Annotated in this window: 45 protein-coding genes, 4 tRNA genes and 2 pseudogenes (2 of these 51 running past the window's edge); 8 read left to right on the plus strand and 43 right to left on the minus strand. The window is 30.2% G+C overall.

What is annotated here, in order from left to right:
* A protein-coding gene (locus tag OREMA_RS0107140; RefSeq protein ID WP_018248586.1) for a GGDEF domain-containing protein crosses the window boundary here: on the minus strand, positions 1 to 982 show its 5' portion. The gene continues 665 nt to the left of window position 1, outside the view; the window shows 982 of its 1,647 coding nt (coding positions 1–982); its start codon is at positions 980 to 982; the stop codon falls past the left edge of the window.
* A 249-nt stretch (positions 983 to 1,231) separates the two neighbouring features.
* On the opposite strand from OREMA_RS0107140, the gene OREMA_RS0107145 reads away from it, so the two are divergent.
* Positions 1,232 to 2,335: a GerAB/ArcD/ProY family transporter gene (locus OREMA_RS0107145; RefSeq protein ID WP_018248587.1), complete on the plus strand. Its 1,104-nt coding sequence runs from the start codon at positions 1,232 to 1,234 to the stop codon at positions 2,333 to 2,335.
* Positions 2,336 to 2,438: 103 nt separating this feature from the next.
* Here the strand turns inward: OREMA_RS0107145 and OREMA_RS0107150 are convergent, their stop codons facing one another.
* From OREMA_RS0107150 to OREMA_RS19195, 5 genes and pseudogenes are all read right to left on the minus strand, one after another.
* Complete coding sequence (locus OREMA_RS0107150; protein ID WP_018248588.1) at positions 2,439 to 3,506, minus strand: AI-2E family transporter; 1,068 nt, start codon at positions 3,504 to 3,506, stop codon at positions 2,439 to 2,441.
* Between the two features lie 83 nt (positions 3,507 to 3,589).
* Positions 3,590 to 4,936: a histone deacetylase family protein gene (locus tag OREMA_RS0107155; RefSeq protein ID WP_018248589.1), complete on the minus strand. Its 1,347-nt coding sequence runs from the start codon at positions 4,934 to 4,936 to the stop codon at positions 3,590 to 3,592.
* Between the two features lie 334 nt (positions 4,937 to 5,270).
* Positions 5,271 to 6,920, minus strand: a complete 1,650-nt coding sequence (locus tag OREMA_RS0107160; RefSeq protein WP_018248590.1) for a hydantoinase/oxoprolinase family protein — start codon at positions 6,918 to 6,920, stop codon at positions 5,271 to 5,273.
* 307 nt (positions 6,921 to 7,227) lie between these two features.
* On the minus strand, positions 7,228 to 7,737 hold the full coding sequence (locus OREMA_RS19190; RefSeq protein ID WP_276324741.1) for a peptidylprolyl isomerase: 510 nt from the start codon (positions 7,735 to 7,737) through the stop codon (positions 7,228 to 7,230).
* Positions 7,738 to 7,800: 63 nt separating this feature from the next.
* Positions 7,801 to 8,250: pseudogene (locus tag OREMA_RS19195) on the minus strand (SurA N-terminal domain-containing protein); the annotation flags it as partial.
* A 438-nt stretch (positions 8,251 to 8,688) separates the two neighbouring features.
* On the opposite strand from OREMA_RS19195, the gene OREMA_RS0107170 reads away from it, so the two are divergent.
* Positions 8,689 to 9,738, plus strand: coding sequence for an IS30 family transposase (locus tag OREMA_RS0107170; RefSeq protein ID WP_018248379.1), 1,050 nt, complete (start codon positions 8,689 to 8,691; stop codon positions 9,736 to 9,738).
* Positions 9,739 to 10,019: 281 nt separating this feature from the next.
* On the plus strand, positions 10,020 to 11,066 hold the full coding sequence (locus tag OREMA_RS0107175) for a peptidoglycan DD-metalloendopeptidase family protein (RefSeq protein ID WP_018248592.1): 1,047 nt from the start codon (positions 10,020 to 10,022) through the stop codon (positions 11,064 to 11,066).
* Between the two features lie 69 nt (positions 11,067 to 11,135).
* On the opposite strand, the gene OREMA_RS0107180 is transcribed toward OREMA_RS0107175, so the two are convergent.
* From OREMA_RS0107180 to OREMA_RS0107210, 7 genes are all read right to left on the minus strand, one after another.
* Entirely contained in the window at positions 11,136 to 12,779 is a 1,644-nt protein-coding gene (locus tag OREMA_RS0107180) for an ArnT family glycosyltransferase (RefSeq protein ID WP_018248593.1), read from the minus strand.
* Positions 12,780 to 12,863: 84 nt separating this feature from the next.
* Positions 12,864 to 14,459: an ArnT family glycosyltransferase gene (locus OREMA_RS0107185; protein WP_018248594.1), complete on the minus strand. Its 1,596-nt coding sequence runs from the start codon at positions 14,457 to 14,459 to the stop codon at positions 12,864 to 12,866.
* Positions 14,449 to 14,718 (minus strand): lipid-A-disaccharide synthase N-terminal domain-containing protein, encoded by a 270-nt coding sequence (locus tag OREMA_RS0107190; protein ID WP_018248595.1) that lies wholly within the window; start codon positions 14,716 to 14,718, stop codon positions 14,449 to 14,451. The genes OREMA_RS0107185 and OREMA_RS0107190 overlap by 11 nt, the downstream gene beginning before the upstream one ends.
* Positions 14,718 to 15,443 carry a glycosyltransferase family 2 protein gene (locus OREMA_RS0107195; RefSeq protein ID WP_018248596.1) on the minus strand — a complete coding sequence of 242 codons (726 nt, stop codon included), beginning with the start codon at positions 15,441 to 15,443 and terminating at the stop codon, positions 14,718 to 14,720. Before OREMA_RS0107195 ends, OREMA_RS0107190 begins: the two co-directional genes overlap by 1 nt.
* 27 nt (positions 15,444 to 15,470) lie before the next feature.
* Positions 15,471 to 16,415: an NAD-dependent epimerase/dehydratase family protein gene (locus OREMA_RS0107200; RefSeq protein ID WP_018248597.1), complete on the minus strand. Its 945-nt coding sequence runs from the start codon at positions 16,413 to 16,415 to the stop codon at positions 15,471 to 15,473.
* 205 nt (positions 16,416 to 16,620) lie between these two features.
* Positions 16,621 to 18,024 (minus strand): sensor histidine kinase, encoded by a 1,404-nt coding sequence (locus OREMA_RS0107205; RefSeq protein ID WP_018248598.1) that lies wholly within the window; start codon positions 18,022 to 18,024, stop codon positions 16,621 to 16,623.
* A complete protein-coding gene (locus OREMA_RS0107210) occupies positions 18,024 to 18,698 on the minus strand; it encodes a response regulator transcription factor (RefSeq protein ID WP_018248599.1) in 675 nt (224 codons plus the stop codon). The genes OREMA_RS0107205 and OREMA_RS0107210 overlap by 1 nt, the downstream gene beginning before the upstream one ends.
* A gap of 382 nt (positions 18,699 to 19,080) precedes the next feature.
* Between OREMA_RS0107210 and OREMA_RS18300 the strand changes: the two genes are divergently transcribed.
* The gene (locus OREMA_RS18300) at positions 19,081 to 19,815 is read left to right on the plus strand and encodes a phosphatase PAP2 family protein (RefSeq protein WP_018248600.1); all 735 of its coding nucleotides are present in this window, start codon (positions 19,081 to 19,083) and stop codon (positions 19,813 to 19,815) included.
* Positions 19,816 to 19,966: 151 nt separating this feature from the next.
* Here the strand turns inward: OREMA_RS18300 and hypE are convergent, their stop codons facing one another.
* The 8 genes from hypE to OREMA_RS0107255 all read right to left on the minus strand — a co-directional run bounded on the left by hypE (position 19,967) and on the right by OREMA_RS0107255 (position 28,136).
* Positions 19,967 to 20,971, minus strand: a complete 1,005-nt coding sequence (hypE, locus tag OREMA_RS0107220) for a hydrogenase expression/formation protein HypE (protein WP_018248601.1) — start codon at positions 20,969 to 20,971, stop codon at positions 19,967 to 19,969.
* Between the two features lie 5 nt (positions 20,972 to 20,976).
* A complete protein-coding gene (gene hypD, locus OREMA_RS0107225; RefSeq protein ID WP_018248602.1) occupies positions 20,977 to 22,056 on the minus strand; it encodes a hydrogenase formation protein HypD in 1,080 nt (359 codons plus the stop codon).
* A complete protein-coding gene (locus tag OREMA_RS0107230) occupies positions 22,043 to 22,291 on the minus strand; it encodes a HypC/HybG/HupF family hydrogenase formation chaperone (RefSeq protein WP_018248603.1) in 249 nt (82 codons plus the stop codon). Before OREMA_RS0107230 ends, hypD begins: the two co-directional genes overlap by 14 nt.
* On the minus strand, positions 22,260 to 24,554 hold the full coding sequence (hypF, locus tag OREMA_RS0107235) for a carbamoyltransferase HypF (protein WP_018248604.1): 2,295 nt from the start codon (positions 24,552 to 24,554) through the stop codon (positions 22,260 to 22,262). Before hypF ends, OREMA_RS0107230 begins: the two co-directional genes overlap by 32 nt.
* 5 nt (positions 24,555 to 24,559) lie before the next feature.
* Positions 24,560 to 25,249 carry a hydrogenase nickel incorporation protein HypB gene (gene hypB / locus OREMA_RS0107240; RefSeq protein ID WP_018248605.1) on the minus strand — a complete coding sequence of 230 codons (690 nt, stop codon included), beginning with the start codon at positions 25,247 to 25,249 and terminating at the stop codon, positions 24,560 to 24,562.
* Position 25,250: 1 nt separating this feature from the next.
* Positions 25,251 to 25,592, minus strand: coding sequence for a hydrogenase maturation nickel metallochaperone HypA (hypA, locus tag OREMA_RS0107245; RefSeq protein ID WP_018248606.1), 342 nt, complete (start codon positions 25,590 to 25,592; stop codon positions 25,251 to 25,253).
* A 191-nt stretch (positions 25,593 to 25,783) separates the two neighbouring features.
* Positions 25,784 to 27,193: a nickel-dependent hydrogenase large subunit gene (locus OREMA_RS0107250; protein WP_018248607.1), complete on the minus strand. Its 1,410-nt coding sequence runs from the start codon at positions 27,191 to 27,193 to the stop codon at positions 25,784 to 25,786.
* Complete coding sequence (locus OREMA_RS0107255; RefSeq protein WP_018248608.1) at positions 27,186 to 28,136, minus strand: hydrogenase small subunit; 951 nt, start codon at positions 28,134 to 28,136, stop codon at positions 27,186 to 27,188. Before OREMA_RS0107255 ends, OREMA_RS0107250 begins: the two co-directional genes overlap by 8 nt.
* A 63-nt stretch (positions 28,137 to 28,199) precedes the next feature.
* Here OREMA_RS0107255 and OREMA_RS0107260 point away from each other — a divergent pair, with 63 nt between their 5' ends.
* Positions 28,200 to 28,664 carry a hydrogenase maturation protease gene (locus tag OREMA_RS0107260; protein WP_083900082.1) on the plus strand — a complete coding sequence of 155 codons (465 nt, stop codon included), beginning with the start codon at positions 28,200 to 28,202 and terminating at the stop codon, positions 28,662 to 28,664.
* A 47-nt stretch (positions 28,665 to 28,711) separates the two neighbouring features.
* On the opposite strand, the gene OREMA_RS0107265 is transcribed toward OREMA_RS0107260, so the two are convergent.
* The 22 genes and pseudogenes from OREMA_RS0107265 to OREMA_RS0107375 form a co-directional block, all read right to left on the minus strand.
* On the minus strand, positions 28,712 to 29,365 hold the full coding sequence (locus OREMA_RS0107265) for a deoxynucleoside kinase (protein ID WP_018248610.1): 654 nt from the start codon (positions 29,363 to 29,365) through the stop codon (positions 28,712 to 28,714).
* Between the two features lie 818 nt (positions 29,366 to 30,183).
* On the minus strand, positions 30,184 to 31,293 hold the full coding sequence (locus tag OREMA_RS0107270) for an SH3 domain-containing protein (protein WP_020493460.1): 1,110 nt from the start codon (positions 31,291 to 31,293) through the stop codon (positions 30,184 to 30,186).
* Between the two features lie 134 nt (positions 31,294 to 31,427).
* The gene (gene clpB / locus OREMA_RS0107275) at positions 31,428 to 34,001 is read right to left on the minus strand and encodes an ATP-dependent chaperone ClpB (protein WP_018248611.1); all 2,574 of its coding nucleotides are present in this window, start codon (positions 33,999 to 34,001) and stop codon (positions 31,428 to 31,430) included.
* A 296-nt stretch (positions 34,002 to 34,297) separates the two neighbouring features.
* Positions 34,298 to 36,835, minus strand: a complete 2,538-nt coding sequence (gene glgP, locus OREMA_RS0107280) for an alpha-glucan family phosphorylase (protein ID WP_018248612.1) — start codon at positions 36,833 to 36,835, stop codon at positions 34,298 to 34,300.
* A gap of 53 nt (positions 36,836 to 36,888) precedes the next feature.
* On the minus strand, positions 36,889 to 38,538 hold the full coding sequence (locus OREMA_RS0107285; RefSeq protein WP_018248613.1) for a glycoside hydrolase family 57 protein: 1,650 nt from the start codon (positions 38,536 to 38,538) through the stop codon (positions 36,889 to 36,891).
* Between the two features lie 194 nt (positions 38,539 to 38,732).
* Positions 38,733 to 39,467 (minus strand): DUF4912 domain-containing protein, encoded by a 735-nt coding sequence (locus tag OREMA_RS0107290; protein ID WP_018248614.1) that lies wholly within the window; start codon positions 39,465 to 39,467, stop codon positions 38,733 to 38,735.
* 2,316 nt (positions 39,468 to 41,783) lie between these two features.
* Positions 41,784 to 41,860: transfer RNA gene (locus OREMA_RS0107300), tRNA-Met, on the minus strand.
* 98 nt (positions 41,861 to 41,958) lie between these two features.
* Positions 41,959 to 42,034: transfer RNA gene (locus tag OREMA_RS0107305), tRNA-Met, on the minus strand.
* 105 nt (positions 42,035 to 42,139) lie between these two features.
* Positions 42,140 to 42,228, minus strand: a tRNA-Leu gene (locus OREMA_RS0107310).
* An 89-nt stretch (positions 42,229 to 42,317) separates the two neighbouring features.
* Positions 42,318 to 42,402 (minus strand) — tRNA-Tyr (locus tag OREMA_RS0107315).
* A 161-nt stretch (positions 42,403 to 42,563) separates the two neighbouring features.
* A pseudogene (locus OREMA_RS19460) lies at positions 42,564 to 43,637 on the minus strand (IS30 family transposase).
* Between the two features lie 147 nt (positions 43,638 to 43,784).
* A complete protein-coding gene (locus OREMA_RS0107325; protein WP_018248618.1) occupies positions 43,785 to 44,531 on the minus strand; it encodes a nitrite/sulfite reductase domain-containing protein in 747 nt (248 codons plus the stop codon).
* A gap of 63 nt (positions 44,532 to 44,594) precedes the next feature.
* The gene (locus tag OREMA_RS0107330) at positions 44,595 to 45,278 is read right to left on the minus strand and encodes a nitrite/sulfite reductase domain-containing protein (RefSeq protein ID WP_018248619.1); all 684 of its coding nucleotides are present in this window, start codon (positions 45,276 to 45,278) and stop codon (positions 44,595 to 44,597) included.
* 177 nt (positions 45,279 to 45,455) lie between these two features.
* Entirely contained in the window at positions 45,456 to 46,100 is a 645-nt protein-coding gene (locus tag OREMA_RS0107335) for a hypothetical protein (RefSeq protein WP_018248620.1), read from the minus strand.
* A gap of 147 nt (positions 46,101 to 46,247) precedes the next feature.
* Positions 46,248 to 46,925 carry a Crp/Fnr family transcriptional regulator gene (locus tag OREMA_RS0107340; protein ID WP_018248621.1) on the minus strand — a complete coding sequence of 226 codons (678 nt, stop codon included), beginning with the start codon at positions 46,923 to 46,925 and terminating at the stop codon, positions 46,248 to 46,250.
* 155 nt (positions 46,926 to 47,080) lie between these two features.
* Positions 47,081 to 48,088: a sulfite reductase subunit C gene (gene asrC, locus OREMA_RS0107345; RefSeq protein WP_018248622.1), complete on the minus strand. Its 1,008-nt coding sequence runs from the start codon at positions 48,086 to 48,088 to the stop codon at positions 47,081 to 47,083.
* 16 nt (positions 48,089 to 48,104) lie between these two features.
* On the minus strand, positions 48,105 to 48,905 hold the full coding sequence (asrB, locus tag OREMA_RS0107350) for an anaerobic sulfite reductase subunit AsrB (RefSeq protein ID WP_018248623.1): 801 nt from the start codon (positions 48,903 to 48,905) through the stop codon (positions 48,105 to 48,107).
* Complete coding sequence (gene asrA / locus OREMA_RS0107355; protein WP_018248624.1) at positions 48,898 to 49,917, minus strand: anaerobic sulfite reductase subunit AsrA; 1,020 nt, start codon at positions 49,915 to 49,917, stop codon at positions 48,898 to 48,900. Before asrA ends, asrB begins: the two co-directional genes overlap by 8 nt.
* A 650-nt stretch (positions 49,918 to 50,567) precedes the next feature.
* Complete coding sequence (locus tag OREMA_RS0107360; protein WP_018248625.1) at positions 50,568 to 50,951, minus strand: PH domain-containing protein; 384 nt, start codon at positions 50,949 to 50,951, stop codon at positions 50,568 to 50,570.
* A 28-nt stretch (positions 50,952 to 50,979) separates the two neighbouring features.
* The gene (locus OREMA_RS18305) at positions 50,980 to 53,223 is read right to left on the minus strand and encodes an HD domain-containing phosphohydrolase (RefSeq protein ID WP_018248626.1); all 2,244 of its coding nucleotides are present in this window, start codon (positions 53,221 to 53,223) and stop codon (positions 50,980 to 50,982) included.
* Between the two features lie 508 nt (positions 53,224 to 53,731).
* On the minus strand, positions 53,732 to 54,406 hold the full coding sequence (locus OREMA_RS18310; RefSeq protein ID WP_169331532.1) for a L,D-transpeptidase: 675 nt from the start codon (positions 54,404 to 54,406) through the stop codon (positions 53,732 to 53,734).
* A gap of 367 nt (positions 54,407 to 54,773) precedes the next feature.
* On the minus strand, positions 54,774 to 55,301 hold the full coding sequence (locus OREMA_RS0107375) for an ECF transporter S component (RefSeq protein WP_018248628.1): 528 nt from the start codon (positions 55,299 to 55,301) through the stop codon (positions 54,774 to 54,776).
* Positions 55,302 to 55,690: 389 nt separating this feature from the next.
* Here OREMA_RS0107375 and OREMA_RS0107380 point away from each other — a divergent pair, with 389 nt between their 5' ends.
* The 3 genes from OREMA_RS0107380 to OREMA_RS0107390 form a co-directional block, all read left to right on the plus strand.
* Entirely contained in the window at positions 55,691 to 56,761 is a 1,071-nt protein-coding gene (locus OREMA_RS0107380) for an IS30 family transposase (protein ID WP_018247563.1), read from the plus strand.
* A 145-nt stretch (positions 56,762 to 56,906) separates the two neighbouring features.
* Positions 56,907 to 57,350, plus strand: coding sequence for a MarR family winged helix-turn-helix transcriptional regulator (locus tag OREMA_RS0107385; protein ID WP_018248629.1), 444 nt, complete (start codon positions 56,907 to 56,909; stop codon positions 57,348 to 57,350).
* 2 nt (positions 57,351 to 57,352) lie between these two features.
* Positions 57,353 to 57,671 carry the beginning of an MATE family efflux transporter gene (locus OREMA_RS0107390; protein ID WP_018248630.1) on the plus strand. 1,055 nt of this gene lie beyond the right edge of the window, so 319 of the gene's 1,374 nt are visible here — the first part of the coding sequence; its start codon is at positions 57,353 to 57,355; its stop codon lies off the right edge, out of view.

Genomic DNA, 57,671 nt, shown 5'->3' on the forward strand with positions numbered 1-57,671 from the left:
ATGCTTTAACCTCATAAGAGTCTTTCACATATTCTACCATTGCACATAACCAGGCAAAAGCATTAACTAAGCTCAAAATATTGATAATATAGAAATATTTTTTCAACTCTATCATATCTGAAGATACAATTAGAGAAAAAAATAAAATCAACAATAAGATATAAGCTAAGAATAAATTATATTTCCTTTTAAATCTTTCATAAATAGCTAAGGAAATAAAGAATACTGCCAAAGAATTGCCTATAATAATAAAGCGCTTAAAGTTAATAAAAGACATTGGCAAGTGAATAATAGTCAACTGGTTCAAAATAGCAACTAACATTGATATCCCAGCTAAACAATAATATAGATATTCTTTGCCCAAGGTTTTATCGAAGATATAAATAATTAATAACCTTATAATACCAGAAACTAAAATTCCAATAACAAATATATTAAAATTATCAGTAAAAAAATTAAAGCAAGTTAAAATTTTGTTTCCTAAATAACTATTGCTAACTATAATAGGAAAATTCAATAGTCCAACTTCATAATCACCATTAATCTCAATTCTTATCTTATTATCTTCTCTCACTAACTTTTTATCAATAGAAAAGACCGATAATGAATTCCAAATATTACTCTGACCTGTGTCTATATCACCTACAGAACCAATTAATATGTTATTTAGATATACCTTATACCAATTTCCAGTTAAGCGATAAGCAATAAATTTGTAGTCTTGACCATTTAATTTATCAAACTCATCTCCTGCTATAGTTGTGGTAAAGGTATAATATTTTGAATCTTCTTTTTTTAAATATCTATGCTTTAATCCTTCACTCCCATTAATTGATTTGAAACCAGATAAAATAAGCATACTATCTTCATTATTTTTAATTAAATAGTGAGTATAAATGTTATTTCCAATTATCATCAGTACCAATATTAAAGAAATTATTAGATAAATATTAAAACTCTTCTTTAATAAATTATTTACCATTATCCTTACTCCTTATAATTTTACATAGTTATAGTATATATAATAATTCTATATAATTAATAAATCCCCTTTAATAATCTTATTTTTTGACAAAGATATAAAATTTTCTTCAAAAGTAAAGATTGATTCAAAAAATATTGATAAACTTCAAACACCTGTACTTAAGATTAATTTCAACTCTAAATATATTTACTATCAGGTTAGGGAAAGATAGCTATAAGAATAAAATTAGTAGTAGGTGTAAATAAAGTGAAAAAAAATATTGGAAAAATAGAATTATTCTCTCTCACCCTTCTATTTGTAATTGGCAATACTGGACTTTATGCTTTAGGGGTAGATATCGCAAAGCAAGATGCCTGGGTTTCTATATTAGTAGCAATGTTATTAAGTTATATCTTATTATGGATCTATCTTAAATTACAAAGTTATTTTCCAAATGATAATTTAGCACTAATAATTATTAAAAGTGTCGAAAAACCTATTGCCTATACTTTAGTCATCTTTTATTCAATCTATTTCTTTTACATAGCATTATTAAATTTTAGCATGTTTGTAGAGTTTATTCGTTTTTATCTCCTACCACAAACTTCCAAATTAACAATCAGTATTCTCTTATTAATCAACATTTTCTATATTAACTCATTAGGAATTGAAGTAATTGCTAGATTAGCTGGATTAATGGCTCCATTATTCATATTATTTATAATCATTATCTATTCTTTAATCTTCTCTTCTGGAATAGTTAATTTTCAAAACCTGCAACCTTTTTTAGGTAATGGGATAACAACAGTAGTTGATGCAGCTATACCTGAACTTTTAATCTTCCCTTTTGCAGATATGGTTCTATTATTGATGATTTGGAAATATGTAAAGATAAAAAAATCTATCTCACAAATTTCATTCTTAGCTATGACTCTAGGAGGAATAATTATCACCTTTGCATTAATTATAATCATAGGTGTTTTAGGGGTTAATTGGGCAGCTATAGCCAACGTAGCTAATATGGCAGTAAGCCAATTGATTACTATAGGTTATTTGAAAAATATAGATGTTATCATTGTTATTGTTCTATTTCTATTAGGATTTTTTAAGATGACTCCTTTCTTATTTGGTAGTATATCATTAGTCAATAGCCTATTAAATCTTCATAATAATATCTGGGTTAATACTATATTCTCAATTTTTTTATTAATATTCAACTATGCTCCTTTTACTGGTGTAGAGTTTTACAGCTGGATAAATAGCTTTGATAGAAGAACTGAAAGAATTATGGAATATATTCATATTTCTTTTCAAATGCTTATACCAACTTTCCTGCTAATAATAGCTTGGCTTAAAAGAATTAGAAAATAAGACCTATTTTGTACTCTAAAATAGAAGGAAACTTATTAAATACAATTATCCCTCCAAAAGTAATCAACAACTACTCTTGAAGGGATAATAATTTACTTATTAATTATCTGTTACTCCTTTTCAAATAAGATCTATTTTTAATTATTACTCGTATTACAGCATAAGTAGGTACTGCAAATAAAGCCCCTAATATACCAAACATAAAGATCGAAATTAATACTACAAACAGCACAATTAAAGGATGAATATTCAATTTTTCTCCTTGCACTAAAGGTCTAATTAAATTTCCTTCTAGATATTGGGCTATTGCTAATACAATAAATAATTTAATAATCATCAAAGGACTAGTTGTTATAGCTATAAATAATGCTGGTAATATTCCCATACTTGGTCCCAAAATTGGAATTAATGAAGTGATCATAGCTATTAATGCTAATGCTAGAGGATTTGGCAAAGCAATACTAATATAACCTATAAACATTAATATTCCTAAAATAAAAGCAACAATTAATTGAGAGCCGATATATGCCGATAAAACTTGATCAATCTCTGCTAATATCTTCTCCAATCCTTCTTTTCTCTCTCCAGAAAAGAAAGATATCACTAATTGATAAATCTTTTCATCATCCTTAAGTAAATAAAACACTACAAAAGGAATTAAGATTATTATCATCCCAAAATGCTTTAATGATGAAAAAGCACCCATGAAATTATAATTACTAAGCTTCTCTAAAACTCCTTGAATAAAAGTAACCATTCTTTTTTGAATCTTAAAATCATCTAAAAAATCAAGCTTTCCATTTCCTAAATTACTTATCTGATTAATATTCTCTTTTATAGCCTCTTGATGAAGAGAATAATACTTAATTAATTCTTTGCTTTCACTATAAATTATACTTCCTCCAAAATAAATAACTAAAATAGAAAAAATAATAACTAGCAAGACAGTAATTAAAATAGAGATATTCTTATTTTTTAACTTGCTAACAAAACATCTAACTAAAGGCCTCAATAAATAATATAAGAAACCACCTAATAGTAATGGTAGCAAAATTAAAGATAAGACTGTAGATAATGGCTTCATTACATAAGGAACTTGTCCTGCTAAAAATATAATAAGTAGAAGCAAAACTATTGCATAAGCTATCTTAAAAAAACTTCCTTTAAACATATTTTACGCCTCCTTCATATTATCTACATTTTACTATATTCCTCTAGAAAAATAAACCATGTGAAAATAATTTTTACATGGTTTTAAACAATTGCGTTAATAATATAATTCGATAACCTATCCTTCTTCTTATCTTGAAGATAAACAAGCTCAAACTCTGAATTATTTTTTGCCTCTTCATACTCTTGATATCCTAGATCATAGCATGACTCACAAACATCATGTGGAATAATAATTGCTCTAAGTTCATTATAAGTAGAAGGATGAGCTGAAGAATCAATTATCATTAAACCTGAACACTGATTACAGATTTTAATCTTAAGCTTTTGATTTTCTATAATATTCGCAGTATCATAATAAATATCCCGTTTAGTAGTATAGTAATCTTGACAGTTAAATACTTTTTTGATATCAACCTTGTCTTTGCTCTCCCATGCTTGAAGCAGTTTTTCTACATTTTCTTTAATAGTATCAGTAATTTTAGGTGATTGATTTTTAATCGATGCTTTATAGTCAGGTTCCTTAATCTGACTATAATCTAAGCCGGCCATAGCTAATATAATTCCCACATTTACATAAGGAAGAGCAGATTCAATTGAATATCCACCTTGTAAAATTGCTATATCGGGATCTAATCTAGAATTTAACTCTGCATAACCTTGAGCCGAAACTCTCATTTGGGTTAAGGGATCACTATAATGATTATCTTGACCTGCTGCATTTATAACTAAATCAGCATTAAAATCATCTAAAATAGGTAAAATTAGATTGTCAAGAGCATATAATAATCCTTCATCAGTAGTGTTAGGTGGCAAAGGTAAATTAATTGTTCTGCCATAAGCACCTGGACCACCTAAATCATTAATAAATCCTGTGCCTGGATATAAGCTTCGACCATCTTGATGTAAAGAAATATGTAAAACATTAGGATCATTATAATAGATGTTTTGTGTTCCATCAGCATGATGGGCATCAGTATCGACAAAGGCAATCCTTAAGTCACTGCCATATCTCTGCCTTAAATGTTCAACCATAATCGCTTCATTATTAATAGTACAAAATCCTCTAGCACCATGAACTATTTGAAAGGCATGATGCCCTGGAGGTCTAATAATAGCAAAAGCCTTATCAACTTCACCTTCCATCACCAATTCTCCAGCTTTAATCGCCCCTCCTGCTGAAATCAAGTGGGGCATAGTCACGACAGCATCTATATCAGGAACACAGATATGAGTTCTAGCTACATCCTCTTTAGTAGCAACGATAGGATTATACTCTTCAATTCCCATAATATCTAGAATACCTTCTTCTAAAATCTGGTCTTTGGTATATAAGAGCCTCTCTTCCCTTTCGGGATGGGTTGGAGAGATAGCCCAATCAAAAGCTGGAAAGAAGATCAAAGCTAATTTGTTCTTGGCATCAACTTGCATTAAAACCCCTCCAATCTCATTTTTTAGCATGAAGTATATAGATTTAATTTAAAAAAACAATTAAATTATTAAAAGATTTGTTAGCCTCAGCACCCTGAAAAAAATTACTCTTCTTTACTTCTTAAGTAGTACTCTTGGGCTACTGAAATACAGATAAATATAGCTAACAGCCAATAGCTAGTGGCTAAATAATCTATTTGTAGCAAAAAGGTTTTACTTTATTTCTTTTATAAAAATCATTAGTTTAACTTATATAAAGCTAAATTTAAACTTTATTTAATTCAGCTTCTAATAGCTTATAATTGTCCAATTTAATATTTTTAACTCTATACTGTCAACTATCAACTGTCCTTTCCAACCCTGGTTTAATTTGAGCTGTAATTTCAATAATTCTACCAATTGTATTAAAGCCACGCACCATATTAAAAGATTGAGCATTAGTAATTTCAATCAATGCTCCAAAATCAATATTTCTCTTAAGTTTATCTTTAACTATCTTTTGGGCCTGTTCCAAATTAAAATTACTATCAACTTCTTCTTTTATCCCTAACTCAGAAATATAATAGTATCCTTGTGAAGTATCAGCATACAGTGTACATTTTTGCGTAATTTTAGCTAAAGCCGCTCCTATAGCATTGGCTACTTTTGAATTTTGAGGTAATTGATAATCTAAATTTAACTTCTTTGCTATCTTTGCTGCTAAGGCTTGAGCAGGTCCACCAATAATAACCAAATTATCTGCTTTTAGCTGCGTATAAGTTAACAATTCATTAATAGTATAAACTGTTTGATTATTAAATCCATTTATAATCTCTTTAATTTTTAACTCTATTTTATGACAGAATATATCAATAATCTTCTCTGCTATTTCTTTAATTGATAAATTCAGTTTTTGAGCCAAAGGTTCTAAGCTTTCTCTAGCCAGGTTATGGTCTCCAATATTAGCTAATCCCAAAACTACAAGCGCATCGGTAGGAGTTGGTAACGGTCCTCCTAAACAGGCAGCAGCCCCTTTGCGTTCTGGCCCAATATTGATATTATTATCTCCTATCTTTACAGAACTATCTCCCCCATAAGCAATTGAATGATTAAATAAACCTCTAATTAAAGTATTATATTCATTAATTTCTATCCCATCTGGCCTAAATAATGGATCACCTTCAACAAAAAATGATATATCAGTTGTAGTTCCTCCAATATCAAGCCCAATAGTAGTTCCTTTTAAATTACCCAAACTTAAAATTCCCATAATGCTAGCTGCAGGTCCTGAATTAATAGTCTCAACAGGAACTTTAGCTGACTGGAGTAAAGGCATCGTACCTCCATCAGATTTTAAGACATATACTTCTTGTTCAAGCCCCATTTCATCTAAACCAGCTTGAATTTCTTTAATGAACTTTTTATAATCTTTTTGAATAATACTATTTAGATAAGTAGTAGCTACTCTCCTAGGATAATTTAATCTACCTGCCAATTGATGGCCTAAAGTAATTTCTATTTGAGGATACTTCTGCTCAATTAAAGCTTTAATTTCTAACTCCTGTTTAGGGTTACGATTAGAGAATTTACCACAAACTCCAATTTGTTTGACTCCTTCTTTAATCAAATCTTTAACTATATTCTTTACCCTTTGTTGATCAATCCCCTTTACTTCTCGACCTCTATGATCAATAGCACCAGAAATAATTCGTGTATAAGGACTATAGTTATAATATTGAGGACTAAGACCTGGACCAGGAATTAAAATTAATCCTGTTTTAGGATAAGATTGTTTGCTAATTAAATTAGTTGCTAAGGTTGTACTCAAAACAATACTATCAATCTTTTGACTGTCTAGATCTAAGATTAGATTTTGACAGCTTCTTAAAATAGTTTCACTAAGCCTATTATGATTTGTCACAATCTTGCTTGTCTTAATTATTTTCTGCTTATCAATTAATATCCCATCAGTATGTGTTCCTCCAATGTCAATCCCTAGCTTCATTTAAACACCACCTTAGATAATAGTTTGAAAATAATAAAATTAACTAAGAACTTTGTTAATAAAAGAAGTGAGAATTTAGAATGATAAAGCGACAGTTTCGGAGTTAGGCGTTAGGAGCTAGGACATAGAAAGATCTTACTAACTCCTATGACCTATCACCTAGCACCTAAAAGTGTCTCTTTATACTCATAATAAGACAACACTACTACTTAAATTTACCTTATTAACATTTCCTTTGCTCCTATTAATTAACCCCTAAATTTATAAAAGACAGAATAGATAGCTATCTATTCTGTCTTTTATAAATTTAGGGGTTAATCTCTATTTCAGCTTTTTCTTTTAAATCTTTCACAAAACTATTCCATTTATTCTGTTGTTTTTGTTGAGTAAGACCATTTTTAATATCTTCTTTTGCCTCTGATAAAGATAGAAGTTGACTTTCTTTTTTGTCCTCTACCTTAATAATATGATAACCAAATTGTGTCTTTACTGCTCCACTAACTTCTCCTATTTCGAGCTTAAAAGCAGCTTCTTCAAATTCTGCTACCATTCTTCCTTTACCAAAATAGCCTAACTCTCCACCATTCTTTGCAGAAGGACCTTCAGAATACTTCTTAGCTAGTTTAGCAAAATCAGCTCCTTGTTTTAATTCCTTTAATATTTTTTGAGCTTTAGCCTTTGCTTCTTTTTCACTCTTATCATCAGTTTTAATTAAGATATGTTTCGCTTTAACTTGAGCAGGTTGTTTAAATTTAGATCTGTTCTCTTCATAATAATCTGTTATTTCTTTCTCAGTAACAGCAACACTGTCAACCACCTGCTGTTGTAACTTTTTAATTAAAACCTGGTCTTTACTATCTGCCCAGATTATCTTTTTAAATTGTTCTAGAGAATTTATCCCTCTACTTTTTAATGCCTTTAACAATTCTTCATCTGTAAATTTATTTTGCTTCTTAATAGCTTCTACTTGTTGGTTTAGCATTCCATTCTTTTCAGCTTCAGGAATAGTTATCCCCTGATTTTTAGCCTCAATCTCTAATAACTTCATATCAACTAATGAATTAAGCTTCTGATTTTGATATTCACTTAATAGATCTTTACCCTCTTGTGATGAGAATAAAAGTTGAGCAAAGTCAGGATTTATTTGAGCTAACTGTCTATATAATTGCTGTGTATTTGCAAATTGACTTAATTCAGATTTACTTATCTTTGCACCATTAACAATTGCTGCAACATCACTTTTTGCATCTCCTTTAGCTCCTACTGATACATTAATTACTAATAATAAAGCCATAAATATTAAACCGATTTTAACTTTCATTAAATATCCCCTTTCATTTTTTAACTTTTATTAAAGTAAAAATTTTAATTAAGTTGTAACACTTAAAAATCTATATAAAAGAAGAGGAAAATAACCTCCCCTAAAAAACTTTTCTAGCTTATTAACTATAATAACAGATAAACTTTACAGAAATGTGACAGAAAATAACTTAAACAGAAATTTTAACTTGATTAAGAATATTTAAACCTAACTCTATCAATCCTTATAATCTTTAAGAAGAATATTTTACTTCTCATTTAATAAATTCCCCATTTCTTCAGCTATTCCTTTAAATTATAGATTAATTTTCATATTTCACAAACATTAGATCTATTATTCATGCTTCATTGTAAAATCAAATTGAACAAAATAAAAATAGCCATAGGGCACCAACCTGTAATATAATTAAATCACCACAAAATAACCAGTTACAGGAGGGTGCACACTATGACTTACTTAAATGATACACCAAAATCCCGAAAAAATAAACACCTAAATGCTTATGAACGTGGTCAAATTGCATTATTACATTCCGAAGGAATGAATCCAAATGCTATTGCAAAACGTTTAGGTAGAGCTTCTAATACCATTAGAAACGAACTAAAACGTGGTACAGTTTCTCAAATTAAAGCTAATAAAAAGATTATGGTCTATTACCCTGACACTGGTCAAAGAGTTTATGAATCTAATCGCAAGAATTGTGGTCCTAAATTTAAACTTTTGCAATGTGAAGAGTTCATTGATTATGTTATAGAACAGTTCTACGAAAAAGGACATTCTCTTGATGCTATATGTGGTGCAGCAAAACTTCATAATAAATTTCCAAAGCCAGAGATGGTATCTACTAAAACGCTTTATAACTACGTCAACGCTGGATTATTGACAATTAAAAACATTGATTTACCTTTGAAGCTTAAGCGTTCTTCAAAAAGAAAGCACACTAAAAATAATAAAAAGAAGCTTGGTACAAGTATAGATCAACGCCCTGAAAGTATTAATAATCGTAGTGAGTTTGGTCACTGGGAAATTGACACTATGATAGGCAAAAAGACTAAAAATGAATCAGTTTTACTTACTATGACAGAACGTATGACTCGTAAAGAAATTATTCGTAAAATCCCTGCCAAGACTGCTCAAGCAGTTCAAGATGCTATTTTAAAGCTCGTTAATGAAGCAGGAGATTGTTTTCCAAAAGTATTTAAAAGCTTCACTTGTGATAATGGCTCTGAGTTTGCTCAAATGTCATTTTTAGAGCAAATTAGTGATACTAAAGTATACTTTGCACATCCATATTCATCATGGGAAAGAGGAACTAATGAGCGTCATAATGGTCTTATAAGACGCTTTATCCCTAAAGGTAATAGTCTAAACCAATTCTCTATTGAATCTATTGCTAGAGTCCAAAACTGGTGCAATACTTTACCAAGAAAAATCTTAGATTACCTAACCCCTGATGAAATATTTGAAGATAAATTAAAACAAATTCTTTATGACTAAATAACCAAATTATTACAGTTTGAAAATGTTCAATTTATTATTGCAATTTAAGATCTATTATTCATAACGATTAATAGCAGATGTTAATAAAATAATAAAATCAAAACTTCTTAAAATATTAACTTCTAGCATATACTTTTTTTACAATCTAGCATCAATAGCTTCTAGTTATCTATAGAAATACTATTGTGTTAATTTTATTAAATTGATATAATTTAGGTATACATTATTCTAAACACATAAAATAATAAATCTATATCAAAGATTTCAGGAGGTTAAAAATGAATTTTAACAAATCGGCATTATTTATTTTATTACTTATGTTTGTTTCTTTAATTATTCCTTACCCAGCCCAAGGGCAGCAGAGAGTATTACAAGTAGGAATGAAAGGTAGTGATGTACAGGAATTACAAGAAAATCTGGTAATGTTAGGAGAAAGATTAATTATTGATGGTATCTTCGGCCCAAGTACTAAACAAGCAATAATTAATCTTCAAAAAAAAGCTGAACTACCTGTAGATGGAGTTGTAGGATCAGAAACTAGAATAATAATCAAGGAAGCACTTAATTATGATGAACATACTGTAGAAGAAGGAGATACCTTATCAGAACTGGCAATTTTCTACAAGGCACCTATAAAAACTATTAAAGAAGCCAACAAATTAACATCTAATAATATACTAGTTGGACAAGAGTTAATTATTCCTAAAAATTCTTTAGGCGGAAATATCAGTACAGATTTTTATGATATTATTTCCTATAAGATAAAAAGAGGAGATAGCTTAGAGAAAATTTCTAAAAAATTCAACACTACAATTAGAACGATTAAAAAATTAAATAATTTAGAAAGTTATAATCTTAAAGCAGGTGAAACAATTAAAGTATCTAAATTAGTACTTGATTTATCAAATGCTTCTAAAAATACCTCGAAGGTAAAAAAAGATTTTATCTGGCCTGTCTTTATTAAAGGTAGAATTAGCTCTGATTATGGTTGGCGTATACATCCTATTTTAAAGAAAAAATCATTTCATAAAGGAGTAGATATTGCCCTTCCTACTGGAACCTCAATCAAAGCAATTAAAGCAGGTAAAATATTAAGCAGTGGCTGGATAAGAGGATTTGGAAAGACTGTTACTATTGACCATGGTAATGGAGTAGTGAGTTTATATGGACATAACTCTCAGTTATTAATTAAAGCTGGACAAAAGGTAAATCAAGGACAAATTATTGCTAAATCAGGAAATACAGGCAGAAGTACAGGTCCCCATCTAGAATTTAGAATGATGATTAATGGCAAAGCAATTAATCCACATAAATATATAAATTAATTATTATAGGGCAAAAAGTCAAGGATTATTAATCCTTGACTTTTTGTTCATTAGAATAAATTGAATATATTAATTTTTACTCTTAATTAGCAACATATCATTACTTCCAACTTTGTATTTTTTGATCAACATATTACCTTTTACTTCGAAAGATTTGTAGAATTTATCTTGATTAGCAACAATTAAAATCACGCTACCTTCTTGCTTTAAAAACTTCTTAACTTCATCTTTATTATCAAAGATATGATCGTAATAAATTCCATTATAAAAGATAAAGCCACTATCATTATTATGGGAACCCCATAATGCTACTCTCTCATTATTTGTCCTCAAACGAGCCAAATCTTCTGCTAAATACCTCTCACTCTTAACTAGATTAACCCTTGGCATAATCGTAATCTTCATTAATAAAATCAATATTACTGAAAAGCTTGCAGTAATCATAAATACTCTTTTACTACTTTTTTGAAATAATAGAGAAATAAAAAGAAAACCGAAAATAATAAAAAATAGTGCCAATGATTTAATAAGAACATTAAATCCATACTCTTTTATTAGCAAAGAAGTCAACTCTTTTTCTAACAGCTTAGGCCCTTGTAATGCCAAAAATACCCCTACTATTAAAATAAGAAGGCCAAAAATTAATACAGGAATCTTTAATCCTTTTAAAGACTGTATATTCTTCTTGAAAAACTCACTAAAATACCAACTAATCAAAAGTGCGAAGGCTGGATATACTTGTAATAAATAAATTCCCCTTTTGCTTCCTACAAAACTCAATATAATCAGAATACTCATAAACCAGATAGAATTAAAAGCTATAATTTTAGGTAGAGTATCTCTTTTACTCCATAAATAATAAGCAGCAGGAATTAAGAATAATGTCCATGGCAAAGCTTCAATTGGAAAATTAACAAAGTAATAATAAAAAGGATTGGGATGTCCCTGTGCCCCAGTAGAATACTCGAATAACTGATCTAATACTGTTACCTTAAAATAGTTATATCCTGCCACTTTAAATACTAAAGCTATCCAAGTTCCCACTACAGCTGTAAAGAAAAGAAAGCCTCTAATCCAAGCAATATTCTTTAACTTAGCCAATTCTTTAGTTGAAGCAGCATAAATTAAGATAACTACTACTGGTAATAAAGCTACTGGACTTTTAACTAAAGAGCCAATTCCCATTAAGAAGAAGGCTAAACAAGACTTCCAACAACTATCCTTATCTTCTAATTGCTCATATAATAATATCATAGCTATGGTAGTACAAAAAATAAGTGGTATATCTAGATTAACTCTCATAGCAAACCAAAAATAGTTGACAGTAGTAGCCAATATAATTCCTGTTAAAACCCCAATCTTTCTACCTAATTTTCTTCCATAATAATAGCTCAATAAAGCAAGCAACAGACTAGCCAGAAAAATCACAGGCAATCTAACTGTTGTAACCGTCATTTTACCAGCTAGTGCCGAAAAAGCTGCAATTACTCCAAAAAATAATGGAGGTTTCTCATAGTAAACCTCTTGATTTAAATGTGGAATAACCCAGTTTCCCTCTGATAACATCTCCCTAGCCACTTCTGAATACCGTGGTTCATCAGGAGACCATAAATCATAATTCCAAATATTAAAAAGATATAAACTAAAAACAATAATAGTCAATAATAAAGTATAGACCAAAAGCTTTTTATCATACTTAGCCCTTTTAATCAAAATCCATCCCCCCAAATTATCAAAAATTTATAATTATTATTTTAATCTATATAAAAATTCTTCAAATTTTATCTCTTTCCTTCATTATTCTTGCTTTAATAATAAAAGATAATCATTAGATGAATAAACCTCTTTGAAAGCTTTAGATAATTTATTCCCTATTTTCTTCCAATGCTTTGCTTTCATAATTATTAAAACTTCTTTCTTGCTTTTAATATAATTAAATAAGTTCTCTTTTCCTTTTATCTCTGGAATAATAAATCCTGTATAAACACCTAAAGTTTCAGGCTGACCATATTCATAAGCAATAATATTATTCACACCTGATTCTTTAAAATCTTTGACCTTATTAGCAATAGGTCTTTTAGTATAAGTTGCACTTAAAGAAGGTGCTACTCCCCATGAGAAATTCAACCAAAAGGCAGAAATTAATAGCAAGAACATATAGGGTATAAACTTATACCTCTGCTTTATTACTAAAAGTAGGATAACTATACTAGATAAAGTCATAACAATAAGTCCTGGTTTTAATATACTTCTTAATGCTATACCTTCTACATTTTTAGGAATTAGAAATACAATAATTATAAATAAAATAGCAGTCATAACTGTAGGAATAGTAAAATATTTTTTATTCTGCTTCTCCTCTAAAACCTCTTTAAATAACATTACTACTAATAAACTAGCTGCTGGATAGATAGGTAACAAATAAATATCTAACTTACCACTAATCATAGAAAATAATAAGAAAGGTGCCCAAAACCAAGCAAAGAAAAACTTAAATTCACTTCCTAGAGTTTTTCTATTCTTAAACCCATAAACAAAACTACTAATCAAGAATAAGGACCAAGGTAAAAAAGTTAAAGGAAATGTAGTAAAGTAGTAATAAAATGGTCTCTGATGAGCAAAAGACTTCAGTGAACGACCAAAGGTTTGTACAACTAGTAATTCATAAGCATAATCTTTACCACCACTAAGAATAGCTGGTATGATCCATAATAAAACTACAGTAGCAAAAATCAAGAACCCTTTTGCTAAATTCATCCTCTTCAGTTCCGCTAAATTCTTTTCTAATAAAAGGAAGACAAATACTACTACTAAAGGATCTAAAAATCCAGCTGGACCTTTAATCACTGTAGCAATTCCCATTAACAGAAACATTAAGTTATAATATTTACTCTTAGACTCTTTGTTACTACAATACCCCGCAAAGAATATTAACAAAGATGCAGTAATAAAGAGATTCATCATCATATCCATTCTGACAAAAATCGACATTCCAAAAAATAGAAAACTACTTGCTAAAACTAATGAAGTTAATAATGCATATTTAAATTTCATAAATAATTTAGCTGTTAGAAAGGTTAGTATTACAACAATTATTGAACTAATTATACTCGGTAATACCATAGCTAATGTTGAATAAGTTCCAAAAATCATCTTAAATAAATTTAAAACCCAAAAATAAGCAGGTGGCTTATCAGAATAAAATTTTCCGCCTAGCTGAGGAACTAACCATTGTTGATTAGCTAGCATCTCTCGAGCGACCTCTACATATCTCAATTCATCGCGATAATGTAAATCACGATAAACTGCTGAGGGGATATACATAAACCCACAAAACATAATGATTACTAGCAATGACAATATAATCTTCTCTTTATTAATATTAATCTTCATCCCCCTCTCTTTCATTATCTTTATTAATTAAAATTAAATTTCTTAAATAGATAAAAGAACCTGCCGCCTGCCCCAAAATAAATACAGGATCTCTTTGATGAATAGCATAACTTAATAAAGTCAGACTACCAGCAATGCTCAAATACCAAAATACATTAGGAATAACACTCTTTTGGGCCTTCTCTGAAGCTATCCACTGAATAATAAACCGTAAAGAGAAGATTGCTTGTCCAATTAATCCAATCCCTATCCATAACATTAGTTATCTTCCCCTTTAATCTGATAATTTATCTGTCTGCTCTGCATCCACCTTACAGCTAAGGTATCCTTCAAACCTGCCCAAAGTCGATTACTAATTCCATATTTAGATTTACCCTCATGTCTAGGATAATGATTAACTGGCACCTCTACTACACTATAACCTTTCATTTTAGCCAAAGTAGGAAAGAAGCGATGCATCCCTTCAAACAAGTTATAATCCTTAACCACTTCATTTCTAAATAATTTCAAAGGGCATCCTGTATCAACTATCTCCTCAGCAGTTAACCAATTTCTAACCCCATTGCCAATTTTTGAGGATATCTTCTTAATAATTGTATCTTCACGGTCTACCCTTACTCCACAGACTAGATCATACTCTTCAATTTTAGTTAATAATTTAGAAATATCTGCTGGATCAACCTGTAAATCGGCATCTAATGTAGCAACTAATCTACCTTCTGCTTTATCAAAGGCTGCTGCAAAAGCAGCAGTCTGTCCATTGTTTTCCGTAAAATGATAAACTTTAACCACTTCATACTCTACAGCCAACTGATCAAGTAAGTCACTACTCCCATCAACACTTCCATCATCAATATATATAATTTCAAAGGATTCAACCTCATTACTTATTGCTTCTATAATCTTCTTAGTTAATGGTATTAAATTACCATATTCATTATAAACTGGTGCAACTACTGACAATTCTACTTGATAATCCTTCATTATATATCTCTCCTTCTTTTTTAGAATCTATTTATATATTACTTTAAGCCATTGAATTTCCCTTTTTAGCCCTTCTTTTAAATCTATCTTAGGCTGATAATCAAGCTTCTTTCTAATCTTACTTTCATCTGCTTCAGTATGTCTAACATCACCTTTAGCAACTGCTTTATATTCACGTTTAGCTTTCTTCCCAATTATATCTTCCATAATATCAATCGTTTCATTTAGTGTAATTCTTTCTCCAGCACCACCTACATTAAAGACTTCACCTCTTATATCACTTAAAGCTGCAAGTATATTTGCTTCCACTATATCACCAACATAAGTGAAATTTCGTGATTGCTCTCCATCACCAAAAATAGTTAACTTTTTATCCTGTAAAATAGCCTTTATAAAAATATGAAAAGCCATATCTGGTCTTTGTCTCTCCCCAAAAACCGTAAAATATCTCAATGATATTGTTGGAACACCAAAATTCTTCCAATATAAATAACATAAGTTCTCTGCTGCTAACTTTGATACACCATATGGTGATACTGGCTGTAAATAATTATTTTCTCTCATTGGTAGTTGATCAGTATCACCATAAACTGATGATGAAGAGGCATAAACAAACTTTTTAATTTTTGATTCTTTAGCAGCTTCTAATAATTGTTGAGTTAAACGAATATTATTATCGGTATAAATATCAAAATTACTTCCCCAACTAGCTCGAACCCCTGCCTGAGCTGCTTGATGATAAACATAGTCTACTCCTTCTAATAGTTCTACTAGATCCATATCTAATAGATCTTCTTCAATAAAATTGAAATTCTTATCTTTAATAATAGACGCTAAATTCTTTTCTTTCAGCTCACGAGAATAGTAATCAGTAAAACAATCTACCCCGATTACTTGCTCCCCTCTTGCTAATAATTCATCAGCCAAATTAGAAGCAATAAATCCAGCTACTCCTGTTATAAGATGTATCATCTTTTTACACTCCTTTGTATATTATTAAATTTAAAATCATAGTTAATAGCTGTTGATGAGTATAGTGCGATACTTTTAGGTGATAGGTCATAGGGGATAGTAAGGTCTTCCTACCTCCTATTTCCTAACGCCTAACTCCGAAAGTGTCGTTTTATCTTTCTTTTCTATTAATTTCTCTATTAAACCTACTTATAAAACAACTAATTTATCTACTTTGTGGAAGGAAGATAGTAAAGGTACTTCCTTGATTAACTTCACTTTCAATTTCAATATTACCCTTATGCAATTTAATAATCCACTGACAGATTGATAAACCTAATCCACTACCACCACTAGCCCTAGAACGAGATTTATCTACTCGATAAAATCTATCAAAGATATAAGCTTGATCCTCTTTTGAAATACCAATACCAGTATCTTTAATCTCAATCTCAATCTGATTATTTTGGGCTTTAGCCCTAATATAGATATTACCCCCACTAGGTGTATACTTAATAGCATTGTCTAAGAAATTTATTAATAACTGAGTTAACATACTTTGATCACCATAAATTGCAAGGTTGTCTTCAATATCCATTGCTATATCTATATTCTTTCTTAGTGCTAACTCTTGCATCTCTTCAACTACTATTTCAATCAGTTCTGTCAAATTTAAATTTTCTTTTTCTATAGATAACTGCTTAGTATCACTACGAGCCAATAATAATAATTGTCCTACTAAATGGCTCATATAGTCAGTTTGCTTTTGAATTATCTTTAATGCATGCTGACACTCTTCAACTGATCGTCCCTCTTTCAAATTCTCCTCAGCATGAGCCCTAATTATAGCAATAGGAGTTCTAAGCTCATGGGATGCATCACTAGTAAATCTCTTTTCTCTACTAAAAGCTTCTTCCAAACGATCTAATAAATCATTTAAAGTAGCTATTAAACGGCCAGTTTCATCATCATTATTTTTGGCAACTATTCTTTTTGAAAGGTTACTATGACTTATAGCTTGCGCAGTCCTACTAATTTGATCAATAGGTTTTAATGCTTTATAAGCTAAGAAATAGCCACCACTAATAGCCAATAATAAAGTTAATGGTATTCCTAAGATCAGTATAGTTATTAGCTTATTTAATGTAGCTGCTTCATCAGCTAAAGAACGTGCTAATCTTAAATACCCTATAGTTCCCTGCTTATTTTTAGCCGCTACAGTTACTACTACAAAATCATCATCATTCCCTTTCTTCTCTAATTCAATTAAGAATTTAGATTCAGCAGGGCTGATTACTTTCGGTATTACTTCATCACTATCCCCCATAATTAATTCTCCAGATTGATTATAAAAAGCACTAATAGTACCTTTAAAAACGATCTCTTCTAATTCAACCTCCAACTGAACTAAATATGGATTATTATCCTTCGACTCTTCTTTACTGGCCTCTTTTAAAACCTTTTTAGCTTGAATTTCTAGTTGATTTTTCACTCTATTAATAATATAATCTTCCATACTCCAATATAGCAATGTACTAAATACTATCAAAACCAATGACAAGATAATAATATACCATAAAGTAAGTCTAACCTTAATTCTTGAAAAGAAACTCTTTAATCTATTCTTCATTACTCTACCACTCTCAATCTATAGCCTCGTCCTCTAACAGTCTCTATTAATTTTTTATCAAAGCCTTTATCAATCTTTTTTCGTAAATAACGAATATACACATCCACAATATTAGAATTACTACCATATCTGTAGTCCCAAACATGCTCTTCTATTTGAGTTCTACTTAGAACTTGTCCACGATTTCTGATTAAATATTCTAAAACAGAATATTCCTTAACAGTTAAGTCAATATCTTTTCCTCCCCTACTTACTTTATGGGTTATAGTATCTAATACCAGATCATCTACTTTTAAAACATTATTACTTTCTCCCAACTTTCTTCTAAATAAAGCTCTAATTCTAGCTCTTAATTCATCAAAGGCAAAGGGTTTGGTCAAATAATCATCTGCCCCCAAATCTAAACCTGCCACCTTATCTTCTACTGAATCTTTAGCAGTTAAAATTAGAACAGGAACTTTATTACCTTCTTCTCTCAATTCTCTTAATACTTCTATTCCACTTTTAATAGGAAGCATTAAATCTAAAATAATTAAATCATACTGTATTACAACAGCTAAATCTATTGCTTCTTGACCATTATTAACAGCATCAACAGCATAGCCATCTTCTTTTAGACCTTTTTGTAGGACTTCTGCCAAATGATATTCATCTTCTACTATTAAAATCCGCATTTATCTCACTACTCCTTTCTCCAACTATATCCTGATATTATTAATTTAATCAAATTTATCCCTAAAACTCAAAATTAAATTCATATTATAATTTATTTTTAATTTTGATAATTAGCTTCATCATAGATCTTAATAATTTAAAATTGTATATTATAGCATTATCACTCACAATACTATATAAATAACCTTATATATATATCCTACATTAAAAAGATTAAGCTAAAATTAAAAGAAGATTAAAAAAAATTAATATAAATTATGGATATTATGTAAAAATATATTTGTTTAAAATTAAAAAATACTAATTTTAATTTCATTTACCTTTAATATTACTACTATAAAATTAAACTAGATAAGATAAAAAATTTAAAGGAGTGAAATTATGTTAACACCATCTATATATATGTATATTATTTTTATTTCTATAGTTTTCTATTTAGTCAAAGAGGGATATTGGAATAATTCCTTTACAAATCTATATACTACAATTAAAAGTAATCTAAAGCTATTTCTTTTAACCCTATCTTTAACAATATTCTCAATCTTAGTCTTGGATTTACCAATCTCGGAGTACTTTTCTGACCGAGATAACCTAACTTTTCTAAACCATATCATCGCTATGATAAATAATTTGGGCGATGGATCCTTTATCTTCTCTTTATTTACTACTTTAGTGATTATTTCTTTAATAATTAAAAAAGATAAATATAAGAGAATATTATTAATCTCTCTAAGTTCATCAGTTTATGCAGGATTATTTAATTTATTTCTAAAGATCTTCTTTAACAGAGCAAGACCTTATGTTAATTTAAATCCCTATAAACTATTTACTTATGGCAATACTCATATATTTAGATCAGATTATTGGAGTATGCCTTCTGGACATACAATTGTAGCATTTGCTGCTTTTATCCCTTTAGCAATCCACTCTAAAAATAAAATATTAAAACTCTTCTTTATTAATTTATCAATTTTAGTAGCCTTTGCTCGTATCTATCTTTTTAAACATTGGCTTAGTGATGTAATTATAGCTGCATTTCTGGGAACTATGATTGGAATAATGACTTATCAACATAATAATATTAAAAAGAGTAATGAAGCAATTAAAGCACTTTGAGAAGGTCTATTAAAGATATCTTAAAAATAATTTTACTAGCTATACTCTTAATGGTACTAGTAATTAAATCATAGATATTTAAGATAGTTACTTCAACAGCAAAAATCATAAAAAAATAAGGAACTCTTATCAGAAGATAATAGTTCCTTACTCAACATATTCTAGGTAATAATTCTCCAACTAAGGCATTAACTATTCTAGTTCCATTAATGCTAGTTTCTAAATAGACTCTATTATTATCATCCTCTACTACTTCTCCAATCACTCTCGCTTCTCTTCCTAAATCATTCTTTCTCATAACTTCTAAAACCCTATTACTTTCACTATTATCAACTACTACCACTACTTTACCTTCATTAGCTAAATATAAGGGATCAAAACCAGCAATTTGGCAAAGACTTCTGACTTCATCTCTAATCAAAAGCTTCTCTTCCTTTAATTTAATACTCACTTTACTCTGTCCAGCAATTTCATTTAAAGTAGTAGCTAATCCTCCCCTTGTAGGATCACGTAATACTTTCACCTTATTAGAATTATCCAAAATCTCAACTATCAAATCATTTAATAAAGTACAATCACTTTGTAAACTACTATTCATCTCTAATTCTCCCCTTTGAGTAAAAATACTAGCTCCATGATCTCCTATACTTCCATTAATTATTATCTTATCTCCTACTTCTGCTCTAGCTCCTCCTAATTTAATATTTCTTTCTAAGACACCTATGCCCGTAGTATTAATATATACTCCATCACAGCTCCCTCTTTCAACAACCTTTGTATCCCCACTAACTATCTTTACCTTAGCCTTTAATGCAGTTACAGCCATAGATTCTACTATTTTCTCTAACTTATTAATCTCAAATCCTTCTTCAATAATAAACCCTACAGTTATATATAGAGGTCTAGATCCACTCATTAGCAAATCATTAACAGTTCCGCAGATTGATAACTTTCCTATATCTCCACCTCTAAAAAATATAGGCTTAACTACAAAGTTATCTGTAGTAGCAACTAATCTTCCCTTAATAAAAGATAACAAGGTCGAATCATTAGCTTGTAAAAGAAGATCATTCTTAAAGGATTTATAAAAAATCCCTTCTATCAACTCTTCAGTCAACTTTCCTCCACTACCATGGGCCATAGTAATTATCTTCATTAATTTCACCTTCTATATTCATAGTAAATATTACAACTTCCTTCTTCTGATACCATACATGGACCTTGAGGATTTAAAGGATTACAATCTCTAGCAAACAATTGGCAATCTGATGGCCTCTTCTTTCCTGTTAAAACATCACCACAACTACAAAAAATTTTTTTCTCTTGAGGTACTACCTTAAATTCAAATTTATTCTCTGCATTAAAGTTTTGATACTTCTCCTTTAATCCTAAACCACTATTTCTTACTAGTCCTAAGCCTCGCCAAGTACTATCTTTAACTTCAAAAAATTCATTCATTATGGCTATTGCCTTTAAATTACCTTTAGCTTTAACCACTCTACTATACAAATTATCTACTGTAGTAATCCCTTCTTTAACCATCTTTAATATTCTAGCTAAAGCCATAATAATATCAACCCTTTCAAAACCAGCTATTACTGCAGCTAAGTTATAATTATCTGCTATAAAATTAAAAGCTTGACTACCAATGATTGTACTAACATGGCCAGGACAGATAAAGCCATCTATCTCTGATTCTAAATCTAATATTAATTTTTCAATTATAGCTGGCATAGTCTTTAATGATAATAAGATAGAATAATTATCTAGCTTTAATCTATCTGCTTCCTTAAGACTTAAAGCTATTATAGGAGCTGTAGTTTCAAAACCAATAGCTAAGAAGACAACTTCTTTATCATAATTTTTCTGAGCAATTTTTAGAGCTGATATAGGAGAATGAACTACCCGTACATCCCCTCCCAAAGCCTTTATCTGCTGTAAAGAACTATTATTTCCTGGTACTTTTATAAAATCAGCAAAGCTTGTAATTATCACATTACTCTTCTTAGCAAGTTCAATAGCTTTGTCAATATAAATTTGAGTAGTAACACAGATAGGACAGCCTGGACCAGAGATTAAAGTTATATGATCAGATAATAATTTAGGAATACCACCAACAAAGATAGCCCTAGTATGAGTTCCACAAACTTCCATAATCTTTACCTCTTTGTCAAAATTTCTAATTTGATTAAGCATTTCTTTAAGTAAATCTATATCCCTAAATTTATTATAATAAGCCATTATTTTTTTCACCATCTACATTATTGACTCTTCCTTGTTCTAGTAATCTTTTGGTCTCTTGGGCAGCTTTTTGATTTAATTTCTCAATAGCACAACCACAGTGAATTAAGAGATAATCTCCTAGCTTGACATAATCTATTAAATCAATATTCACCCTTTGACTAACTCCACCAAAATCTACAATAGCCATCATCTCATCAAGCTCAATCACTCTTCCTGGTATTGCTATGCACATCATTTTTAGCTCCTTTTTGATAATTAGCAATTACTAACTGTCCTACTGCTAATCCTCCATCATTAGAAGGTAGTTTGCTGTGAAAATATACCTCAAATTCTTTTGCCACTAATTGCTGATAAATACCTTTTAATAAAATTTGATTTTGAAAGACTCCACCACTTAAAGCAACTAGTTTTGTCTTATATTCATCTCTAATCAACTCGCAGAGAGCAACTGAAAAGCTAATTATAGTATTGTGAAACTTTCTGGCAATCACTTCTTTATTTAGCCCTAATTTAATATCATCAACTATAGCTTTAATTAAAGGGATTGTATTGATTAGATAATAACCATTATTATTTTCAATCTGATAAGCATATTTCCTTGCTTCTGTAGCAGTAGCAAGACTTTCTAACTTAATAGCTCCTTGTGCTTCATAGCTAATCACTTCTCCTAAAGCAATTAAACTTGCTACTGTATCAAATAAACGTCCCATACTAGAAGTTTCAGGAGAATTAATATCTGCTTTGATTAATCTAATTACCTTCTCAATCCTCTCTATTTTAATATCAATTAATTCATTAAATAATTCTAAATCAGCTCCATAAGCTTGATAGAGATGACTAATAGCTATCCTCCAGGGTTCTTTAATAGCTTTTTCTCCCCCAGGCAGCTTAATATAATTCAACTGCCCTACCCTTTTAAATTTAGTATAATCGCAAAGTAAAAATTCCCCTCCCCATAACCTACCATCTGTCCCCACCCCTGTTCCATCAAAAGCCAAACCAATTACCTGTTCACTAACCTCATTCTCTACCATACAACTAACTATATGAGCATGATGATGCTGAACTGGAACCTTCTCCTCCTTCTGATTTTGGGCAAATCTTGTAGTTAAGTATTCTGGATGTAGGTCATGAGCGATAATTTGAGGATTAATTTGATAGAGATCTTTAAGGTGTCTAATCACCTGTTTATAGTTTTGATAGCTCTCTAAATTATCTATATTACCTATATGTTGACTTAGAAAAATATAATCTGACTTAGCAATAGCAAAGGTATTTTTAAGCTCAGATCCACAAGCTAAAGTCTCTTTTAAACCATTAAATTTAATAACTAAAGGTGTATAACCTCTTCCTCTCCTAATTAAAGTTTCTTGACCTAAAATAATTCTTGAAACTGAATCATCAACTGGAGTCTTTATCTCACGGTCATGTAATAAAAAGTAATCAGCAAGCTCTTTTAAATTATCTAAAGCTCCTTGATTTCTATATTCCAATGGTAATCCACTCAAATTAGCACTGGTCATTACTAGAATTTCTAAGCCCTCCTCAAATAATAATTCATGTAAAGGAGTATAGGGTAACATCACCCCCAAATAATTATTATCAACAGAAATATTAGCTGGCAAAGAATTATTCTTTCGCTTTAATAATAAAATTGGTCTTTTAATTCCTGTTAAGATCTCTTCTTCCTGAGCATTAAGATAGCAATATCTCTTAGCCACTTCTAGATTTTTCATCATCAGAGCAAAAGGCTTATCTGCTCTTCTCTTTCTAAGCCTTAACTTATTAATAGCAACTTCATTCTTTCCATCACAAGCTAAATGAAAACCTCCTAAACCCTTAATAGCAATTATCTTTCCTTTTTGAAGTAAGTTGATAGTTTGTTTTAGTGGATCTAATACTAATTTACTCCCTGAATCATCTGCTAAATAAACTTGAGGACCACAATTAGGGCAAGCATTGGTTTGAGCATGGAACCTCCTATTACTAAGGTCTTCATACTCTTCTCTACAGCTATCACAGATCTTGAAATCTTTCATAGTAGTTACTGCTCGATCATAGGGCAAAGCTTCAATTATAGAATAACGTGGACCACAATTAGTGCAATTAGTAAATGGGTATTGATAACGGCGATTATTACAATTATTTATCTCTTCATTACAATCTGAACAGATTGCTATATCTGGGGAGATTAAGGTTATATCTTTTCTATTAGTTGAACTTTTCCTAATACTAAAACTACCATAACCTTTTAAATGCAACTCTTTAACCTCTACACTATCTATTTTGGCTAAAGAAGGTGTATTTGAGTGAATAAGAGATAAAAAAGAATTGATTTTTTCCCTCTCACCTTCGATATCAATAACCACTCCATTTGAAGTATTATTAATCCAGCCTGCTAAATTATATTTAGCTGCTAAGTTATAAATAAAAGGTCTAAAGCCAACTCCCTGCACTATTCCTCTAACCTCAATTCTCTTACAAATTTTGACCATATTATTTAGCACCCACTAGATAATAGCTTATTGTTAATTTCATCCTTTAAATAATTTTCAAAGCCTAAAGTACCTCTTTCTTTAATACAAGAAACTTCAAAAACTTTAATATCTTCTTTTAAAGATCTAAGATCTTCATACAACTCATCCATTGAAAAGTCAGTGTAATTTAATAAATCTAGCTTATTAACTACAACTGCCTCTGAATTTTGAAAGATTAGCGGATACTTAAGGGGCTTATCACTACCTTCAGTTATACTTAATAGTGTTATTTTAATATCTTCTCCTAAATCAAAAGATGCTGTACATACTAAATTGCCTACATTCTCAATGATCAATAAATCTATCTCTGCTAAATTCAAATCAGATATTGCCTCTGCTATCATATTAGCTTCCAAGTGACAAGCACCTTTAGTATTAAGTTGAATAACCTCTATTCCCTCTTGTTCAATTCGCTCACCATCTTTAGTAGTATATAAATCACCTTCTATTACTACAATATTTAATTGATCCTTCATATTCCTAATAATCTTTTCTAATAATGAAGTCTTCCCTGCTCCTGGAGAACCCACTAAATTAATTGTAAAGATCCCTTTCTTCTTAAATAACTCCCGATTAACAGCAGCAATTTTGTTATTAGTATCAAATAAATCCTTCATCACAGTAATACTCTTCTTAACGTCAAGTTGCTTCATTTTACTCCCCCTCTAACTTCTCTAATAATATTTCATCACCACTAATTAAATTATAATTAAACCGCTTACATTCTGGACATATCTTATTAGTAAAATCAGCTTTATATTCTATTCCACAAAACTGACACTTATTAATAGCTTCTACTCTATCTATTATTAGTTCAGCTCCTTCCACTTTTGTATCCTTAACAAAAAATTGAAAAGCAAAATTCAATGATTCATCTTCTACACAACTCATCTCACCTACCTTTAATACTATTTTTGTTACTTTGTCTAAACCATACTTCATGATGTACTCTTGAATAATAGAAAATAATTGGGTCATCAAAGACATCTCATGCATTTAAAATCTCCACCTATTTATACGTAATTATTTAAAGTAAAAATAAAAGTTAATAGATATAAAGAGACATTTTTAGGTGCTAGGTCATAGGTTATAGGGGTTAGTAAGGTCTTCCTAACTCCTACCTCCTAACGCCTAATCCCGAAACTGTCGTAATCTCTATCTATTACCTTATTTCATACCTATAAATATCAAAATACCACCTTGCCTTTAACATTCCCCTTAAGATCAAGTACATGAGTAGCACAAGACATACAAGGGTCAAAGGAACGGATAATTCTCCCTAAAACAGTATACAGCTCTCCTGGATAACGTATCTTAGTTCCTACCATAGCATTTTCAACAGGCCCTAAATTTCCATGCTGGTCTTTAGGGGAGAAGTTCCAAACTGTTGGAGTGATAATATTATATTTAATTACCTCTTCATCATTAATCTTAGCACTATGTAATAAAGCACCTCGCATAGCATCATTAGTAGCTATAACTTGATCTTTTATTGGTTCTTTATTCTGCTTGATAGGAGCCTCTTGACTAGGCTTTAATTTAGCTAGCCACTTTATCATTAATTCAGTGATTAATAAAGTTTCTAGAGTTCTAGACATAATTCTATCCATTGTTGAAGTTCCACCCTTATATAGCCCATTAATAATTAATCTTGCTAAAGGCCCAGTCTCAAACTGTTCTCCCTTATACTTAACTGTCTTAACCCAACTATAAGCACTCTCCTTTAAGGGCTCTGGCTCTAGCTCCCCATCATAAATATTATCAGCGTCTCCCTCAAACCAAGAGTTAATAATACCTTCATTAATTAAATCAAGATCTACTTCAGCTAAACGATTACCCCTAAGTACTCCTCCCTTCCATAAATACTTATCATTGTTAGCACCAAATCTCCACAACCCAAAAGATAATAAACGGCGTGGAGTCACTCCAATTTCAAAATAATCGCTATAAACTCTAGAGATTAATTTAATATCGGGCAGCATAGTTTTACTAACAAATTGATGAATCTGCTCAACTAAGGATAAAGCTGTATTAATCTTATCTACTGTTGGAGCTACAGCTACCCCTCCATGAACAAAACTATGCTGATGAGGGGCTTTTCCACCAAATAATGCTAAAATCTGATGACTCTGCTGAGCAATTTTGATTGCTTTAAAATAATTATCTACTAAACACTGATTATCTCTAGGTTTTAAACGAGCATCTAATAAATTTTGACCATGGAAAGGAGGTCGATTAGGCATCTTTACATAATCAGGAAGACTGAAAAAATAAATTTGCCTGATATGATTCTGTAAAAAATCTGCCCCATACATAATGTTCCTTAAGTATTGAGCATCCTCTGAAATCTGATTATCATATAATTCATCTAGTAGATAGCTTCCAATAGCACCATGAGCCAAAGAACAAATTCCACAAACTCTTTGTGTCATGTACACAGCATCAGTAACATGTCTATCTCTCATAATCCATTCAAAACCTCTAAACATCGTACTACTAGCATCAGCATCTACTACTATATTATTATCTATAGTTAATTTAACTGATAAAATTCCACTCAAGCGAGTAACAGGACTAAAAGTTACCTTCTTACTCATCTCTTCTTTCCTCCCTCTTATCCTCTTTTTCTCTATTCCTCTTCTCAGATAAAGGAGTAAAGAAGGGGGTTGATCCATCTGGAAAGTCTGGATTAGTACAACCAATACATGGAGTATTAGCTTCCACTGGCCAATTTTCGTTAAGCCATTGGCGATATGGACAATCGGCTAAGGTTTTGGGACCTACACAGCCTTGGCTAAACATACACTCAATATCCCCTAGCTTTTCTGCAAAATTACCTCGATCAAAATAAGAACGTCGCTGACAATGGCGGTGAATAGTATATCCATAAAATAAAGTTGATCTCCCTAATTCATCAAGCTCTGGCTTACCATACATCAATAAATAGGCTAAAGTACCCACAAACCATTCTGGATTTACTGGGCAACCACTTACCTTAATTATCTCTCTATCTAAAACCTCACTTACCCCAACTCCACCAGTAATATTAGGTTTAGCAGCTGATGGACCACCAAAACTAGCACAGGTTCCAATTGTTACAACATATTTAGCTAATCCTCCTAACCACTTTACCGCTTCTAAAGCAGTAATCTTTTCTCCTTCAGTTTCAATAACTATATTATATAAGCCATTAGCATTAGTAGGAATCGCACCTTCTACTACTAATATAAACTCTCCCTTCTTATATCTAGTAACTTTTCGTAAAATATCTAAAGCATATTTACCTTGAGCTGCCATAAAGGTATTACTATATAAAAGATCAATCATCTCTTCAAAAACCTGCCCTAAATAAGGATAGCTTGTATTCATAAACGAAATATTGTTGTCACCACTGTCACTTGTTTCTAACCATAGAACTGGCAATTTACCACTATTCTTATCTTTATATCCCCTAACACCAGTTAAGATATGTTGACTCAATTTATAATCTTTACTATTTCTTAAGATATAGCAGCCTTTTACAAACTGATCTCTATCCATATTATCACCCTTTTAGATATTCCTTAAGATAATAATATGTTTTTATTATCATAAATATTAAATATGAATAAAATAAAATATGATATTTTAATAATTGGATTAGGAAATTTAATCATGTCTGATGATGGAGTTGGAATCCATGTAATTAAGAAACTACAACAAGAAAATTTTGGGGAGAGAATCTTAGCCTTGGAAGTAGGAACCTCACCTCTTTATTATTTAGAGGAAATAAGTAAAGCAGCGAAGGTAATTGTAATTGATGCGGTTAAAGGAGGTGAAAAACCTGGCAGCATCTATAGGCTAGCTGAAGAAGATTTTAAATCTAGCCAAAATATTATAAGAGATTTTCATGAGTATTCATTATTAAATGTAATTAAATTAGCCAGAGAAATCACAGGACTGCCTGTTAATTTTATAGTCTATGGGATAGAACCTAAAAATTTGAATTTAGATCAGAAGCTATCTAAAATTGTAAGCAAATCACAACCTAATTTATTAAAACTTATAAAAAAAGAGTTAGAGGTTTAAACCTCTAACTCTTAAGTGAAATTATACAATTTTACTATAATCTAAATTTAAGAGAACTCTGCTAATCTTTTATCGATAATAGATAGTACTACTTGCTTGTCCTCTTCTTTTGTGACATCATATCTATCAGCATCTATAACTAATACCTCTGAGGCATCATAGTGATTAAATACCCAGTCATCATATCTAGAATGAAGATTTTTCATATATCTTTCTAATTCAGGATTATGATCAAACTGTTCAAAATCCCTTCCTCTTTTTTCAATTCTATCTTCTATGGTTTCAAAGGATGCCTGTAAATAAATGAATAAATCAGGTGCCTTCTTAGGCATACCCTCTAATTCTTCCATCATATTATCTAGCAACTCAAGATAACAATCAAATTCAGCCTCTGCCATATTTCCATCTTCATAATTAATTCTTGCAAATAAAGCATCTTCATAAATACTACGATCTAAAACATTATTTCTATCTTCTAAGGCCTCTTTAATCGATTTGAACCTTTTATTCAGAAAATGTATTTGTAAGGCAAAGGCCCACCTCTTTTTATTTGAATAGAATTTATCTAATAAAGGATTATCATCAACACTTTCATAAAAAACTTTACTATCTAAATGTTCTGCTATCATTTCAGCATAAGTTGTCTTGCCAACTCCTATCATTCCACCTAATACAATCACATAATTTCCTCCTTCATTCATTTCATACAGCCCCTTCATTACCAAAATAACAACTGCTCAAGTTATTAGCAATAATATTAAGATATTTAATTATCCCTTTTAGCTACTACTTGTTTTTAAACCTCCTAAATATACTCATCCAAATCTAAAGTGACAGTAACAAGTGACTAGTAACAGGTGATAAGTTAACCTCTTTACTGCTTACTCATCACTTGTCACTAGTTACTGAAGTATCTTAATATCCATAAAGATAGATTCAGATTTCACCATAAGCTTAGACAACTATAACTTATCACAAATATAAATTATCACTTTTTGGCGTTAGTTTTTCAAACTTAAGATTAAGTATCTAGCAAAAATCTAACTAATTAAAGCATTAAAATTAATTAGAATATATAAACTGCTAATTAAAAGATTATTTCGCAATGCTAAGTCATTTAATCTAAGTCGACCTTCCTCTTATCACTTTAGTAATATAAAAATCAAATTATATTAACAGAAGATAAGCTATAAATATGTAGTCAAACTTACTTCAGTTATGCATTATTTTAACAATAAGATATTTTCTTATGTATATTTCTGCATATCTTATTAAACAACTTACTTCTTCCCTTAATTACTATATTATATTATAGCAAAAAGTTCAATAAAAATAACAAAGTAATTCTATTCTTATGATATTTAGACAGATAAAATCATCTTTAACTGCTTAATAGTTCAATAATATCTAAGTTTTAGAACTATTTTCCTTACTATCAAAGTAATAAATTTAAATATAAGTTTGCACAAAGCAAAAGGAGCAATTTAGCTAAATTGTCCCTTTTGAATACTAAATTAGATTAATTACCCCAAATTCTATCCCTGTATTTATTTAAGCCATCATCCCACTTAAAGCCATTATTTTTAGCCTCTTCATAATAATCCTTTATAATTTGATATGTAGCTGTATCTTGATATCTCTTTAAATAATTCTCATAACTCAATCTTGCTTCTTCTCTTAAGATGTAATCATCCCAATAAGCAAATGCTGGTGTATTATCTGTTCCAAATAAGTACAAGCTCAAATAAGATTTATACTCTCTTTTAGCTAAATCTACCTCTTTAAGATTAGGATATTCATCTATCAACTTCTCCCAAGATAATAATCTTGCAGCTAATTCATCCCATGATATTAATATTGCTGCATCTTCTCCAGCATGTTCGTTAACTTCTCGAGATTGGAGCTTTAAAAACTTAGCATATCCCTTTGAAATAAAAGCTTCAAATTTAGCTAATAAATAATCTGGATTAACCTCAAGAAGAAGGCTTCCTTCAGGAATAGATATCCTATAGCCCTCATTCCTAATCAACTCTAAGTTTTCTTTTAATTTATTATCTTGGGGGGTATTAAGCACATCTCCGATAGAAGTATATTCTTCTTGCTCAAATCCAGTTTGAAATTCAGCAAATATCCCTTCTTCGATATTTTTAAAATCACTCCTATACTTATCGATCTCCTGTTTTTTAAGCTTGATAATATATCTTAAACCCTTATCTATTAATTTTGGATTAGAGCTTATTTCAGCATAAGCTAATAGAGTGTTTATTGCTTCTTTTGAAGCTAAATTGCTTGAATTAAAATAATGATCTAATCTTAAATTTAACTCCTCTTCTAAAGAATTATCTTCAGCAATAAACTCTCCAAAAACCCATCCTTTTTGATCATTAAAGTTGACTTTATAGTAATAATCCGTATAATTTTTATTATTTTCTTTAGACCTTGATCTTTCTAATATTTCTACTTTAGTACCAATATCTAAAAGCAGTTTAACCTTAGAATCTGTATTACTACCTTCCCTTAGCTTAACTGCCTTCCCTATAATATATCCCTGTCGAGTATTATTATAAGCTCTGCTACTTAAAGTAAATAGAATTAATAATCCCAGTAAAATTACCAAGACCTTCTTCATCTATTATCCCCCTTTTAAATTGCACTTATAAATAACTATCTTATCTAGTCATATTATACTAAAGATTACTTCTCCTTGCATAGATTTTTATAGATGCTAATAAAAAAGTTGAGGTTTATCACCTCAACTTTTCCTTAATTAAATATAAAATCTTCTCCATCATAATCTACAGTCACTTTATCACCTTCAGCAATATCACCTTCTAATAATCTTAGAGCTAATTTATCTTTAATATATTTCTGAATCACACGTTGTAATGGTCTTGCACCATAAGCAGGATCATAACCTAATTCAGCTATTTCATCTTTGGCAGCTTGAGTTAAGTCTATCTCTAAATTCTGTTTAGCTAATTTATCTTCCAAATAAGTAAGATGGATATTGATAATCTTCTTAATATCTTCTTGATCTAATGAATGGAAGATTATCTGTTCATCTATCCGATTAATAAATTCTGGACGAAAATGTGACTCAACTACATCTTTTACTTTTTTCTCCACCTCTGTCCTGTCTACAAGATCTTGAATATATTGGGAACCAAGATTTGAAGTCATAATAATCACTGTATTTCTAAAATCAACCTTTTTACCTTTGCTATCAGTTAAAATCCCATCATCTAACACCTGTAATAAAATATTAAAGACATCAGGGTGGGCTTTTTCTATTTCATCTAACAAAATAACAGAATATGGTTTTCTGCGAATCTTTTCTGTTAACTGCCCTCCATCTTCAAATCCAACATAACCTGGAGGAGAACCAATCAGCTTAGCTACAGCATGGCGTTCCATATATTCAGACATATCTAATCTTACAATTGCTCTTTGATCATCAAATAGATATTCTGCTAAAGTCTTAGCTAACTCAGTCTTACCTACACCTGTTGGCCCCATAAATAAGAATGAACCTAATGGACGATCTTCATCCTGCAAACCAGTTCGTGAACGGCGAATAGCATTGCTAACCGCTTTAATAGCATCTTTTTGACCTACAACTCTTTTGCTTAATTCTTTTTCTAAATGAATTAACTTATCTTTCTCTCCTTCCATTACTTTAGTTACTGGAATATCGGTCCAAGAAGCAATCACTTCTGCAATATCACCTGCACTAACCTCTTCTTTCAACAGATTTCTCTCTCTCTTCAGTAACTCTGCCTTAGTGTTAGCTGCTTTTAATTCTTCCTTCAGTTGATGAAGTTTTCCATATTTTAACCTGGCTGCAGTTTCATAATCAGCATCACGTTCTGCTGACTCTGCTTTGATTTTGGTCTCTTCTATCTCCTCTTTTATATCTTGAATTCGCTGAATAATCTCTTTTTCATTATTCCATTTAGCTTTTAATGGGTTGATATCTTCTTTTAATTCTGCTATCTCCTCTTCAATATCCTCTAAACGCTCTTTTGACATATGGTCATCTTCTTTTTTTAAAGCCTCTTTTTCTATCTCTAACCTACGTAACCTACGATCCAACTCATCAATTTCAGCAGGCATAGAATCGATCTCAATTCTTAATTTAGAAGCTGCTTCATCAACTAAATCTATTGCTTTATCTGGCAGAAATCTCTCTGTTAAATACCTATCTGATAATTTAGCTGCAGCTACTAAGGCATTGTCTTGAATCTTAATTCCATGATGTATCTCATATTTCTCTTTTAATCCCCGCAAGATAGAAATCGTATCATCTATACTTGGTTCATCAATTAAAATAGGTTGAAATCTACGTTCTAATGCAGCATCTTTTTCAATATGTTGCTTATATTCATCTAAAGTAGTTGCACCTACACAACGTAACTCTCCTCTTGCTAAAGCAGGTTTTAACAGATTAGCTGCATCCATAGCACCTTGAGTAGCTCCTGCCCCAACCAAAGTATGCATTTCATCGATAAATAGAATTATCTCTCCTTGGGCTTTCTTAACCTCTTTAAGTACAGATTTTAAGCGTTCTTCAAATTCACCACGATATTTTGCCCCTGCTACTAAAGCTCCCATATCAAGTGAAATTACCCGTTTATCCCTTAAACTATCGGGAATATCTCTATTAATAATTCTTTGGGCTAATCCTTCTACAATTGCAGTCTTACCAACACCAGGATCACCGATCAAGACTGGATTATTTTTGCGCCGCCGTGATAAAACCTGCATAATTCTTCTGATCTTCTCATCACGACCAATTACAGGGTCAAGCTTACCCTTTTTAGCTAATTCCGTTAAATCAATAGTATAATTCTCTAAAGCCCTATACTGCCCCTCAGCATTTTGACTACTGACTTTTCTACCACCACGAATCTCCTTAATAGCATTTTTGACATCTTTTAAATTAAGCCCCTTTTCAGTCAATAATTTAGCAGCCTTATTATTATTTTCTGCCAGAATAGCTAATAAGAAATGTTCAGTAGAAATATACTCATCCTCCAAACTCTTAGCTTCTTTTCTAGCCTGTCTTAATACTCTAGCTAAATCCTGAGATGTATATAATTCTCCATCATCTGAGTATACCTTTGGAAATTTATCACTTAGTTCTTCTAATTTTTTATATAAACTATCTAAATTAATCTCTAACTTCTGTAAAATAGGTCTAATAATACCTTTATCCTGTTTTAGCAGTGCCAATAATAAATGGGTAGGATAAAGTTCTTGATTATTATAATCTTCCGCTAAATGTTGAGCTTCCATTAATGCTTCTTGTGCTTTAATCGTAAAGTTATCCATCTTCATCTTTAGCACCTCCAGATAATATTTTTTACTGATTAGAAAAATATAAATTAGGATCTCTCTTATTTAATATTTTCTAATTTATTATGGCTATTTGACTAATCTTTAAATCAAAGCAAGTATATTATTAGCACTCAATGGTATTGAGTGCTAATAATATTATAAAAAAATATTCTTTAACTGTCAATAGTATCTAAAAATTTTATATAGAACACAGGCTAAAGTTTAAGTTTTGAAATCTAAGTCAAAAAATAAGTTTTACAATATAAAAACTCGGGTTTGAACCCGAGTTTTTTATATTAAATCCATTTAATTAAACCTAACTCATGCCTATGAGTTAAATTTTTTGAACTTGGTAGTACCCTAAAAGTATAATTATAAATACCAGTTTCATCAAAATTAATCTTAGCAATATAATTATAAATCCCATCTTCTTCTAATTGAAATTCCATTGGAATAATTTTAGTCTGAGATTCATTTAATTTATTAACTAGATAAACTTCAACTTCCACATCTTCTGCTAATAGCTGCCCCAAATCAACCTTAGCTGTTAATTCAATCTCATCTTTAATGCTAAAGCTTCCTTGATTACCTTCTTGCTCAGAATAAATTTTTATTTTATCCCAATTAGACTTTAACTTATGCTTCCAATCCGCTAACTCTATAGCCAATTGACAATTATCTTGATCCAATTCTTTTCCTCGCTTTATAGCAGGTAAATATAAATTGTTAGTATATTCTTGTACCATTCTATCTGTACTATATTCTGGAGCATTAGTAATCATAGACTCTTTCATTCTAGCAATCCATTCTTCTGCTATTTCATTACTGTCAGTATCATAATATAAGGGTACTATCTCTTCTTCTAAGGTCTTATATAATGAAATACTATCAATCAGATCTTGTTCTTCAGAACTACTATACTCTGACTTATGACCAATAGTCCAACCATTCTTTCCATTATAACCTTCACACCACCAGCCATCTAAGATACTGAAATTCAACCCAGCATTAGCTGCTACCTTCTGTCCACTAGTTCCACTAGCTTCTAAAGGCCTTCTTGGAGTATTTAACCAAACATCTACCCCTTGAACTAAATATCTAGCCAAATTCATATCATAATCTTCTAAAATAACTATCTTACCTTTGAACTCTTCACTTTCAGCTATATTATGAAGTTTTTTAATTAATTCTTGCCCTGGAATATCTGCTGGGTGTGCTTTTCCTGCAAAGATAAACTGAACTTCTTGCCCCTGATTATTACATATTTTCTTAAGCCTTTTTAAATCTTTTAATATTAATGTAGCTCTCTTATATGTAGCAAATCTGCGAGCAAAACCGATAGTTAAACTATTCTTATTTAATAAGTTACTATCTTTGCTTAAATTATTTATTTTACTATCCCTCTGTCTTCTTATTAAATCTCTTTTGCGAATATAATCTATCATCTTTGCCTTTAGGTCTTTATGGACTTTCCAAAACTCCTCATTAGGAATTTCTCTAACTTTTTTCCACATCTTCTGCTCTACAATTCTATCTCTCCAATTTTCTGGTAGATACTTATCCAATAAATTCTTCCACTCTGGAGCAAGCCAAGTCAAAGTATGAACCCCATTAGTTATATAACTTATAGGATTCTCATCAGTTGGTACTCCAGGCCATAATTCTTTCCACATAGCACTAGACACATCTCCATGTAATTTACTAACACCATTATGAAAAGATGATAAATTCAATGCTAAAACAGTCAAACCAAAACCTTCATCATAATCATGAATCTTACCAAGTTTCATAAATTCTTCTCTACTGATCCCTATCTCATTCCAATATTTAGAGAAGTATTTATCTTTAAGACTAAAAGAAAAGACTTCATTACCTGCAGGAACAGGAGTATGAGTAGTAAAGACAGTATTAGCAGATACTTTTTCTATTGCCTGATAGAAATTCATATCATAATCCTGGATTAGATCTCTAATTCTTTCTAATCCCAAATAAACAGAATGGCCTTCATTCATATGCCATGCCACTGGTTGATATCCCATTTTATATAAAGCTCTTGTTCCACCAATACCCAAAATAATCTCTTGAGATATTCTTGTTTCTGGCCCTCCACCATATAATCTAGAGGTTAAAGCTCTATCGACTTTATTATTAACCTCTAGATCAGCATCTAACAAATAAAGAGAAACCCTTCCAACCTTTACTTCCCAAACCTTTAAATATACATCTCTATCCTCTAATCTAACAGAAACAACTAGATCATTATCATTATCCTTTACTGGATTGACAACTAGCTCTTTAAAATCTAAATCATTATAAATAGATTTTTGCCAACCCTCTTCATTGATCTCTTGTCTAAAATAACCATTCCTATAAAGTAATCCTACTCCAACAAAAGGTAAACCTAGATCACTAGCTGACTTACAATGATCACCAGCTAAGACACCCAAACCTCCAGAATAAATTGGCAATGATTCATGTAAAGCAAATTCAGCGGAGAAATAAGCGATTACTCTATTATCATCTAAAGAATCAAAATTTAAATTAAACCAAGTATCTCTTCTATTTAAATACTTTTCAAAAGATTCCATAACTTTATTATAACATCTTAAGAACTCTTTATCTTTACCCAAATTTTGTAGAGTTTTATAGCTTACTTTTGAAAGAAGCTTTATAGGATTTTTTTCAACCTCTTCCCATAAGTTCATATCAATTCTCTTAAATAATTCTTCTGCTTCTGGGTTCCAAGACCACCATAAATTCTCTGCTAATTTCTTTAATCCTTCAATTTCCACTGGTAATTCTGGATTGACTGATATACTGCCATAAAATTGCATCAGACCACCTCTAAATCATCATATTTAATCTATTATATAGACTAATTACTGACTTAATTACAAATCTTAATATCCTCACCTTTACCTTCTATTCTAGGCTGATATTTTCTACTATAGACTTCATAATTAATATCAGGGAAGATATTATCCTTCCACTCTATATCACTTAAGCAATCTTCATCAATATTTCCTGACTTGATTTGATCATATAAACCAAGAAATCTACTAATATGGGCTTTAGTTCTATTAACTGCGTATTCTACTGTAGTACCTGTCATCATAATAAATGCCCAGTCACTACTTTGAGCTAACAGTACCTCTCTAGCAGCTTGATTTAATGCTCTTCTAGTTAAATCATCAGGATAATCAATTTCTGTTGCTAACTCTATCATCTTTTCAGCCAACTGATGTAAATGACGATAGATCCAATCATTACTTTCATCTAACCAAACATCATTATATCCTTTGGCACCCCAACTACACATTGGTGGTTGACAAACTTGATTGCTTGGGTACTCTTCCAAATAATCAATAGGGGATATCATTTTAACTACATCTTGATCAGAATATGCCTTTCTGATTAAATGATTTAAGAAATCTGGACCTTCATACCACCAATGTCCAAATAATTCAGCATCATAAGGAGACAATACCATTGGCTTTCTATCGATCAATTCACTTAAATATTCTATTTGTTTAGCTCTATTAAACAAGAAGTTTCCAGCATGATCAGCTGATTTCTCCCTAGCTCTATCTGGATCATATGGTGCTTTAGAATCTAAGCCTGCTTCATCTCCAGTAATTCTATAGTATTTGATTCCTGTATCCATTCTAATACCATCTGGATGAATATAAGGCCCAATATAATCTAAAGGTAATTCAAATCCGATATCACGATAAAACTCTCGGTAATCAAAATCTCCTGGATAACCCACTTTAGAACTCCATACTTGACGAGAAGACTCTTGATCTCTAGCAAAAGCTGCTACTCCTGATTTAGTGTAAATAGGTGCAAAAACCCCATATTTAGGACGAGGTGTTGCATGTAAAATTCCATGGGTATCTACAACAAAAAATCTAATCTTAAATTCTTTTAATATCTTATCAACACCAGGATAATAAGCACATTCTGGCAACCAGATCCCTCTTGGTTCCCTACCTAAGTGTTTTTTATGAGTTTCTATTGCCACTTCAATCTGTGCTCTTACAGCTTCTGGATACTGTTGCATTAATGGTAAATAGCCATGTGTAGCACCACAAGTTATAATCTCTAAATAACCTAAATCTTGAAACTTCTTAAAAGCATTTACTAAATTTTTCTTATACTTATGTAAAAAAGTATCTTTAGCTATTTCAAATCTCTCTAAGTAAAATCTAGCTGCTTTATTAATTTTAGGTTGATCTTTAGTTCGCTCTACCTCTTTATGAGCTAATTCGATTAATTTATTAATATGTCTAAGATAGCGATCCTGTAACAAAGGATCTGTCAACATAGATATTAATGGTGGAGTTAAAGACATAGTCAATCTATAATCAATACCATCTCTATGCAAACCTTCAAAATGATTAATCAAAGGTATATAGGTCTCTGTAATAGCCTCATAAAGCCAATTTTCTTCCATGAAATGTTCATGCTCTGGATGCCTTACAAAAGGTAAATGAGCATGCAATACCAATGCTAAATATCCTTTTTCTTCTACCACATTTATCACTCCCAACAAATTTAATATAATATACAAATTTGATTTAAAATTATCATTTGTACCTTATATAATAATTTATACAAGATTATTTTTTATCCTTTATTTTTTGTAAAAAATTTACATTGTGCTGGTTTGATATAGCTTTTAAATAAATATAGTTAGCAGCTAACTATATTTATTATTTATTCAACAAACTACTTAAATACATCTGAAGAACCAACTAAACGCTCACTAGAACCTTTTATCAACTCCAAAGAACTCAATCTCTTTTCTAAAGTAGAAATGTCAATATTGAATTCCCTACTAATTTGGCGTACCTCTTTTTTAATTAGATCATCAGAACTCATTGTATCTTCTACATTAATTCCTGCAGGTAAAACTCCAGATAATAAGTAGACAATATCCATAGTTTCTTTTACAGTCATCCATTCCTCATCTAATATATCACTAACTTGATTTGCTGGCATATTAATACGATTTGATTTAAGAACAGAATGTAAATTTCCAAATTGATCCAAAACACCCAACTTTACTTCATAAGATTTAGCTGATTTCAAATCATTTAAATACCAGCTATTATGACCTTCACTAATATCAATATCATAATAAACATTATAATCTCTTCCTAAACTCAAATTATAAACTCTTAAAATTAAAGGTATATCATCACCTTGACTATAGCCTGCTTTTGAACATACATTAGTTATTCTAGCAGATGTATACTCCCAATATAAGTGTGCAGTAGTTGGATTTTTAACTTGTAAAACCAGCTTATTATCACCATATTGATCAGGTATTTTATTCATATCAAGATTAGTATCTTCAATTTCATTATTATTTTTTTTAGGTACCGATTCACTAGATTGAGCACTAGTCAAAATTTCTTTATCTTTTAATTGATTTAAATTAACTTCTTGAATTTTAGACATATAATCTCCTCCTTTAAAATTATTTGATTAATTTAATAATATCTCTCTAATTAGATTATGAAAAAGATATACTTATTAATAACTATTAATTTAGATTTTTTTAATAATATCAAGATCTACTAAAATTTCAAAATAGATATTTTTTATATTTAATACTCTTCTTACCCAACAAACAAAATCTTATTAATTGATTAAAACATAAAGTAGATCATTTAAGTAAAACCGATAAACAAATTATGTATTAAACTTCAAAACTTTTCTTTTAAAAAACTTTAATTCATTCATCTCTTCTTAATTCATATCTAATATTACAGATATGTTCTACCCCTTTCAAATTATTATAAGTATAAATATTTTCTGTTTTGGATCATTCCATTTCTCTTGTAGTATTCTTTTATCTTCATACTTCTGCTCTAAATTATTTAGACTACAATCAATGAATATTGTTAATCTATTTTATAATTAATTAGATTAACAATACTATATAACTTTTCTAAACCTATTAACATACTTTAAAATTTCAACAAAATAAGATCTTTTAATCTCACATAAGTATACTAATTTATAACAATAACATCAAAAATAAATGGATAGATTAAAGAAAAGCTCTACAAATATCTTAATATTTTCATGAAAATATTAAGGCTAATAACTATGTTTCAACAATATGTCTAACAAATAATATAAAACTATAAAGGAACAAATTTCAAGCCAATTAATGTAAATGATTAATTTTAAATTATTCTAGACTGGTGATGTAGATATCCAACCTTAAAGTGAAATAAAAATAAACTAAAAACTTTGAAACCACGAAAGGTTTAAGGTCTAAAAGATTTTTTGAATCTTTTATTAGTGTTAATTTGTGTTCATTCGCACCCCAAGAGTATTTCCTCGGAAAAATCATCCTCGGGGCATGGTAAAAATAAGGTTTTAATTTACTTTTTAGAGTTGTTTATATACATGTCTTAAATACACAAAAATATTAACCTGCATGAACAGCCTAATTATAGTATTTGTAAATTAATATAATCATTTTTGCTCATTTATAGTATAAAATTGAAAATTAAACTTGATTGTTCAATTTTTTTATAATTATATCACACTACTCTATCTAAATAATAACAGTTAACTAACAATTAAGTTACAAAAATAAACTTAATCCTATTGAAGCATCCCCCCTAAATACCTTCTTTTCTTGAATATATTGCTAGTAATATTTCAGTTTTAAAGTAATAACTAATATTTTTATAGCATCTACCATTTTATTCTTAATTGATAAATACAACCATAGAACTTAATAAAATAGTTTTTTTATTAACAAATTCAAATATAAAAAAAGTTATTTAAATAAGAATAAGATATAAATACTTTATATCTTAAAAACTATTAGATCATAAACTCCTTTCTCACTTATATTTTCATTACATCTCAAATAGAAAATAAAAGACTACTACAATAAAATATATTCTCTTCATCCATAATTATTCATATTTTAGATAATAATACATAATTGCTTTTTTAATTTGAAATAAAAAGCATTAAAAATACTATATATATTGTGCACTATCCAATTATCTAACTTATTCAGCACAAATAATAATATACCTTTTCTCTATTATTAGTATTTGTCATCAGTGTTAATATTCACTTTGAAACATAAGTTTTTTATTCTAATTATAGAAAATTGTTTACATATCTTCTGAACTATCATATAATATTAGTAAGAAGAGAGTAATTAGTAGAATTCGTTCTCTTTAAAGTACTGAGTAGCCGAGCAAGTTTTTATTATAAAACAACTTGTGAGGTGATATTAATGTACTATGAAAGCATTTATTTCGTGAAATCTAAGGAGCAAGACCTTCTTAGAGCTGAGCGGCAGGCTGAACTAGAACGAAAAGCTAAAAAGCAAAAATAAGAAAAAGAGTAGATTAGGAGATTTCCTAATCTACTCTTTTTCTCTTATAAGTCAAACATATGTAGATACTATTTTCAAAGCTTTAATTTAATAATTCTTTCTACTCCCTATTGTAAAATACTCTTGAATTCATATAGATATCCAATTCTAAAGCGAAATTTAATGAATATAAAACATCAGTACCAAGTAACTAGAGCAGATGACAGCTTACTTATTTACTGGTTACTCGTTACTCATCACTTGTTACTAGTTACTGAAGTATCCAACTATCTTCTATCAAAAGACATCTATAAATCGGATAACTATATCAAATAAGAAAACTAATCCCCTGGCTTAATAATTTATTAAATAAAATAATAAAAACCATTCCCAGATTGGAAATAGTTACTTAAAATTAATTATGGTAGCGGCGGAGGGACTTGAACCCCCGACTCTACGGGTATGAACCGTATGCTCTAGCCAGCTGAGCTACACCGCCACGGATATATAATTGAGAATTGATAATGTAGAATTGAGAATTAAATATCTTTAAGAACTTCATCCTCAATTTTCATTTCTCCATTCTCCATTGATTTTTGGTTGCGGGGGATGGATTCGAACCAACGACCTTCGGGTTATGAGCCCGACGAGCTACCAACTGCTCCACCCCGCGACATTTATTTAATTTATAATTAACAATTGATAATGTATAATTAAAATCTTTAAATCCAAGACCTTTAATCATCAATTATCAATTTTACATTGTTAATTATTAAAGTGGTACCGGGGGTCGGGTTCGAACCGACACGGGCATAAAAGCCCACCGGATTTTAAGTCCGATGCGTCTGCCAATTCCGCCACCTCGGCATAATTTAGTTGTTGGCTGCTAATTGTTGGCCTCTAGCTTAGATCTTTAAAAGAACTTGCTAAAAGCTAATAACCAGTAGCTAATAAAATGGTGGAGGGGAGAGGATTTGAACCTCTGAAGGCGTCGCCGGCAGATTTACAGTCTGCTCCCTTTGACCACTCGGGAACCCCTCCACAATTATATATTTGTTTGCCTAAGGTACTATTTTCCCTTGCGACATTTAATATATTATCATCTTAGTTGATAAGTGTCAAGAAAAAATATATAATTTTTAATATTTTATAAATTGCAATATAAAATGCACGGTTTTTTATTACTCAATACCTCATAAATTTTAAGCTGCCTTTAACTGTTCTTCAAATATATAATTTGCATTCTTAAACCCAAACATTTTTCGTGGATAATTATTTATCCATCGCTCAATTCTTTTAACTTCATTTCTGCTAATATTCTTAAAGCTACTTCCTTTTGGTAAAAACCTTCTAATCATTTTATTTAAATTCTCATTACTACCTCTTTGCCAAGAACAATAAGCATCAGCATAATATTGACTAGTTCTTGAGATATCACTTCCTGTAAAGGAAGTTTCTATCCCTTCATAATCATAGAATTCTTTACCATTATCTGTAGTTATAGTTTTAAATAAGTCTCTAAATTTTCTAACTCCTATTCTTCTTTCTACGCGATCTAATCCTTTTATTACAGATTCTTGAGTCTTATTAGGTATTAGTTCTATTATTTCTTTGCGACTATATCTCTCTGTTAAAACTAATAAAAAGGGCTCATCTTTACCTTTCCTACCCTCTACTAAGTCCATTTCCCAATGACCTATTTCTGACCTTTTATCAGCTTCCTTAGGCCTATCTGATATCTTTCTTCCCTCTTTTCTCCTTTTTGTTGATTCTTTTTCTTTCTGTTTAGATTTATTAGTCTTTTTATATCTACCATAAACCAAATCTTCTCTCTATCTATAAACAGAATGCCTTTAATCTATATAATTATATATCGTCTTCCAATGTATTTTAATTTCAAACCCATCATCCTCTTTAATCATCTCTGCAATTACCTCTGGAGAATAATTTCCTTTTATTTTTTCTTCTATGAATTCAGCTAATTGATGATCTTTTCCTATTTTAATCTTAGCTCCTTTAGCAGTCGCATTGTTATCATATAAGTTTTGAGCTATATCAGCATCGTATTCTATTCTTTTAGTGTAATCTGAATTTAATAATACAAGCTTTCCCCTTTCAATTTCTCGACTTATTGTCGTCCTATGCCTCCCTAACTCTCTTGCTATTGCTGTCTTCGATTTGTTTTGTATATTATATAAATGTTCTATTATCTTTCTCTCTTCCCACTTTAAATGTTTTCCTTTTCTACTTTTTGTGTTATAATTATTTTGGCACATATTTAATACCTCCAATGTTTGCTTTGGTCAGTTAACATTATATATGAGGTATTAATGTGTGTCATTTTTTATTTTTTGAACTATCCGTGCATTTAATTATACAATGCACCAATTTTTAATATTTAAATATTAACCCTTTCTTATCTACTAATGATTACATTTAGAGTTAAAATCATTGCTTATATCACTAAGATTAAATTTTTCAGCTGAAATTATAATTTTAACCTCTTCCTTGTTAATAATCTCTTTCTTAAACTCTTCCCAACCAATTCTATTTATCATTTCTCCTAACCTTTCTCCTACTCGCCCCTGATCTTTATAATAATCTATAACTTGATCAATTAATACTAAAACTTCTTCATGCTTTAATTTATTGGCAAGTGGCTTTGCTAACATAGGTTTATGCCCGCCAGATCCACCTAATCTTAATTCAAATCCTTCTTCATTACCTACAACCCCAATATCCCTTATTGCTGGAGCAGTACAGGATAAATGGCACCCACTTACTCCCATTTTCATTCTTGATGGTAACTCCATTCCTAAATATTTATTTTCTAAAGCCATTCCTAACTTCACTGAATCTACCTTGCCACGTTTACAGAAACTAGTACCTGGACAAAATCTAACCCCTTTACACTTTAGTCCTGATCTATTCTTAGGTTTCATACCTAAGTCATCCCAAGCTTGGTCTACTTCTTCAGCCTTTAATCCAATTAACATTATCTGTTGTCCTGAAGTTATCTTAATAGTACAATTATATTTTTCAGCTACATCTGCTATCTTTTTTAGAGTTTTGGGATTAGTTAAACCTCCACTTATATGCGGAGTAATAGAATAGGTTCTTTTACTATTTTTTATCCTTTGTAAATTACCACCTTCAGGTAACTTAATCATTATTTTCACACTCCAATCTAATATAGATTAAGCTGTTAGTTTTAAAACTAACAGCTTATAAATTCAATCTATCATTACTTCTTGCTCAAATTCCTCGAAACCAATTCGATCAATAAACTCTCCTAATCTCTCACGTTTATTTCCATTTCCTTCGAAATAATGCATAATATTATCTATAATTTTCAGTGAATCTTCTGGTGTTTGATGTTCAGCTAAAACTTGTCCTAATCTAGCCTTAACTCCACCATGCCCCCCGACATAAATATGAAAACCTTTTGATGTTCCCATCAATCCTAAATCCCTAAATTCAGTGGCCATACATTTATTTACACAGCCACTAACTCCAACCTTAAACTTACCTGGTAATTCCATTCCATGGTATCTTTTATCTAATTCCATACCAATTGAAACTGAATCTTGCTGACCTCTTTTACAGAAGGTGGTTCCTGGACAAAACTTAACACTTCTAACACAAACTCCTATAGCATATCCAGGATCCATCCCCAGATCATTCCATACTGCATCTATATCCTCTTCTTTAATTCCTACAATTGCCAACCTTTGAGAACTAGTAGCTTTCACTGTTGCAGCATTATATTTTTTAGCTATTTCTCCAATCTTAATCAATTGATCAGGTTCTAATAAACCCCCTGGACTATGGGGAGCAATAGCATATGAACCATCCCTTTGCAAAACCGCCCCTTTTGCTAAGAGATCTTTTTTTGTTCCTTGACCTGTAGTGTCCATGTTTTTACCTCCTTAGATTTAATCAAATATTAGTATCTGGAGGTAAAAATAAAATTATACTTCTCAACAATTATTTTATAGGATTATAGTGTTTTATATTAATATAAAAAGAGCTACTATCTAGGTTAAAACTTAACTCGTATAAATTTTAGTAATTATTCTAGACTTCTATAACAACTATAATGTAAAGATATCCTCATATTGACCATCTAGTAGTTCGCGCTCATGATTAATATCTGAGTTAATAGCAGCTACAAAGGTAGCAATCCAAATACTATACAACTCATGCATTAATTCTATTGAAACACCTGCTGCTTTCCAAAATTCCGTATGCAATTGTCCATTATGTCTCCAAATAATCTTATCTGTTTCATTTCTTACTACTGCAGATAAACGGTCACAAGGCATCCTTTCTACCAAGGTATTTTTCAATAGTTCAAAAGCAGCTCTTAAATCATTTGAGTCTAATTCATTTAAAGAAGCATTAGCTAATTCTGCTCCATTATTACGATATACTTCTACTAATAATTCTTTATCATTATATTGATCCATTAATGCTTTTACAATAGCAGCTTCCCTTGTTTGAGCTACACTAATAGCTCCTTCTAACCATGGATGAATATGACTATCTCCAATTAATTCTTCTAAGGGGGTCTCACCTTTTAGATTTCCATATTCTTCTCTTATAGATTCTACGATCTCTTCAATTTCTGAACTTTCATACTTTTCTTTAAAAGCATTTATAATCTCTATCTCACGTTCTTCAACCACCTTAATTTGATTATATAACCAATGATGAATATGTCCTAATACCAAACTCATTTATATCACTCCTTGTTTGAAATTTAAGTAAATTTATTATTTAGACCCTTGACTTCTTTTCTAAATCTATTATTACATACTATAAACTTTAGTTCGTTGATTTATATCACAAAAAGCAATAAATCTTATAAATAGTTTGAATTATTCTCAGGTCCAATCATGCAAAGCATCTATATCCAAAATAGTTATTTGTGTATTGCCTACAAGAATAACCTCTTCTCGTTCAAGCTCTTTTAGAAAACGACTTACCGTTTCTCGGCTAGTTCCAATCATTAATGCCAATTCACGTTGACTTAAATTAAGATCTATCTCAATTCCTTCTCTATCCTCTTTTCCATAATCTCTAGCTAACTTCCAGAGCCTACTTGCAATTCTTGGCCCTGTCTTCTTTAGACCTAAATTCCTTAATTGTCGATAACTCTGCCGCAACTTTAAATTAGCGGAATTTAAGATATGTAAAGTTAAATTAAAATCTTCTTCCATAATCCTTAATAGAGGGTCAATAACTATTGAAATAATCCCTCCTTTTTCTATACATTCGGCAGTTACAGAACTTCTTCTACCATCTAAACTGATCTCATTAATTACATCTCCTCTTTCTAAGATGTGAATCATCTTTTCCTTACCACCCTCAGTGAACTTAGAAACCTTTACCCTTCCATTTACTATAATATATAACTTATTAACCTCTTCGCCATCAAAAAAAATTATTTGCCCAGGTTGATAGCTTTTTATTAATGCATATTCAGCTAAGGAATCTATAGTTTCTCCTTTTAAATTCCAAGCTCTTAGTAATTCAATCAATATTTCTTTAACTCGAAACATTCTACTACTCCTTTATGCTTTTAGCCTTATTATATACCAATTTAACAAAAATGAAAACTCGAAGGAGCTTTTCCCTCGAGTTAAGTTATTTAAAATTTATAACAAAATATATTTTTAATTTATAATAGCTAAAATGGTCTTCTTCTCTTCAGCTATTACTTATTTCCTACTTTAGTGAAATTATTGCTTGTATTTGTTTTATATCCAGGCCAGTCTATATGTTCTGCTATTCTACATTCTGGATTCAACTCTACACCTTTTAGAACCTCTTCTTTATAAGTTTGGAATCCAGTTCGATCTACGATATAACCTACATGCTCTTTAGCTAAACTCCGATCAATATATTTGTCTATATACTGGTAAGTATTATTAATAATATCAATGATAGCATCTTCTGTTACCCATTCTAAAAAAGGCATTGCTAAACGAGGGTTTCTCTTACCTGTACGCCCCATAATTAATAATTTATAGTATTTTTTGCTTGTATCTCTTGTCCAAGCATTAGTTGGGCATTTAGAAATACACTCACCACAGCCTATACACTTATCTTCATCTCTAACAACTTTATAATTTTCAAACTTTAATGCTCCTGTTGCTCTCTTCTTACAATTTTTCACACATACCCCACAACTAATACAGCGATAAGCATCATAAACTGGAAGATCCATACCTAATACTCCATAGTCTTGCATATGAGCCTTAATACAGTCATTTTGACATCCAGATACTGCAATTTTCACATGAAAGTCATTAGGAAAGATATTACGTTCAATTCTTTGAGCCAATTTAGTAGTATCATACTTAGCATAGCGACAGACTTTATTTCCAATACAAGCTGATACATTACGAGTTCCAGCTGCTGGATAACCATCTTCTGGGTTACCAATCTCTACACCAATTCCTTTTTCCATACCTTCAATCAGAGGAGCAACCTTTTTATTGACTTCCTCTACTTTATCCATTGGAATTCCTGTAATCTCAAAGCCTTGACGTGTTGTGATATGCAGATTTCCATCTCCATACTCTTCAGCTATTTGTTGAAGAATTGTTAAATATTTCGCCTCTAAATGACCACCTGGTACCCTAACACGTAAAGCTGTAATATTACGCTCTTTTGTTATCCGATAAGCATTCTTCTTAAATTCTTTAACATTTAATGACATATTATTACTCCCCCCTTTAATCAACTAATTCTTTAGCTTTTGTATAATTAAATACTGGTCCTTCTAAGCAGATATAAGTGTCATCCATCTTACAATGTCCACACTTTCCAATTCCACAAGACATCTTCCGTTCAAAAGAAACCCAAATTTGTTCTTCTTGAATATCATACTTCATAAACTCTAAACTAGTAAATTTCATCATAATTGGAGGTCCTACAATAATTACTTCCATATTATCTAGATTACTAAAGTCTACTTGATCAACAAAGCCAGTAATTAACCCAACATTCCCATCCCAAGCTTGATCTCCTTCATCAACTGTTAAAATAACATTAATGTGATCTGCTGCTTTCCATTTAGCAATTTCATCACTAAATAAGATATTAGCTGGATTTTTAAAACCAAGCAATAAAGTTAAGGAGTTAACTACTTTAGGATTTCTATAAAAATAATTAATAATACTCTTAACTGGAGCTAAGCCAGTTCCCCCTGCAGAAATCACTAAGTCCTTGCCTTGATACTCTTCCATCGGAAAACCATTCCCATAAGGACCTCTAATCCCTAATTTATCTCCTACTGTTAAGTGAGCTATTTGATTAGTTACCTTTCCTACATGTCGGATAGTTAAATCAATATAATCATCACCAAAATCACTAACAGAGATTGGGCATTCTCCAATTTTGGGAATAGATACTTCTACAAATTGTCCATTATCAACATCTAAATCTACTGCTAATCTATATGTGTAATCAACTTCACTTTGTGCAGTAATATCTGTAATCTCTACAGCTTTTGGTATATAAGGATTATTAGGCATCTGCTTTCCCCTCCTTAATAGCTTGATTTAATTTCTTAATTGCTCCAACAAATGAGATATATTTTGGACAAACATCTTCACAACGACCACAGCCCACACACATATCTATATCAAATCGCTTACGAAAGTCATAAATCTTGTGCATTGTCTTAAATCTCATTCTATCTCCATAATTTGTTCTAAAGTCATGACCTCCAGCCATCTCTGTATATCCATCTATATGGCATCCAGCCCAAACTCTTCTTCGTTCTCCAAGATTCTCATTATCTTTATAAGCTATATCTTGCATTGTCCAACAACTACAGGTTGGACAAGACATATTACAACGACCACAACCTATACAGCGTTTACTATATTCTTTCCAAATCTCTGATTCAAATAGATCTGTTGTAATATCTTCTAGTGCTGGTACTTCTACTGCCACTTCATTCTCTTGAATAAATTCTGGAGTAAATTCTACCTCTTCTTGATCTACAAAGATTTGAGTTAAGCTATCATCTTTCACTTCACAAAATACTTCATCTTCACTTATTCTTAAGAAGATTGAATAATCATCAGTTTCATTAGTCCCCATAGAAACACAAAAACAAGAATCAAAGCCCTCTGTACATTCTATTACTGCAAACTTAACCTTCTCTCTTAACCTTTTATAATAAATATCTTCTTCTGGACCATTTTCTAAGAAGATCTTATCCAACCTTTTAAAAGCATTCACTTCACAAGGTCTTAAAAAGACAATTACTTTATCAGTATCTTCTTCAGCCTCAATATATTCATCACCATTAAAATAGAATAATGTTTGAGTAATTGGAAAAACAATATCCTTGGGAGAATATTTAGTCTTTTCATTAAACTCAATCTCAGCAAAACTATTTACTTGACCATAAGTAATTAGATCTGTATCAGAAAAGGTTCCTTTATCCTTCTTTCTAGTTGGTGCATAAATTTTGTATTCATTCTGTAGCTTCTTTAGAATATCATCAGCTTCTACATAATTTAATTTATAAGCCATATCCTTTTCACCCACCCTTTTAATTTTTCTATTTAACTATTGAATTGTGAATTAATTCATTAAAAACTCCAAATTTTTGCATTCGCTACCTATCTTATCACATTTTTAATCTATCATTTGTGACAAAACTCACATTTACTATCTAGTATTATAATTTTCTAAGAACTAGTAGTATGATTAGCTCATTCTCCAAACAAGAGAGGAATCAACTGACAAAAATAATACTAATAATTAATTATCCACTTATCCATCTCTTATTTCCTAATAAAATTAAATCTAATACTCCTTTTTCCATATAGCTGCTCTAAAGCCCTCAAAACTTTGTTCTTTACTTCACAACTATATAATAGCATATCTAAAGTTTTTATGTTGTGATAAATCTCACGTTTATAAAAATAATAATTTTCTTTAAATAATTATTAAATTCAAATCTGCTATCATTTAATTAAGACTTATTAAAAGAAGAAACTAGTCTCTCTTACTTTAGTGACTGCTAATTAATAACTAGTTACTATTAAAAGCAAAGCTATAACTTGACCACAAACTCAAAAAGTATACTTTCTTTACTAACAAAAAAATAATAGCTTCACTATCTTAAGATAGTGAAGCTATTAAAAATACATCTCTTACTAAAATATAGAGTTTTTCTTTTATAAATTTAATAAATACTTAGCTAATGTTCTCTGAACCTCAAGAATATTACTACTATTCTTAGCAAATTGCTTTGTTAGAGGCATACTTGATCCTGCTATCCAAAGCTTTAATTCTGAATCAGCATCAAAAGTTCCAGCTGTTTCTATACTAAAATGTCTAATACTTTTATATAGTATTGAATGATACTCAACCTTCTTTCCAGTCACTCCTTGCTTATCTACAAGTATAAGGCGCTGACTGCTAAATACAAAATAATCTCTTAATACCTTATATCCTTTTTCAATTACTTCTCCTTCGATTAATATCTCACTTAGCTCCTCTTTAAGATCTTCCAAATTCATTTCTGTTGCATTCCCCATAAGCCCATCTAAAAAGCCCATAAAATCTCCTCCTCTAGAGCCTTAATAATTAATTATCAATTTTATTCTCTTCTAATAACTTTAAGAAAATATCCACTACCTTAGGTGCAAATTGTTTACCTCTATTCTCCTTAATCTCCTGAATAGCAATCTCTTTATCTAAAGCTTTGCGATAAGATCTATTTGATCTCATTGCATCCCAAGTATCTGCTACTGTAATAATTTGAGAAATAAGTGGAATCTGATCTTTTTTAATTTCCTCTGGATAGCCACCACCATCCCATGCTTCATGATGATATAGTACAATTTCTGCTATGTTTCTTAATTTTTCGCAACTCTTTAAGGTATCATACGCCCAAACTGGATGTTCTTTAATCAATTTATATTCTTCATCAGTTAATTTCTCTTCTTTATTTAAAATCTCTTTTGGAATTAATATTTTTCCGATATCATGAACTAATCCAGCCCAATAAGCTTGATTTATTGCTATATCTGATAAATCCATTCTTTGAGCTATCTTCTTGGAGATTTTTGCAACATTCTCTGAATGACCAGTTGTATATTCATCATGTATTTCCAACATCTTTACGATAGAGAAGATAATCCCCCTCTTAAATTCATCCTGTAAATCATTGTATTTTTGCATAGCATAGTAAGAAGATATAATACTCTTAAATGCATTCATTAGATCTTCTGCTTTTTTATCAAAATTCTTATTGCTATCTATGCCTATATCTAAGCTAATACCAGCTAAAGCTTCATTGTTATCATATAGATCAAAGGAGATAGTCTCCTTTATCGGTTTGGATGCTTCTTGTAATTTCTCCTTTTCATAGTCATCTGCTGAATATAAGGAAATAATATCTCTGATAACATTTACCCCTTTATTTCTCTTTTTAAATTCTTCTTCACTGAGATTTAAGTCTTTTAAGCTATCTAAATCATGACCTATAGCATCAAGAAACTTTACTTTTTTATTTTGATAGAGATAAACGCTTCCATAATCAGCTTCAGGAATGATTTTTATTGCCTTATTTAATAGATAAGATAAGAATTCCTCTTCATTCCTAATAGTTGATTGTGATAAATTAGATAACAATTCAATCAGATTTTTCAAATCATTTGCTAGTTTATTAGCGTTAATATATGCTTCTTCTAATTCCTCATTTTGGGCAGTTATTTCCTCATTATAAGCCTCTAATTGTTGATAATTTGCTTCAATTTCTTCACTCATTCCATTAAGTGCAGCCAATAAAACTCCAATCTCATCTTTTCTTTTAATTTCAATCTTTCGAGCATTAAAAGGATCATTTGATACCCCATCGGCAAACTCTACAGCTTTCTTAATTGGAATTAATAAATATTGTCTATTAATAAGATAGACAATTAAGGTTAACATAATAATAACTACCAAGGTTAAAAGTATAATCTTCCTATTTAATTGATTGCTAATATCATAAACCTCACTTAGAGGATTTTGTGTCAATATTACTCCATCTATCCTATCAATACTAACATAAGAAGCTAAATTCATTTCACCTTGATACTTATACTTTAAATTACCTTCTTTATTAGCTAAAACTTTCTCGATATTAAACAATTGATTTATATCAAATTTTTTATTAATCAGACCTTGATCAGGGTGAGCAATCAATTCTCCACTTTTAGCTATCATGTAGGCAAATCCTTTTTCTCCTACCTTTTTACTAACTAATTTATTACTTAAAGTTTCTAAAGTTACATCTACTGCTAATACTCCAATAAACTTTTCAGCTGAACTGTATACTCTTTTAGCAACAGTAATAACTTTTTCGCCTGTAAATGCATCTTCATAGACCTTAGTCCAAATTATCCCTTCATTTTTTACAGCTCTTTTATACCATGATCTTAGCCTTGGATCAAAACCTTCATCATCTACTTTAGAATAAGATATAAATTCTCCTGACTTTGTGCCAAAGTATATATTTAAAAAATAATCATATTCACTGTCTATCTCTTCAAACTTCTTTAACATATATTTCTTATCAATATTTTTAATTCCACTTTCATTACTAAGGGTCTGAACTATTATTTCTGTTTGATCTAAAAAACTATCAGCTCTCTCCTTAAAAGATCGAGCTATCTCTAGATTTCTTTCCTGAGCTAATTTATTTACTTTAGTAGCTACCAAATTATTAATCAACAGTGCTAACACTGATATAAATAAAATTAATGCTATTATTATTATTATATTAACCTTTAGTATCAAGCTATCATTTAATTTTATTCCTCTATTCTTTTTATTTAACTTCACAGTCCTCACCTATTTCATCTTAATGTGCCATACCAGAATAAAAACTTATGAATAATATAACCTTTCAATCTAACCTTATATAACCCTAATCTATGAATCTAAAATAAAAATACTTATCTTTTATTTTAATACAATTTAATTATAAAAATCTTCTTAATTTTAATAATTAGACAAAAATATTCAAAATTCCTCTGTAATCTTTAGAATAATTAAAGTTAAGAGTTAATTTCTTTATTGCTCTTAATAAATTAAAGTTCTAAATGAGTTGCAACACATCTTATGTAAGTCATTCAAAACTTAATATATTTATCTCTATACTACACAAATTTCTATACTCAAAGATATAGAAAAATTTCAATAATTAAATTAACTTACCACTTGTTATTCACCATTTCTTAGTATTAGATTAGATCAATAAATATCACTAACTCTTTAACCTCTACAATTATCTTAGATCTAAGCTTAAATTATATGAAGCTAGTAACTTTTATAAGAGGAAGCTTAATTTCTATCTTATAACTATCTTAGTTCTAATAGGAACTGTATTATATAGCTCTTCTAGATCCCTTGCTTCCATTCTAATGCAGCCCTTAGAATTTTGTTCTTCAAGATCTACTTTCTTATTATTGCTTGCATGTATCCCATAACTACCACCTCTAGTCCACAAATCAATTCCTATCCAATAATCACCATAGATCTTATTTTGCTCTCCTTCTAACTTAAGCTTATTCTTAATTCTAAACTCTCCTACTGGAGTTGGATTATCAATCCCTCCTACAGCTATAGGATAACTTCTTAATATATCATTTCCCTCTCTAATAAATAACCTATTCTTAGATCTATCTACCACTAAATTATAGGGTTTAAAATCAATTGTTACATTGGAGGTTGATCTTTTATTTTCTGGTAATACTTTTACAATTAGAGAGAGTAAATCTTTATTCTTAATTTGGTCAATCCTATAATCCCATTTAGAATTCAAGATAGATATATCTGTTAAATAATCATTTTTTAATTCCTCAATACTATTAGGGAAAGTATAATGATCTTCTAAGTAAAGTAATACAGCTGTCCTGATCTTATTTAGATCATTATTATTAAAGAGTTTATTCTTAGACTTATTCTCATAAAGTCTATCTTCTTCTAAATAGTCATTGATACTATTATATAATTCTGTATTCATAATAGAATTTTCTTGCTTCAAAGTTTTAGTTGGAATATAAGTTTGAGCTAAGAAAATAACTAATAAGCTTAAAATAATTATTAAAATAGCTAATAAAATAATTAAATATCTTCTCTTATCTATATTAGAATAAATCTTATCACACCTCCACATGGTTAATAAAAGTTAATTAACAATGAACTTCTAGTTTATTATTTGCAATAAAGTATTTTTTAACCATGCTATTTTCTTTATAATTTTAGATAGTGCAAAATAGTTACTAACTATCGATAAAAATATAAACCCTGATAAACAAAAAAGTGATAAGGTAGATTAAATCTACCTTATCACTTTTTATCATGTATTATTTTTAATTAATAATTAAGAATTATACCCTTCGTTTATAATCAATCTTAGGCTTAGAACCTCTTTCTAAAGCCAATATAATTGTAGGAATCAATATTAATTGCCCTATCAGACCTGGCCAACTACTAATAATACTACCTTTAACCATTAGTAGTGGATCACCTAAGTTATCAATGTTGAAAAGATTAATTCCAAACCAAATAACTAAAGCATAAACCAGTCTTCCACCTAACATAGCAGTTATTAGACTAGTCATTAAATTTAATTTTTTATAAATTAAACCACTTAAAAATCCATAAGTAGCTAACTCAAAAAACATTAATATTAAAAAAGGCATTGGTGGCATTCCAGAGATTATAAAGTTTAATATCGGAGTTAATCCTCCTATAATTAATCCATAGCCTGGTCCTAACAATAATCCAGCCAATAAGACTGGAAAATGCATTGGAAGAAATACCTTCCCTCCAATCGCTGTCAAATGAAACATATATGGAATTAAAACTCCTAAAGCTAACAATACCCCACCCTTACTTAATTTTTTAATTTTCAACCAATCTCACCCCCTTCTTAGAAATAAAAAGTTATATTTTAATTAATCCTACTAAATTATTAGCTAATATAAAATGAAAACATATTAAATAGAGTATACTCTATTATAATTAGATTATTTCTAATAAAATCCTCTTTTTTTAAATTTTATTACTAAAGAAAAATTATTTTTGATTAATTAAATAAATTCTAAAAATAAACTACAGTATAATAAGTATAAGATCATTTAGTTTTACTTGTACGTCAAAGAGTAATAAGCAACATTTTAACTCCCAGTAATGGTGCATTGTATAATTAAATGCACGGATAGTTCAAAAAATAAAAAATGACACACATTAATACCTCATATATAATGTTAACTGACCAAAGCAAACATTGGAGGTATTAAATATGTGCCAAAATAATTATAACACAAAAAGTAGAAAAGGAAAACATTTAAAGTGGGAAGAGAGAAAGATAATAGAACATTTATATAATATACAAAACAAATCGAAGACAGCAATAGCAAGAGAGTTAGGGAGGCATAGGACGACAATAAGTCGAGAAATTGAAAGGGGAAAGCTTGTATTATTAAATTCAGATTACACTAAAAGAATAGAATACGATGCTGATATAGCTCAAAACTTATATGATAACAATGCGACTGCTAAAGGAGCTAAGATTAAAATAGGAAAAGATCATCAATTAGCTGAATTCATAGAAGAAAAAATAAAAGGAAATTATTCTCCAGAGGTAATTGCAGAGATGATTAAAGAGGATGATGGGTTTGAAATTAAAATACATTGGAAGACGATATATAATTATATAGATAAAGGCATTCTGTTTATAGATAGAGAAGATTTGGTTTATGGTAGATATAAAAAGACTAATAAATCTAAACAGAAAGAAAAAGAATCAACAAAAAGGAGAAAAGAGGGAAGAAAGATATCAGATAGGCCTAAGGAAGCTGATAAAAGGTCAGAAATAGGTCATTGGGAAATGGACTTAGTAGAGGGTAGGAAAGGTAAAGATGAGCCCTTTTTATTAGTTTTAACAGAGAGATATAGTCGCAAAGAAATAATAGAACTAATACCTAATAAGACTCAAGAATCTGTAATAAAAGGATTAGATCGCGTAGAAAGAAGAATAGGAGTTAGAAAATTTAGAGACTTATTTAAAACTATAACTACAGATAATGGTAAAGAATTCTATGATTATGAAGGGATAGAAACTTCCTTTACAGGAAGTGATATCTCAAGAACTAGTCAATATTATGCTGATGCTTATTGTTCTTGGCAAAGAGGTAGTAATGAGAATTTAAATAAAATGATTAGAAGGTTTTTACCAAAAGGAAGTAGCTTTAAGAATATTAGCAGAAATGAAGTTAAAAGAATTGAGCGATGGATAAATAATTATCCACGAAAAATGTTTGGGTTTAAGAATGCAAATTATATATTTGAAGAACAGTTAAAGGCAGCTTAAAATTTATGAGGTATTGAGTAATAAAAAACCGTGCATTTTATATTGCAATTTATATAACTCCCAGTAATATATAAAAGTAGTTGACAAGTCAACTACTTTTATATATTATATTAGTTGACCTATCAACTATTAAGGTGGTGAAAATATGAAAGATGAACATATTGGAAGATATATCTCAATGGCCTATAGATCTAATGTTACATTATTAAATAAAAAGCTTAGTAATTACGGGATTGGAAGGGGAGAATATCCTTTTCTAATTGCTCTATATAAAAAAGAAGGCATCTGCCAAAAAAGCTTATGTGATTTTTACAATATTGATAAAGCTGCTGCAGGAAGAGCTATTAAAAAATTAGTAGATAAAGGTTTTATTATTAAAAAGACAGACCCCCATGATAAGAGAAGACAGTTATTATATTTAACCCCCAAAAGTAAAGATTTCAAAAAAGAGTTTATAGGAATACTAAAATCTAATGAAAAAAAGATGAAAAAAGATTTAACAGAAGAAGAAATTGAAGTTTTCTTAAAAGTAATTAAAAAAATATGTTTTAATTTAGGAGTTGAATCAACTCCTTTAAAGGAGGAGTAAATATGGAGACTAAAGTAAAAGAAAATAAATTAGGAACTGAAGCAATAGTACCTTTACTACTAAAACTATCGATACCTTCTATTATAGGTATGGTTATACAAGCTTTATATAATGTTGTGGATAGCATCTATATTGGTAGGTTAAGTACAGAAGCATTATCAGCTTTATCACTAGCCTTTCCAATTCAAATGGTTTTAATTTCTATTGCAGTAGGTACTGGTGTAGGAACAAGCTCACTCATTTCTAGACTATTAGGAGAAAAGAAAGAACATAGAGCCAATAATGCCGCTGAACATGTAATTTTAATAACCTTTATCTACG

It is taken from the genome of Orenia marismortui DSM 5156 (assembly GCF_000379025.1).
GTDB classification, from domain to species: Bacteria; Bacillota; Halanaerobiia; order Halobacteroidales; family Halobacteroidaceae; genus Orenia; species Orenia marismortui.

Excerpts from the sequence above, each read along its gene's own strand:
- OREMA_RS0107150 (WP_018248588.1), bottom strand. The coding sequence starts at position 3,506 with ATGTTTAAAGGAAGTTTTTTTAAGATAGCTTATGCAATAGTTTTGCTT.
- OREMA_RS0107155 (WP_018248589.1), bottom strand. The coding sequence starts at position 4,936 with ATGCAAGTTGATGCCAAGAACAAATTAGCTTTGATCTTCTTTCCAGCT.
- OREMA_RS0107160 (WP_018248590.1), bottom strand. The coding sequence starts at position 6,920 with ATGAAGCTAGGGATTGACATTGGAGGAACACATACTGATGGGATATTA.
- OREMA_RS0107170 (WP_018248379.1), top strand. The coding sequence starts at position 8,689 with ATGACTTACTTAAATGATACACCAAAATCCCGAAAAAATAAACACCTA.
- OREMA_RS0107175 (WP_018248592.1), top strand. The coding sequence starts at position 10,020 with ATGAATTTTAACAAATCGGCATTATTTATTTTATTACTTATGTTTGTT.
- OREMA_RS0107185 (WP_018248594.1), bottom strand. The coding sequence starts at position 14,459 with ATGAAGATTAATATTAATAAAGAGAAGATTATATTGTCATTGCTAGTA.
- OREMA_RS0107190 (WP_018248595.1), bottom strand. The coding sequence starts at position 14,718 with ATGTTATGGATAGGGATTGGATTAATTGGACAAGCAATCTTCTCTTTA.
- OREMA_RS0107195 (WP_018248596.1), bottom strand. The coding sequence starts at position 15,443 with ATGAAGGATTATCAAGTAGAATTGTCAGTAGTTGCACCAGTTTATAAT.
- OREMA_RS0107200 (WP_018248597.1), bottom strand. The coding sequence starts at position 16,415 with ATGATACATCTTATAACAGGAGTAGCTGGATTTATTGCTTCTAATTTG.
- OREMA_RS0107205 (WP_018248598.1), bottom strand. The coding sequence starts at position 18,024 with ATGAAGAATAGATTAAAGAGTTTCTTTTCAAGAATTAAGGTTAGACTT.
- OREMA_RS0107210 (WP_018248599.1), bottom strand. The coding sequence starts at position 18,698 with ATGCGGATTTTAATAGTAGAAGATGAATATCATTTGGCAGAAGTCCTA.
- OREMA_RS18300 (WP_018248600.1), top strand. The coding sequence starts at position 19,081 with ATGTTAACACCATCTATATATATGTATATTATTTTTATTTCTATAGTT.
- hypE (WP_018248601.1), bottom strand. The coding sequence starts at position 20,971 with ATGAAGATAATTACTATGGCCCATGGTAGTGGAGGAAAGTTGACTGAA.
- hypD (WP_018248602.1), bottom strand. The coding sequence starts at position 22,056 with ATGGCTTATTATAATAAATTTAGGGATATAGATTTACTTAAAGAAATG.
- OREMA_RS0107230 (WP_018248603.1), bottom strand. The coding sequence starts at position 22,291 with ATGTGCATAGCAATACCAGGAAGAGTGATTGAGCTTGATGAGATGATG.
- hypF (WP_018248604.1), bottom strand. The coding sequence starts at position 24,554 with ATGGTCAAAATTTGTAAGAGAATTGAGGTTAGAGGAATAGTGCAGGGA.
- hypB (WP_018248605.1), bottom strand. The coding sequence starts at position 25,249 with ATGAAGCAACTTGACGTTAAGAAGAGTATTACTGTGATGAAGGATTTA.
- hypA (WP_018248606.1), bottom strand. The coding sequence starts at position 25,592 with ATGCATGAGATGTCTTTGATGACCCAATTATTTTCTATTATTCAAGAG.
- OREMA_RS0107250 (WP_018248607.1), bottom strand. The coding sequence starts at position 27,193 with ATGAGTAAGAAGGTAACTTTTAGTCCTGTTACTCGCTTGAGTGGAATT.
- OREMA_RS0107255 (WP_018248608.1), bottom strand. The coding sequence starts at position 28,136 with ATGGATAGAGATCAGTTTGTAAAAGGCTGCTATATCTTAAGAAATAGT.
- OREMA_RS0107260 (WP_083900082.1), top strand. The coding sequence starts at position 28,200 with ATGAATAAAATAAAATATGATATTTTAATAATTGGATTAGGAAATTTA.
- OREMA_RS0107265 (WP_018248610.1), bottom strand. The coding sequence starts at position 29,365 with ATGAATGAAGGAGGAAATTATGTGATTGTATTAGGTGGAATGATAGGA.
- OREMA_RS0107270 (WP_020493460.1), bottom strand. The coding sequence starts at position 31,293 with ATGAAGAAGGTCTTGGTAATTTTACTGGGATTATTAATTCTATTTACT.
- clpB (WP_018248611.1), bottom strand. The coding sequence starts at position 34,001 with ATGAAGATGGATAACTTTACGATTAAAGCACAAGAAGCATTAATGGAA.
- glgP (WP_018248612.1), bottom strand. The coding sequence starts at position 36,835 with ATGCAATTTTATGGCAGTATATCAGTCAATCCAGAATTACCAGTGGAA.
- OREMA_RS0107290 (WP_018248614.1), bottom strand. The coding sequence starts at position 39,467 with ATGTCTAAAATTCAAGAAGTTAATTTAAATCAATTAAAAGATAAAGAA.
- OREMA_RS0107325 (WP_018248618.1), bottom strand. The coding sequence starts at position 44,531 with ATGATTAAGTTACCTGAAGGTGGTAATTTACAAAGGATAAAAAATAGT.
- OREMA_RS0107330 (WP_018248619.1), bottom strand. The coding sequence starts at position 45,278 with ATGGACACTACAGGTCAAGGAACAAAAAAAGATCTCTTAGCAAAAGGG.
- OREMA_RS0107335 (WP_018248620.1), bottom strand. The coding sequence starts at position 46,100 with ATGAGTTTGGTATTAGGACATATTCATCATTGGTTATATAATCAAATT.
- OREMA_RS0107340 (WP_018248621.1), bottom strand. The coding sequence starts at position 46,925 with ATGTTTCGAGTTAAAGAAATATTGATTGAATTACTAAGAGCTTGGAAT.
- asrC (WP_018248622.1), bottom strand. The coding sequence starts at position 48,088 with ATGTCATTAAATGTTAAAGAATTTAAGAAGAATGCTTATCGGATAACA.
- asrB (WP_018248623.1), bottom strand. The coding sequence starts at position 48,905 with ATGCCTAATAATCCTTATATACCAAAAGCTGTAGAGATTACAGATATT.
- asrA (WP_018248624.1), bottom strand. The coding sequence starts at position 49,917 with ATGGCTTATAAATTAAATTATGTAGAAGCTGATGATATTCTAAAGAAG.
- OREMA_RS0107360 (WP_018248625.1), bottom strand. The coding sequence starts at position 50,951 with ATGGGCTTTTTAGATGGGCTTATGGGGAATGCAACAGAAATGAATTTG.
- OREMA_RS18310 (WP_169331532.1), bottom strand. The coding sequence starts at position 54,406 with ATGAATACAGAATTATATAATAGTATCAATGACTATTTAGAAGAAGAT.
- OREMA_RS0107380 (WP_018247563.1), top strand. The coding sequence starts at position 55,691 with ATGTGCCAAAATAATTATAACACAAAAAGTAGAAAAGGAAAACATTTA.
- OREMA_RS0107385 (WP_018248629.1), top strand. The coding sequence starts at position 56,907 with ATGAAAGATGAACATATTGGAAGATATATCTCAATGGCCTATAGATCT.